Here is a 57671-nt window from a genome sequence, read left to right as displayed (position 1 = left end):
AGGAGAAAGAATCGCGGATATTTGGTAATGCCTCGCGATTGCTTTGCTGCGATCGCAATGCAATTATTCGCAATGACAGTATAGCTTAATTCGGTAACAACTGAGATATTGCACCATTCTAAAGAACAGGCTTTCCGGCCTGTGAAGCGAAGAATGATTTTCTTGTAGGGTGGGCAGGAGAGCCCGCCTGTACGATCGACCTATTAAACCTCGCTCGCAGGAAAGTCAGCAATTATTTACGTGCGATCGACCGAAGCAAGTGTGGCGAAAATCTGGGAAACAATTATCATAAAGCAAAGATTCCAATTATTTAATTTGTCCACAGGAAGCGGCACGCACCGCCCCGCTTTCCTCCCCCACCAGCAAGTGTATGTCGGACGGGGGGTCTCCAGCGGAAAGACAAATGAGTTACTGCACCAATCCCCATTGCCAGAACCCCCAAAATCTCGATCGCGCGACAGTCTGCAAAAGTTGCGAGTCGAACCTCCTGCTAAAAGGTCGCTACCGAGTCTTTCACACCCTCGGTCAAAGTCTCGCTTGCCGCACCTTCTTAGCCGTCGATGAAGACCAACCTTCGCAACCCCGCTGCGTCATTCAACAGTTCTGCGCGCCCGCAGCAGTCGCCGACGGTGGCACACAGCACAACCGGACATTTCGCGGGTCGGCCTCAGTTCTCGGCGAGTTGGGCAAACATCCCCAAATACCCAAACTCCTGGCATCTTTTGAAGTCGAAGGCTGCCAGTATTTAGTGCAAGAATACATCGAAGGCCGCAATTTAGCCGATCGGCTTTCAGAAAAAGGTGTTGTTAAAGAAATTCAAATTTGGTATCTGCTGAGCGAATTGTTGCCAGTCCTGCAATTTGTTCACGAACATCAACTGATTCACGGAGATATCAAACCGTCCAATATTATTCACCGCAAAACTCCCCAAGCATCCCCAGCTTTGGCAGGGAAAGAGGATTTACATCCCCTGCCGCAGGAAAGTGCTTCGGGGCTAGTTTTAGTCGATTTCGGGGCGGCAATTCCGGCAAACAGCGGGCCGCTGAAAACAGAAACGGTGACAGGTTCTGCCGAATACGCAGCCCCGGAACAAATTAAAGGTCAAGCGATTAAAAGCAGCGACATCTACAGTTTGGGCGTCACTTGCATTCACTTGTTAACGGGAATGTCGCCCTTTGATTTGTTTGACATCAAAGCCGACAGTTGGGCCTGGAGGCATTATTTGAAAGTACCAGTTTCGGCGCGACTCGGCCGCATTCTGGATAAAATGGTGCAGCGAGAACCATCAAAACGCTATCGATCGACCGAGGCAATTCTCACAGACATGAAATACGGCCCGGCACCGGTAGAAGTGATTCTCAGCAAACCCAAGTGGACTTTAGCTATGTGGGGAGCAAGTGCGGTTGCCCTGCTGTCCGTAGTGCTGGGTGTTCGCTTGCCATCTCCAGCACCGCAGGCTTTCACTTCTGGCGAACCAGTTTCTAGCATTCCTGAAATTCGGTTCAATCCGCCCCCCATGCAGGATTTCAGCAGTGGTGGCGAGTCCCAGTCCGGGCCCGCAGTGCGCACTCTGGCGGATCAAGACAAAAACCCGGTTTGGGCGGTTGCAGTCACTCCCAACGGCCGCGTGATAGTCAGCGGGAATAACGACGGCACAATTCACCTGCTGCACAAGCGTCGCGGCAAGCTGCTCAAGGTTTTAACAGGACATTTGGGCCCCGTGTGGTCGGTGGCCGTCAGTCCCGACGGCAGGACGATCGCCAGCGGCAGCGCTGACGGTACGATTAAATTGTGGAATTTCTATTCGGGTAAGTTAATTCGGACGGTGGACGGAAACCAAGACGGCGTGTTCTCGGTGGTTTTCAGTCCCGACGGCCAAGCCCTCGCCAGTGTCGGTAAGGACAATACTTTGAAGTTGTGGCAAGTGGAAGACGGTTCCGAGTTGGAAACCTTCAAAGGGGTTTTTGACCAGGTGCATTCGGTGGCTTTCAGTCCCTATAAAGACACTCTCTTTACTGGCAACGGCGACGGTACTATCAACCTGTGGAATTGGAAGACTGGAGAATTCCAAGCCACTCTCACGGGTCATGCAGATGCTGTTTCGGCTCTTACTGTCAACCCTGACGGTAACATTTTGGGCAGCGGCGGTTGGGACAATACGGTGAGGATTTGGGATATCACCACGGAACACGGGCCTCAGCCTTCGGGTGAGGTGACTTTTGCCGGTCATGCCGATCGAATTCAGTCTCTAGCTTTCAGTCCCGACGGCCAGACCCTGGCCAGCGCCGATTTGAGCGGGACTATCAAGCTGTGGGCGATGGATGGCGGGGAACCCGGTACGCTAAAAGGTCATTCTACTTGGGTGGAATTGGCTTTTAATCCTCAAGACAAGACTCTGATCAGCGGCAGTTTTGACGACACGATTAAGGTGTGGCGGCTGTCTCCTTGATTTGTTCATCGCCCTGAGTTAGGCAAGCAGTAATATCGTTTCCGGTTGCACCGGAATGATACCGAGGACACGGCGCCGTGCCGTGTCCCTACCCCGATTTTTGTAGGGACACGGCAGTGCCGTGTCCTGACTGTGGGTAATATTAATTCCGATGCTACCGGATTTGACTGATGACTGACGACTAATGACTGACAACTAAAACCAAATTGCCGATCGCCCTTCCGCTTTCCTGCATTTCGTGCGCTTTGACAATCTCGTCTAAACCATAGCTTTCAGCGATAACGTGGCGCAAAACTCCTGCTTTTAAACAAGTTGTAATATCTGCCGCCGCTTGTTGATGGGCTGCTTTGTCCATCACATAAACTAGCACGTAATGAACGGTTAGATTTTTGTAAACTAATGAGTAAAAGGGAATTTGAGGCGTTATATCGGAATCAGAAGCGTAAGTAGCGATCGCACCGTTGCGTTTGAGGACTTTTAAGTTGGTTTCGAGATTGCTAGCAAAATCCACTTCAATTACGCGATCGACTCCTGCCCCTTTCGTAATTTCTTTAATTCGTGTCGCTACATTTTCGGTTTTATAATTAACAGTATAATCAGCTCCCGCAGTTTTGGCAATTTCTGCTTTTTCAGCCGAACTTACAGTTGCAATAACATTAGCGCCGCCCCATTTTGCTAATTGAATTGCATAATTTCCAACTGCACCCGCGCCGCCTGCAACTAATATTGTTTTCCCCGTTACAGCACCATCTTTAAAAACGCAATTGTGAGCTGTCATCGCCGGAACTCCCAAACAAGCACCTGCTACAAATTCTGTATTATCTGGCAGCAAAACAGCTTGTTCGCTGGATACTACAGCATATTCTGCCGCCGTGCCAAAGGGGCGGGGCAATGTGGCTTCATAAATCCAAACTCGTTCGCCAATTCTTGAGGGCGATACGTCTTTTCCTACTGCTTCAATTACCCCAGCACCGTCGTTGTGGGGAATGACTCGCGGGTGTCGCATTGTCAGTCCGCCCCAACCGCTGCGCTGCTTGACATCGGATGGGTTAATGCCGGATGCGCGTACTTTAATCAGCACTTCATTTGCACCTAATTTGGGTACATCTATTTCGCCAATTTTGAGGACATCTTTGGCATTGCCGATTTGTTCGTAGTAAGCGGCTTTCACGGTTGTTTTCTCCTGATTGTTTGGGGCAACAATGGGGCGGGATTTTTAAATTTTAATCCCGATCGTATCATGACGGCTAAACGTACTGCGGGTAAGGACACGGCACTGCCTTGTCCCTACGGGGATATTGAATGTACTTCATTAACCTGGAATATGCTGTATCTTTTGCAATCAACTACTTGACAAATTTACGCTATTCCGCCGTTAACGCGGATATTTTGTCCGGTAATCCACCGCGCTTGTTCGCTGCACACAAATGCAATTACATCGGCAATATCTTCCACTTCTCCCAGTCTTCCTAAAGCTATCATTTTAGTAAATTTTTGTATTTCTTCGGCGGTTTTGCCGCCAGTGAAAAGTTCTGTATCCGTTGGGCCCGGAGAAATGACATTTACTGTAATTTGGCGATCGCCCAATTCCTTAGCCAGCGATCGAGTTAGCTGTTCCACCGCGCCTTTTGCCGCCACGTAAGCCCCGTAAGCCGGCATCATTATCGCCGTTGTCGAACTGGAAAAATTGACAATTCTGCCTCCCTCTGCCATGCGTTTAGCAGCTTCTTGACAAGCAAAAAACGTGCCTTTGACGTTAATTCCAAAAATATTGTCAAATTCTGCTTCAGTAACTTCCGCTACAGGTTTGTAAAGAATTACTCCTGCATTATTGACTAAAATATCGACTCGTGAATAGGTTTCGATAGTGCGATCGAACAAATCGCGAATTTCTGCGGTTTTGCTGACATCAGCTTGCACGGCTAACGCTTTGCCGCCCGCTGCTTCAATCGCTGACACAACATCTTTAGCCTGGTCTGCGCCTCTGGCGTAGTTGACGACAACCGATGCGCCTTCTTGGGATAATCGGAGGGCGATCGCGCGTCCTATTCCCCGCGAGGCACCTGTCACAATTGCTACTTTTCCTGCTAGTGATGCCATGAGCTTCGCTCCGGAATTAGCGTTGATGCTGGTTAAAAATAATCATACTATTTTTTTCCCATTCTGGTACACAAACAAATTTAAAGTCTAAAATAGTCAGAATATCTGTAAGAATTGCGCTGGTTAATCAACATCTGTGGTAAAGTAGTGTCGGCTGTTAAACTAAAAATCTATGACTGTAAATTCCGAGTTAGTAGAGCAGTATTTCTCAGCGGGCGAGAACCTTCAGAAATCAGGAAATTTTGATGAGGCGATCGCCCAATACAAAAACATACTAGCACTCAAACCGGATGCGGCTGTTGCACACAGCAAGATATCTGAAGTTTATTATAGGCAACAGAAATATGTAGAGGCGATCGCCTCCTGTTACCAAGCACTTCGCCACCAACCCAATTTTGCCGCAGCCTACAAAACCCTAGGCAATATCCTGCAAGCCCAAGGCAAAATAGATGCAGCTATTCGCGCCTATTCTAAGGCGATCGAATTTGACCCGAATTTTGTCGAAGCCTATGTTAATTTGGGCAGTATGTTTTACAAACAAGGGCAGCTTGATGATGCCATAATGTACTACCAAAAAGCTATTGCTATTCAACCAGATTTAGCCGCTGCTTATTGGAATTTAGGAAATATTTTGGAAAAACAAGGGCGAATCAATGAAGGTTTGTTTTATCAAAAAAAAGCTCTAGATTTACAGCCTGATATAGGCAAAAATACTGGATTGTATCAAAAGCAGTAAACAAGATTATTTAAACAAAATTTAAAATTATTTTCCGAACAATTAACATGGATTTAGCACCGAAAAATCAAGATCAGCAGCACCCGCAATACAAGCGCGATCGAGCCAGTGTCGATACTTTATTAGCCTCAGAAGCAACCGACTACAATTTATCAGAATTAGCAAGATTAATCATTCGCTACCGAGGCTTTCCCGGCGCTAGAGATATTCAATCAGACTTAAAAAAACTCCTGCAACAATGGAATCATACGGAAGAAACTCTTTACGAACAAACCCGTAAAATTCACGCTACAGGTGAGGTTTACAGGCGACAAAAAAGCGATCAAGAAGATTGGCTTTAATCTCCAATCTACCTTAAATACCTCCTTTAGTTGCATGAAACAATTTTCGATACCAAATTAAAGGCACGGTAATGATTCGTCCATCCATCAAATCAACACTAATGGTTTCTTCTGTAAAATGAATGTGCTTAACTCTCTCGTCCGCTCGAATCGCCAAAATACCCATAGCGAGCCTCCAATAGCGTTTGTTTATTTTCTTGTACTGCCGACTGTATTTTACGAAGTTGTTTAGCACTAAAACCAAAGTTGTTTCCTAAACTGACTGACTCCAACCAAAATGTAACCAATAATTTGTCTCGGTCAATATGAACATGAGGTGGTTCATTTGGTTCATGGCTGTAAAAGTAAAGTCAGTAAGGGTCTATTCGTAAAATAGTTGGCATAATTCTAGGTTATACAATATTTCAATGCGAACCTCTGTATTTTTTTAAATTATTTTGCTTAATTCCGTTTGCATTGGTAATGATATAGAGGACACGGCAGTGCCGTGTCCCTACCCGGATTAATTGTAGGGACTAAGGCACTCGCCGTATCCTGATTTCCGGTAACTATTTTCAAACCATCTCTGGCGAAACTTGCATTGCCGGCTGCGGCTGGAACTGGAACAGCGAATAAACCACATTGCGGCGGATATCCGTCATCATGTCCAAAAACAGCTCGTAACCTTCAGTTTTGTACTCGATCAGCGGGTCTTTCTGACCGTAACCGCGCAGCCCTACAGACTCGCGCAAAGCATCCATTTGTTGCAAGTGTTCGCGCCACAAAGTATCAATTTGCTGCAAAATAAAGAACCGTTCCGCATCGCGCATCAATTCAGCTCGAATTGCATTAACTTCCGATTCTTTCATGTCGTAAGCATTGCGGACTTGTTCGTGCAAGAAAGTTTTAATTTCTTCAACGGACAAATCTTCTAGCTGATCCGGTGTCATGTCAGCCAGCAGATAAACAAATTCCTTCACCTTGCTCACAAGTTTGTCGATTTCCCATTCTTCCGAAGGTAAATCGGGGTTGATGTATGCTCCCACGATGTCATCCATCGTCTGTTCGGCATACCTAATTACCTGTTCTTTGGAGTCCAAACCTTCCAATACTCGGCGACGTTCCGCATAGATTGCTCGACGCTGATTGTTCATCACTTCGTCGTATTCAAATACCTGCTTGCGGATATCGTAATAGTAGGTTTCGACTTTTTTCTGAGCGCCTTCGAGGGAACGAGTCAGCATTCCAGATTCGATCGGCATATCTTCCTCAACACCGAAAGCCTTCATCAAACCGGCCACCCGTTCGCCGCCAAAAATCCTCAGCAAATTGTCTTCCAAACTCAAGAAAAACCGTGTAGAACCAGGGTCTCCTTGGCGTCCCGCCCGGCCGCGCAACTGATTGTCGATCCGGCGCGATTCGTGGCGTTCGGTACCGATGACGTGCAAGCCTCCCAACTGCACGACTTCATCGTGTTCCGTGCTAGTAAAAGCATCGTATTCGCGGCGAGTTAAATTGTAAGCTTCCCGCAATTTTTGAATTACCGGGTCTTTTGTCGGCGCTTTTTCCGAAGCTATAGCCACGATATCATCGGCTTGCAATTCCGTGAGCGATCGCTCGCCGTACTCCTTCACCGCCAATTCCACGGCTGCTTTGAGCATTTGCTCGGCATCTTTCGATAACTGCGTCGGGAAAATCTGCGCCGAAGCTTTCCAAGACTTTACCTTTTTCGCAGTCGGACCAAAACCTTGAGGTGCGGGGCGGCCGCTAATACCCGGCACTTGCACCACCGAAAACCCTTCGTCATCCTCGGGCTGCACGATCCGGGGCATAAAATACTCCCGCAACTTCAGGCGCGCCATGTACTCAGAATTACCGCCCAAAATAATATCAGTACCGCGTCCCGCCATGTTTGTCGCGATCGTCACAGCGCCTTTGCGTCCGGCTTGAGCGATAATTTCTGATTCCCGCTCCACATTTTCCGGTTTAGCATTAAGCAAATTGTGAGGAATTTTCCTCTCCAGCAGCAGTCGCGACAGCAACTCCGACTTTTCCACGCTTGTAGTGCCCACCAGCACCGGCCGACCCATATCGTGCATTTCCGCGCATTCTTGGGAGATGGCATTCCACTTCCCAGCCTCAGCCTTGTAAACCATATCGGAAAGGTCTGTGCGGCTGGTAACCCGGTTAGTGGGAATCAGCGTCACTTCCAGATTGTAAATCTTCTCAAACTCGGTCTCTTCAGTTTTTGCTGTCCCAGTCATCCCCGACAGCTTCGGATAAAGCAAAAAGAAATTCTGATAAGTAATCGTCGCCAGCGTCTGAGTTTCCGGCTGAATTTCCGCCCGTTCCTTCGCTTCGATCGCCTGGTGCAAACCGTCACTCCAGCGCCGTCCCGGCATCACCCGGCCGGTAAACTCATCGACAATCACGACTTCGCGATCGGGAGTGACGATGTAGTTAATATCCTTAATAAACAATTCCTTCGCCTTAATCGCATTAAAAATGTAATGCGCCCAAGGGTCAGCCGGGTCGTACAAATCCCTAACACCCAACAACCGCTCAGCTTCACCAAACCCTTCATCGGTCAGTAGCACATTCCGAGCCTTTTCGTCAACCTCGTAATGTTCTTCATTTTCCTTTCTCAGAGCAGCAGCTACCTCAGCCGCCCGTATATACTTCTCACTGGGGCGTTCCACCTGGCCGGAAATAATTAGAGGCGTCCGCGCTTCATCAATCAGCACCGAGTCAACCTCGTCAATCACGCAGAAATTAAAAGGACGCTGCACTACATCTTCCATGACAGTAGCCATGTTGTCGCGCAAATAATCAAAGCCGACTTCGCTGTTAGTGGCGTAGGTAATGTCGCAGCTATAATTTTTCTTTCGTTCCACCTGATCCATGCCCTGCTGAATCAGTCCCACAGTCAATCCCAGGAAGCGGTGCACCTGTCCCATCCATTCCGCGTCCCGTCTGGCGAGATAATCGTTGACGGTGATGATGTGTACGCCTTTACCGTTGAGGGCGTTGAGGTAAGCCGGCAGCGTGGCCACGAGAGTTTTGCCTTCACCGGTTTTCATTTCGGCAATTTGGCCTTTGTGCAGGATAATGCCCCCGAGGAGTTGGACATCAAAGTGGCGCATTCCTAAAACCCGTTGTCCTGCTTCCCGCACGACTGCAAAAGCCTCCGGCAAGATTTCGTCTAGGATCTCTTTTTCTTCATTGAGAGATCTAGCTTTTGCCAGACGTTCTTGAAACTCCGCCGTTTTGCCTCTGAGGCCGTCGTCTGAGAGTGCGCGGAAGTCTTCTTCCAGGATATTGATATCAGCTACCCAAGGCTGAAATTTCTTAAGCTTACGTGCGTTGGGGTCGCCGAGCAGATTTTTAAACATGGCAGGAGAGGCAGATTTTTAATAATTAGCTTTAGTTTGCAGCATTAGGGGCTGTAGTGTTAGCCACAACATTTACCTTTCCCGATTGTAGCAACCATTGGCTATCCTGGGCCGTCGCTGGGGGCGATCGACCGATTTTGGATTTTCGATTTTCGATTTTAGATTGAATAATTGATTTCTCTTGCCCCCTCCTGATTAAGCCTAGATGTTCCTAGAGGCGAAGCATTTAGGCGACAATGTGCCTGTGTTGTGGAGTTGCCGGATCATCATTTCCACCAAGGCGCGTGCTTATCAGTCAAGATTTTGCAGTTAGAGGATGTTTTAAAAGTCCGGTCAGGTATAATTTAGCCCTGATGATTGGGCTTAACTGAGACGATAAATCAAGGTTTGGGCCCATACTTAGATGCTTCTTTGTGCCAACTATGAGGCCAAACGACCCTTTTAAAACATCCTCTTAGGGACAGAAATATCTCCCCCTTCCCAACCTTGTCGGCTCACTGGTTGAAAATCTTGCAAGATATTTAGAGTAAGACCATGATTAGGCGTGCGATACCTTTTTGACTTTTTGAAATAACCACCTGCAGACATTGCGTCACCATCTGAACTATACCAGTTTGATTCCTCCACCCAGAGTTGGTACTCGTCAAAGTGAACAGCCGCTACGTTCAGACCGTGAAGCCAGTAGTAAACCCGACCATAATACGCAGCATGTAACCATTTTTCCCACTGCTTTGGTGCATACCTTTCAGCTTCGAGAGCGTCGCCGAAAACTGGCAGCCAAAGAACATAGATGCCTAAGCAATTATATTCTTTCGTCCGATAAACTATTTTGCTCACGGTCAAGCTGCTAACCTGAACCTCGATAGCAACCTTGACCGTGTAGCTCTCAAAGTAAATGTCAGGAACAACCTTGCCTAAATCTTTTTCCAACTCGCAAGCAATCACGCTTTTATCTTGATTCAAGCAGTCGAAAATAGTCTGCTTGCATACCCGATGAAACTCAGATTCACCTTGCCCATACTGACAAACCACCGGAGGCTTGTGAGCAAAATGATGCACCTTGACCCGACCTTTGCGGAGAATAGTTTCACTCTGGCATTTGGGACAGAAGAAGGAACCATCCTGCTTTTGCGAATCTCGCGCCACAACTTTTTGTCCGTCGCTAGATCGAATCGAAGTAATCATCTCAGAAGTATTGCAAGTTTCTACAAGATACGCGCACAGGAATAACTAAGCGTTAACCCGCAAATGCAGGATAAATACCTGATATAAGCCCAAACTACGGCATATTTTGTATCTTGTCAACTTCTACTGAATAAAATTATATATTTTACAGTATCTATGATTTTCCGACATATCCTTCATCTTAAACACAAGAACCAAAGCACACAGACAAGTTATTTGCACTACATTTGGGACTGTATTTACTTTCATCTTTCCCTCAATTTAGGACACACTTCAAACGCTAATTGTGATCCATAAAAACAAACATCAAACTCAGTAAAAAAATTAGTGCGACCTAAAATAATCGGAATATTATTCACCCTAGTCCAGGCAAAAGCTAACTGAACTGGCTCAAAGTCCCCTACTTTTGCCAAGACTAATAACCCTTTCGTTTCAGCACTCGCTAAATTACCCGCTAAAGTAACAGAAAATCTTTGCTCTTCCCAAATTGCCCCTAACTGCACCCCAACATTATAGGGCAAAACATTTACACGCTTCTCCTGTATCCAGTAAACCCATAACCTCAACCGAACGATTTTGATAAGTTAGTGTTAAAGGCAGATACGGAACATCAGCTAAAACACCCATTCCATCTCGTTTAGGTTGAAAAGGATATCGCCTACTATTAAACATTTTGAGTTTGTTTCTGCTCTACTTCTAGTAACTGCGTCAATTGCTCTGCTGCACCATTAGAAGTATGCACTGAATATAGAATTTCAGCAGATTCATTACCCATTACAATTGCTTCTTCTTTCGCCAATTCTGCTATTAAAAACAGCATCATTTGAAACTTTTGGGCACGAGACAATTGCCGAAGTTGGGCTAACAATTCAAGATTTGACATAAAACGCCATAGAATTAGTTTTTACATTTTACCATGACCTTGAGATTTCAACCACTCTAAAACAGCACAGCCAATACGTAAGTTTTGATCGGGCCCCAGAACCCGCCCGATCGCCATTATTGAAAATGCTGTCACATCTCAGGTCAGATTAACCCTCGTTTGAAACAGGCCTGGGCACTTCGTAAGTCAAAAAGTCATAGGCCATTTTTGTATTCGGAAAAATTGCCTGCGCTTCCTTGAGCAAATCGTCCAGGACGATCGCATTTCCCGGAGCATAGCGCGGGCTAAAATGCGTCATAATTAGCTGTTTCGCCCCAGCGATCAAAGCAACTTGAGCCGCCATTGTGGAAGTTGAATGCAGGCGATCGAAGGCCATTTGAGCATCTTGATGAGCAAAAGTAGCTTCATGAACCAACAAATCAGCATCCTTCGCCAATTCCACGGCCCCGTCACAAAAAACCGTGTCAGTACAATAAACAAACTTGCGCCCGATTTGATCGGGGCCACAAAAATCACTACCTTTAAACTCTCGCCCGCCCGATAACTTTACCGTCTTTCCTTGTTTTAATTGACCGTAAAGCGGCCCGGGACGAATACCCGCAGCCTTCGCTTTTTCTACCTCAAAATGTCCCGCACGATCTTTCTCAGTTACTCGATAACCAAAAGCAGTAACTCGGTGCTTCAAAGGGCCGCAGCTAACAATATATTCGTCATCTTCATAGATGACTCCCTCGTGAATTTTGTGTACCTTAACCGGGTAAGAAAAATGAGTTTGAGAATAGCGAACGCCAGCTTGCAAATATTCTTCAAGTCCCGGAGGCCCGTAAATATCGATGCGCTTGACATTCCCCGCCAAACCGCAGCTAGCTAGCAAACCCATTAAGCCGAAAATGTGGTCGCCGTGCAGGTGAGTGATGAAAATGCGGCTTAGTTGGCTGACTTTGAGGTCGCTGCGGAGAAACTGGTGCTGAGTTCCTTCGCCGCAGTCAAACAGCCAGAGTTCCGCTCGCTGGGGCAAGCGGAGGGCGATGCTGGAAACGTTGCGCGATCGCGTGGGGACACCGGAGCTAGTTCCGAGAAATGTAATCTGCAAGAGTCAAATCACCTCAATTAAGTCTTAAAAAATATGTTACATATATCCAGAGTGCGGTCAATCCGACCTAAAGGAAATAGTCGCAGGCAGGAACCGAGATAAATCGCGGTTCCTGCCAACATCTAGTCGATCGAATCATTTTTGACAAGCGCACAGGGCGATCGACCCAATTCTAACGTTTTGTTTCTTCCGTTCCCCTTCCTTTTTCCTTTGCCTTCCCTTTCCTGAAAAATTTTTAAACTCATACAGCACAGGAGGAAAATTTTCAAATGCAGTCAGGAGTATTTTTGGGTTCCGTTTTTTCGACATTAAAAAAACGCTACTTTTGGATTTCGCTATTGTTTTGGCTGGTAATGGTAGCCCCAGCACAGGCCGCGCTGATCTTGCGAGTGGCGGTACAAGACGGGGCAAGTCAGATAAAAGTCGGCAGTTCTACTAAGGCTGCAATCCGCGACGGTAGCGGGCGCAATTTGGGCGAACTGCCGGCAAACAGTTCTCAGTCAGCTCAATTTCGATCGGGAACAGTGGCGATAGGTCGCTGGGCCGCCAACCAAGTTTGGATCGAGCCGACGGGAAACGGTTATGTTTGGATTGGCGATCGCTGGTATCGGGGACGCACGCTTCTAGTTCCCGAAAAAGGAGCCTTGACTGCCGTCAACTACGTCGATATCGAACAATATCTCTACAGCGTTCTCGGTGCCGAAATGAGTGGCAATTGGCCTCAAGAGGCTTTGAAAGCCCAAGCAGTCGCCGCCCGTTCCTACGCTATCCACCAGCGCCTCAAAAGCGAAACCGAGCTTTACGACGTGGACAATACTCAGTCTTCGCAGGTTTACAAAGGACTGCAAACAGAATCTTCTGGCACTTATTCCGCAGTCGATGCAACCGCCGGTCAAGTTCTGGCCTACAACGGTCAAATTATTTTAGCCGCTTTCCACTCTGCGTCTGGGGGCCATACTGAAAATGTCGAGGATGTTTGGACAGAACCTCTGCCTTACCTGCGTGCTGTTCCTGACTTCGACCAAGGGGCGCCGGTTTACCAATGGAAAGAAAGTTTTTCCCGGGCTCAAATCAGCAATAGGATTTCTGGCGTGGGCAATGTGATCTCGATGAAGCCAGAACGCACTACCGCTCACGGCAGCGTTTTGAGGATGAAAGTAGTCGGAGATGGCGGTTCTAGGGTCATGACTGGCGCCGATTTACGCCGGGTTTTAAATTTGAGGAGTACCCGCTTTACCGTGATTCCTCAGTACGGGGGCGGTGGGAACCCAAGGAACAGCGGCCAAGCTCCTACCGGTTTTCAAGTTGCTGGCAAAGGTTTCGGCCATGCTGTAGGAATGAGTCAGTGGGGGGCCTACAATTTGGCCAGACAGGGATACGGCTACCAGCAGATTTTGTTGCACTATTACCGGGGTACTGCTTTGGCTAGAATTGCAGTGCAGTAACTGCTGGGAATGGGCAAGAAAGAAAGAATCAGGAATCAGGAATAAGCAATAAGGAAGAAGGGGGAAGGGGGAAGGAATAAGAGAAAAACAGCTATTCTTGTACCCGTGACTTCCGTGTCGTGAATACAGGGAATTGGAAATTGGGAATTGGGAATTGGGAATTGGGAATTGGGCATGACTGATGACTGATGACTGATGACTGATGACTAACTACATTAAGGATTGCTATGCAAAAGTGGGAGTATTTATTTGTCGATGCGAATATGTATCCTTTTGGAAACAAGCTGATTAGTTTATATGTAAACGGTGAAGAACAGCGAGATTGGAAACAAGGCTCGCTACATCTATTTGTCAATCAGTTAGGGGAGGATGGGTGGGAACTCGTGGCTCTGAGCCACGACTCGAAGTACGACCAAAATAGTTTAATTTTTAAACGCCCTAAGGTTGTTAAAAAAATCAGGAATACGAAAGAGTCTCACGCGCCAAAAATTTGACCAAGAATTTCAAAGGTGGTACCCGCCACGTGATTTATCCGTGGAATCAATCCCAAATCGAAAATCGAAAATCCTCAAGAAAGAGCATTTATCTCGCGCAAGTCAATCTAAAATCTAAAATCTAAAATCTAAAATCGATTGACTGTCATATCCTGTCCCAGCGATCGACTCCAATCAAACAGGTTTGCAGTCAGGAGTAAAGTTCTCAGAAAATTATGAGAATTTCAGTCCTCACTACAAACGTTCATCGGAGTTGAGATTTACGATCGCCACTTAGGCATCAACCGAGTTTGAGGGACAAAAATACTTCGTTGCAACCATTTGTTCTGGTCAAAAAAACCGATTTTTTGGGTCTTGATTAGTCCTGGACTGACGATTTTAGATTGTGCCTCAAAACTGCTAAATCTCAAATCTCAAATCTCAAATCTAAAATCGATCGATCCTTCGCTGCCATTCGGCATCTATTTTTGCTGACTGTTCTAGTTCTTGTTGAGTTAATTCGGTTTCTGTTGTATAAGCTAAGTCGGTTCCATTCAGAACGTTTTCTGCTGCAAATTCCCGGGCGTAGGCAAGTTTTTGGAGCAAGTTGGTATCTGGTTCATTTAATAACATGGCTCGCTGCTGACGCTCTTGATTGCGGGCTTCTATCCGGCTATTTTTCCACTGAATCCAGAAGTAGCGAATTAAAGGAATTGCGAGAAATCCGACGCCGTAAATCAGCAGCATTGGATAAATAGCGCTGACGAAACCGATAAATCCACCGCCGATCGCACTTTTAGCTAATAAATTTCCTAAAACTAACGCACCGACCAGATTGACGGCTCCTAACCCTGCTGCGAGCATGATTTGTCCTGAACTGGCGTTGCTGAAACGCCACAGAATTTCTCGCAAATAAGCTGCTACTGGTTCAGAATTTCTCTCGGTGGCTGTGGTTTGCAATTGCGGGAAATGGTAGACTATTTGCCCTTCGGGACTGACTTCGGGCCGGCCGTCAAAACGAGCTAGGGCTGGTAGCATATATTCCTCGTATTCTCGGGCGTATCCCTGTCCGAGATTGTCGAGATACGGGGCAATTTGTTCGGCGGCGACTGCGCCTCGATTGTTGCGAATTGCCGTGGCAATATCGCTCCATTTACGCTCTTCTAGATTTTTATTCGGATTGCCATCTCCAAATATAAAGGAGAAAACTGCTTCCAGAAAACTCATCTGGGGTTTTTGGTCAGTCAAGCGCGATCGCTGCTGGTAGTAAGGTTCGTCATGGTTCCAGTAAAATATCCAGAGTAAGTCGTTCCAGAAGTAGGGAAAAAAGAAAAAACCACCGCCTCTGTCGCTGCCGCCACTCTCTCCTCCCCCGTTATTGTCGCTGCTGCTGGAGAGTAAAAGCGTAATAGCAACAAAAATTAAGAGGATAGAAGCTACCAGCACTATCCCAAAAGATATCCGAATCAGGTAAAATAGAATACGCCAGATTTTTTGCCACCATTCCTGCAACTGCAAGCGCAAGAATTTGTTTCGCAAAATATCTCGAAAGTTTTTGGGAAATAGGTAGGCAATGTCGCCGGATTCTGCTACTTGCAGGTTGCCGCCTGCTTCGGAGGCGAGGGTTAACAGTTCTCGTTGGGCAAAATTGACATCTAATCCAGCTTTTGCCGCCACGTCTCCAACCGTAACGCGGTAGCCAAGTTGTTCGACGGCTTGCATAATGGTGGGATTCGGAGCCATAGGTTTCTCTCTGTGAAAATTACCCGGTTATTTTTATTATATATTGCGGGAATTCGAGCTGGTTTTGGTGTCCTGGTGTCTGAATTTTTTGGGCTGCCCTTGACTTTGGAGCCAAATATTGCTAGTGTTTTGCCGAATAACTTTTAAGGGTTGGCTAAACCCGGATAGCTTAATAAAACTTTGCATCGAATTTCTCCTCGGCAGGCTATTTACTGGTTTGCCAAAAGGGCAACAGCAGGGGATTGTGAGTAAAGTTAGTAGGGTACGGTGCGCGATCGCCCGTTGGCGTTAGCTTTCTCGAGCCGAAGGCAAGCCCTAGAACAGGATCGCCCCTTCACTCTAAAGCAAAACTTTTCCCTTCGGCGCGGGTTTTTGTAAGTTTTGTGTAGAGTGCCAGAGATATGTTAAAGAAATCTAGTTTTTTTGCAAGTCTTGCAAGAGTTCTATAAAATAGATAGAGCTTGCGCGGGTGTTAAACCCAAGGGCGTCTTGTAAGGTTCGCAGTTGCGATCGACTAAACTTTTTAGCGCCCTCAACACAACGGCCCACTACAACAGTGGCGCAATTATTAATAGGAAAACTTTACAGGCTAATCTTTCTGATTGGCCGCTAACCAAAGAATCGCATATGCCCAGAACTCAACGCAACGATAACTTTATTGACAAAAGTTTCACGGTAATGGCTGATATCATCCTGAAGATTATGCCGGCGAAAAAGCAGGCGAAGGAAGCTTTTGCTTATTACCGGGATGGTATGTCAGCTCAAGCAGATGGCGAATATGCTGAAGCGCTGGAAAATTATCAGGAAGCGCTGAAGCTGGAGGAAGATCCTTACGATCGCAGTTATGTCTTGTACAATATGGGGCTGATCCATACTAGCAACGGCGAACACGATACAGCTTTGGAGTATTACAGCGAGGCCCTGGAACTCAATCCGAGAATGCCGCAAGCGCTGAATAATATTGCTGTGATTTATCACTATCAAGGCGAAAAGGAAAAGGAAGCGGGCAATATTGAAGCGGCGGAAGGGCTGTTTGATAAAGCTGCGGATTATTGGAAAGAGGCTATTCGCTTGGCCCCAAACAATTACATTGAAGTGCAAAATTGGCTGAAGACGACAGGCCGATCGCAAATTGATGTGTATTTTTAACTAGGATGGACATGGAATGGGGCATTAGTTATTTGTTCTATGTTTGTTGTTTGTTATTGTTCTTAATAACTAATTCCCCATTCCCCATTCCCCATTCCCCATTCCCCATTCCCGATTTTTATGATTGACAGAGAAGAAGTTCGGAAAGTAGCGAATTTAGCGAGATTGGAATTAACGCCGGAAGAAGAAGAGCAGTTTACTGGTCAACTTAACGGTATTTTGGATTATTTCGAGCAGTTGAGTGAACTGGATACGAGTAAGGTGCAGCCGACGACGCGGGCGATCGATGTTAGTAATGTAATGCGATCGGACGATTTGCAACCTTTTGCTAAGGGAGAAAGTATTTTGGAGGGAGCTCCCGATCGCGATGGAGAGTTTTTTAAAGTGCCTAAGATTATGTAGGGTTCCCGCTGCGTACCTAACTGAGGAAAATCACTTGAGGGGCTGGCTCCCATACCAACCCCACAAGCAGATTAAACTAAGTGTGGAACAAGTAATAGATAAGCCAGGTAAAAGTCACCCCACAAGCCGATTAAACTGATAGAAACTCAACACAATCTCACTCACAGCGATCGATCTTGAAAGTTCATTTTTGGGTGACAAATACTCATGTACGTATTAATTGGTGGAGCAGGAATGATGGGGCTGGGTTTAGCTCAGCAGCTATTAAAAGTCGGTCATACGGTTGCCATCATCGATGCCGACCCGCTTGCCTGTCGCTTTGCTCGTGAAAAAATCGGAGTGATGGCATTTGAAGGCAGTGCGGTGAGTACAACGGTGCTTCTGGAAGCCGGAATTAAACAAGCAAACGCCGTCGTTGCTGCACTCAGGGACGATGCACTGAATTTAGCGCTGATCACCCTATCCAGGAGCTATGGCATTTCCCATATTGTGGTGCGAATGCGCGATCGCGAATTCATGGAAGCCTATCGCCTTGCCGGAGCCAGTCACATCATCAGCACGATTGATTTGGCAGTCGCAACAATGGCAAATGCGATTGAATACCCTCAAATCGAATCGATGATGCACTTTGAACAAGGACAAGTCGAGGTGCTAAAGCTGCCCGTTCCAGGCGATTGCAATGTGGCAGGTCGCACCGTTGCTCAAATTGCTCAAGACCCTGGTTTTCCAACAGGTTCGCTGATTATTGGTTATCAATGCCATGCCTGCGCCAATCTGGAGATTCCGAACGGCAATACTGTTCTTGAATCAGGCTCTACCATTCTCGTTGTTACTCGTCCAGAGCTAGTTCACCAGATGATTGATTACCTCGGCATTCGCGCTAGTCATCTGCCAACCTTAGAAGTTTCTCATCCAAATCTTTGATGTAAGGCTCAACCAGATCCTCTGGAACAATTCGCTTGCGGAGGGCATCGCTAACTGCTCCTTTTTCTGCTAGAAGCAATCGCCGTCGAATCGTATCTAACCCGCTGCGATCGCCCTCTATTTGACCGGCCCGATGTTTGTTGTAGAGATCGCGCAGCACTCGCTCAGAGTGTGCTACTCGTGCTTGATACGATGCCCATAACTCTTCGTAAACTGCCTTCGGCAACACGCCAGATTTCAGCAAACTATCTAGCTCATCTTGAGCCGCTTTGGAAGCGATCAACTGAATCTGTAACTGCCCAGCTTCCTGCATTACATCAGAAACACGGCTAATTTTTAGTCGTTTTACCATCCACGGCAAACTTAATCCTTGTACGACCAAGGAGAATAAAACTGCACCGAAAACCAGGGCAATGATGTTATCTCGTCCTGGTAGGGTCAAGGGAATCGCAACAGCTAAGGCCATTGATAGAGACCCTTTAATATTTCCTAAAACCAAAATGTGCTGCCAGCGTAGCGGAATGGGGCGATCGAACCAACGCAGCCCCGCTAATAACAAATAGACCGAGAGAATCCGTCCCAGTTGATAGGCCAGAATGACCAATAAAATGGATGGCAAAATTCTCCACAGCGTCAGCGGGTTAATTTCAATCCCAATCAGCAGGAAAATAAACGTATTGACGCCAAAACCAGCGTATTCCCAGAAACTCAGCAAGGTAATCCGATCCGAGGCAGACGAACTGCGAGGCAGCCCGAGGTTGCCAAAAACAAGTCCGGCGATGACCACCGCCACCGCGCCCGATACGCCTAAAAATTGTCCGATTTGGAAAGTTCCCAATGCCAGAGCGACGGTTAGCAAAAGGCTACTCAACGGATCGTTTAAGCGAACAAATATCGGCACGCTCAAGTAACCTAAAACACCCCCGACCACTGCCCCACCTAAAGCAACCACGAGCAGTTCCTTCACGCCTTGCACAGCGGTGAGAGAGCCTGTCGCATAAATTACCAAAACCAAATTAAATGAAATTAGAGCAGCCGCATCATTGAACAGAGTTTCTCCCTCAACAATGGTGGACAATCGAGAAGGCACGCGGATCTCTTTAAAAACCGCGATCATCGAGACTGTATCAGTGTTTGCCAGAATGACTCCGATCAGCAACGCAGGAATCCAGTCTAGCCCCAGCCCAAATTTAACCAGAACAGCGATAATTGCTGAGGAAAAGATCGAGCCTGGACCCGCCAGCAGGGCGATCGGCTTAAAGGTGCTGCGGAGACGGCTGATATCGGTATTGATCGAGGCTTCAAAAATCAGAATGGGCAGGAAAAGATTTAATACTAAAGAGGGGTCTAAACCAATTCGACGCGACAAAACCTCCGTAATGGGCAAGCCTGCTAACACTAAGCCCGTCACATAGGGAATTCGCAACCGTTGGGTTACGAGTGCCACAACAGTTGCAATCAGCAGCAGAATGATCAAGATGATGACCAATTCAGGAATGACTCCTGCCGTTTGGCTATTTGTAGCAGGCTCGCTGCCCAAGGGAGGTGCTTGCGCTACAATCGACTCGATCGCCGATACTCCTCTCATAAACTCGTTTTCCTCAAAGAAATTGACAGATTAACTACGGTTTTAGTCTACAGGAAACGGTTCACTCTGTTGTAGGCGTAACTGCAATTTATATGGTGTATTTGGATGAATGCTGAAGAAGCTAAAACAAGATTTATGAGTTGGCTGAGCTATCGGATCGTTTTTAGAGTGCAATTTTTTTGGTAGATCTGGATGATTTCCAAACCCTTACAGGATGCTAATTGCTCTTAATTGTGCTGGTTTTAAATTTTTTTTAAACAGTCTCTGCTGAAGTGTTGCCGACCCGATCGCGCTTGCCGAAGCGGCGGGTACTGGAAGTTGTCAATTTATATGCAACGAGTAAAAGAGCGATCGCCCAAAGCCATCGAGAATCAAATTTTTAAATGGTTTTGGACGTTCTGATTTGCCGGAATAAATTCCTTGAAGGTAATCGTCGTTTCTTACCTTGAATTTACGTAGCATCACAGACACGCCACGTCAGAATCTCCCAACGTTTAAGGACAGGTTCAGCAATAACGATCTCATTTTCTCTTGCCTCCATGACGATCAAATAATCTCCCTGGTTAAATCTGTTATTGTAAATTCTTGCTTGTTCTTCTGGCACCAACCATCCTTGAACTGCGCCATATAGACCGCCAGCAGTTGCAGCAATCCCACTTCCAAAGAAAGTTGCTAAAATGCTTTCCACCGCTACTGCCTGACCAATACCGGGGATTAGCAGGCTGCTGAGTCCAACAATTAAGGCTAGTGAACCTAGTCGTATGCTGCCGTATATCGCGCCTACTTGTGCGCCTGCTGCTCTTGTGATTAAAATTTGCTGCACACCCAGAGAGTCCAAATCATCATTGTCAGAAGGTTTAGCAATCACTGAAATCTTGTGCATGGGGAAGCCCCTGCTTTTTAGCTCAACTAGCGCCTGCTTTACGTTTCGATGATTAGTAAATAAGCCGCTAGCACGTTTTAGATTTTGGTAAGTCATGAGAAATATTCAATATTCAACGCTACAAAATTGGTAAATAGTGTGTAAAGCCGCTGTGAATGGCCCCATCACAAAAACCACTTAGTTCAGAGGTGCAAAACGCTTTAGCAAAGCTGACAAAGCAATCATTGGCAGTCCGAATCCGATACAAATTAAGCCTTGGATTGCGTTCAAAGCTTCAGTGTCGAATAACTGATTCATCACGCCCCATTGGCTGAACAGGAATTGGAGAATGAAAATAGCGCCAATGCCGATCGCTACTGCGTAGCCAACTGATTCATCTTTACCGCGCAGTTTGGCAACGATCGCCGGAACGAAGCGACTGATACTTAACAGGTAAAAAGCTTCGGCTGCAACCAATGCTTGAATTGCCATCGTCCGGGCTAGAGCTTCATTGCCTGTGGTTTGGACGATCCATTCAAACATCCCAAAGATCGCAATCCAGTTAAATACCGAAACTGTCAGAATCCGAGCCGTCAGCCTGCGAGACAGAAGCGGTTCATTGGCAGGTCGAGGCGGCTGTTGCATGACATCGGGAGAGGGCGGCTCAAATGCCAACGGTAAGCTCAACGCGACTGAACTGACCATATTCAGCCAGAGAATTTGTACTGGCAAAATGGGTAGTGGGGTTGCCAGAAGTACAGCAATCAAGATGGTCATGGACTCTCCACCATTCACGGGCAGGATGAAGGCGATCGCCCGCAGCAGATTCTTATAAACCGTGCGCCCTTCCTCAACTGCTTTCTCGATCGAAGCAAAGTTGTCATCCGTCAGAATCATATCTGCGGCTTCTTTTGTCACTTCAGTACCCGTGATGCCCATCGCCACCCCAATATCAGCTTGCTTCAGGGCGGGGGCATCGTTAACTCCATCTCCAGTCATCGCCACAATCTCGCCCTTAGACTGAAGTGCTTCGACAATGCGAAGCTTTTGTTCTGGCGCTACACGAGCAAATACACAGCTTTGTTCGACAGCATTGGCGAATTGCTGCTGATTCATTTGAGCGAGTTCTTGACCGGTAAAAACGGGAGCCTCTTGGGTTTGATTCAGTCCCATTTGGTGCGCGATCGCTGCTGCTGTTTTAGCATGGTCGCCCGTAATCATCTTGACCTGAATTCCAGCAGACTTACAGGCTTGAATTGCTTGAATTGCTTCGGGGCGAGGCGGGTCGATCATGCCTTGCAGACCCAAAAAAGTTAACCCTTGCTCAATATCAGAATGCTCAATTGAAGATTGAGAAGCGGGTACAACTTTCTTGGCAAGTGCCAGAACTCGCAGCCCTTTTTTCGCCATCCTGTCCACGGTTTGCTCGATCGGCGCCCTGTTGATGGCGATCGCCTCTCCCTCTTCATCAAGCATCTGGCGACACCGCTTGAGAATTGCCTCAATTGAACCCTTGACATAAATCAACCGTTCTGGACGATCGTCATGTAAGGTTGCCATGTATTGAAACTGAGATTCAAACGGCAGTGTATCGAGCCGGCAAAGCGCTTCCTCGAGTTTCTCAGCAATTAACCCGGCTTTTTGGGCTACCGCAACCAGCGCCCCTTCCGTTGGACTGCCGATCGCAGTCCAGTTCCCGTCTTGCACGTCTAGATAAGAATCGTTGCACAACAATCCTGCTTGCAGGCATTCATATAAGGCAGGTGCGTTCGCCAGGTCAACGGAGTGTCCGTTTACAGAAATTTTCCCGTGTGGTGCATATCCTCCACCGCTAACCCGATAACGCTTTCCACCGGCATCGATCTCTTGAACAGTCATTTGATTCTCTGTCAAGGTTCCGGTTTTGTCGGAACAAATCACGGTGGTGCTGCCCAGCGTCTCAATTGCCGGAAGTTTGCGAATAATGGCGTGTTGGTTTGCCATCCGGGAAACCCCGATCGCCAGTGTCACCGTTAAAATCGCGGGTAAGCCTTCAGGAATTGCGCTGACTGCAAGCGCCACAGATGCCTTGAACACCTCAACCCAAGAAAATCTCTGGGCAATGCCTGCGGCAAAGGTGAAGGCAGCTAAGCCTAAAATTACATAGAGCAAGGTTGTGCTAAATTTGTCAATTTTGCGACTCAGCGGGGTTTCCAACGTGGTGCTTTGCTGCATCAGTTGGGAAATGTGTCCGGTCTCGGTCATCTCGCCAATGCTGACGACCAGTCCGCGTCCCTGTCCAAACGTTACCAGGCTTCCGGTATACGCCATGTTCGTGCGCTCGGCCAGTGCAGCGTCTGCCTCTAGCGCCCGGGATTGCTTCTGAACCGGGACAGATTCTCCCGTTAACGCTGACTCATCGACCTGTAAGTCACGGACTTCGATCAGTCGCAGATCCGCAGACACTTTATCCCCAGAAGACAGCAAGACGAGATCGCCAGGAACCAGTTCGCTGGATGAAACCACTTGCTTTTGACCGTTGCGGAGAATGGTTGCCTCAGTTGCAACAGATTTTGCTAAAGCGGCGATCGCATTTTCTGCCTTTGATTCTTGAACGAAACCAATGGTGGCATTCGTCAGAGCCACCCCCAAAATTACCCCTGAATCAATCCACTCTTTCAGAAATGCTGTAACTATCCCAGCAGCTAACAAAATGTAGATTAGCGGCTGATTCAGTTGCTGAAAAAATCGCAACCACGCACTTTGCTGCTTCTGAGCCGTTAGTTGATTGGGCCCGAGGATCTCGCGCCGTTCCGCTGACACGTCGGAAGATAGGCCTATTTCCAGGTCGGCCTCTAAAATCCGAGCCACTTTCTCGACAGAGAGGTGATGCCAAGAGTGTTCTAGTAATTTTTCTACATTGGTTGCAGTCATAACGTTTCTTGTCAAGCCAAGTGCTTCTCTGTTATTTCGTCTTGTTTCTAGCGTCATTGATGAAAGTGAGGGAAAAATGATCGACTGATTTCTGTTACTCACATTTGGATCACATTTGCTTCCTATACTTAGGCAGACAACCGATTGAGATAACTTATAGATTTGCCAACCTTAGTTCACTGGATGTGATTTATTGTTGCCTTTTATTAATAGAGTTGTAAAAAGCATTCCTTTTGATGGATGAACTATCGTACATTCACTTGTTAAATTGAAATGCTCAAAGACTTCATGCTGAGGTTTATCGGCAAAATTGCGTTTCAAAACAAACAAAACAGACAAAGAGTATGCAATTATTAAAGCTATTTGCAAAAGGAATCAGCGTCAGCACTGTGGCAATTTTGGGTTTAGGTGCTTGCAACCCGCCCAATACTTCACAGACAACAGTTCCATCTACTTCTGCTCCCACAACTGCCACTGGAAATACGACTGCTCCAACCGCTTCTCCGCCTGCAACCACGACCGCACAGACGGCTGACAATCAAAACATTGACGATATTGCCGAGCGCGTAGAAGATGCCTTAGACTCCGATACCACCCTCAAGCAATTCGATTTGGACGCAGACGATCGGGCTAATGCGATTGTGTTAACCGGGCGCGTTCAAACGGCCGAACAAAAAGCATTGGCAGAACAAATCGCTCGGCAAGTTGCAGCGAATGTTTCCATCACTAACGAAATCGTCACTCAGTAGTTCCTAACAGTGAAGTGGCAAGCGCCAAAGGCTCTTGCCACTTAAAAAATTGCGCGATCGCAGCCAGGAAATCAATGGCTTAGCCAACCTTATTTGACTGGATGCGATCGCAATATTGAAACAATAAACTTAGGAATGAGAATTAAATAACTTACAATGCGCGATGTTCTTGTGGGATGGGATCTCGTAGCCAGCCCTTTCTGGAGGGGCTACGAGATCCGACCCGACTTTCAAGAGTGTAAATTATTTAATTCGCGATCCTTAGTCAACGATCTCGTAACGGACTAACTGGCGAACATTTTGACGCGATAACTGTAGTTCTTGCGCGATCGCTTTCTCTATCTGGGTTGCGTCAGTCATTGGCAGTTCTAATTCCAATCGCTTCAAAATGGGTTCTGCTGTTTCTACCGCAACCAGGGTCGTTCCTTGTTTTCGGTTAATCACCGCGTTGATCAGCAATATATTGACAGAAACCGTTGCTTTAAGCTGGGTATCTGCCTGAAGTTTATTCTTTGCGATCTGGGGTTGTTGTAATTCTTGAGCCATTAGGAAACTGGAACCAACCCAAAACGCGATCGCCACAAACGGTAGCGGCAACCAAAATTCTGCACCTGATGCTTTTAGCCAACGTCTAATCATCAGCTATTCTTTCCCATCCGTTTTGAGGCTCCTACTATCTTTTTGCACTTTAATACAACTTGCTCTATCCTAAAATCTAGCTTAAAGAAGATGCGCGAATCGCCTCAAACTCTAATGCTGAAAACTGCAAGCTGTGAAGGAAGCGAGCCGAGATATGAGAGTTTTGCTGGTGGAAGATGACCCAAAGCAACTGATGCCGCTGCAAACGGTACTAGCTCAAGCAGGACATAGCGTGGATGGGGTAAAAGATGGAGAGACGGCGCAGTGGCTGTTATCAGAAAAAGATTATGATTTGTTGATTTTGGACTGGATGTTGCCACATATCAGCGGGGTAAATCTCTGTCGTCAATATCGAGCCGCAGGGAAAACAGCGCCGATTTTGATAATCACGGCAAGAGACACCACGCCTGAAAAAGTGACCGGGTTAGACGCCGGTGCAGATGATTACCTGGTGAAACCGATCGATTTGGTTGAATTCATGGCACGAGTGCGGGCATTAAGACGGCGATCGCCCCTTTGGCAAGGAGATACGCTCAGCCTTGAGGATCTGCACCTCCACCTCGATTCTCTTACCGTCGAGCGACAAGGTGCAACCGTTTCCCTTTCCTGTCGCGAGTTTCAGTTGTTAGAGTATTTTATGCGTCATCCCCGGCAAGTTTTGACTCGGAATCAGATTGAACAAGCTGTGTGGGAATGGGGGACCCAACCAGAGAGCAATGCGATCGCGGTTCTAATTCGCAAACTCCGCCAACGCTTGCAGGCTGTAGGATCGGCAGACTGGATTGAGAGTATTTACGGTATGGGTTATCGCCTCACTTCCCCTGAAAAGTAACGATCGTCAAGGCAAGCCGTGTTTAATCAAAGTCGTCGCAATCTGGCTCGTTGGTTCACCCTCTCAATGGGAAGCATTCTCGTGCTGTTTGCGGGGGTGATTTACCAGATTGAGGTAAAAGATAAACTAGAGGCGCTTGACCGACTGCTCTATGACAAAACTAGAGTCATGGCTGCCAGCGTGTATTATGAAGTTCGCCAAAACCAGAACCGGGTCGATCTGAGTCATGTCCCCTTGTTAGGCAGTGGGTCTCATCCCGTTGCAGAAGATCTGATTTATGTGCGCTGGTTTAACGCACAAAGGCGGCTGGTTCGTTTTTTTGGGACTCCTTCCCCAGAGCAGTTAAATACGTCCTTTGGTTATCTCACTGTTCGATCGACTGATCCACTTTTGGGAAAAGGGATCTGGCTGCGTCAGGTGACATTACCAGTCGAAGGCAGAACCGGGGTGCTTGGCTATCTTCAGGTTGCAACTCCCCTGACAGAAACTCAAAACAGGCTCACTGAGCTTCAGATTGTGCTAACTCTCGCTGTCCCGCTGACACTGGGCTTAATTGCCCTCACAGGTTGGTTTCTCAGTGGGCTGGCTATGCAACCGATTCGGCAAGCCTATCAGCAGCTTCAACGGTTCACAGCCGATGCTTCCCATGAGTTGCGATCGCCCCTCTCTGCCATCCTCACCAATGCCCAGCTTGGGTTAATGATTGCGATTGATGACTCGCGCTACCACCCCCCCTTGGAAAACATTGTAGACAGTGCCAAATCAATGGGACTGCTGGTGAATAATTTGCTGCTGTTAGCTCGTCATCAAGGACGGCTTGTGCCTGAATCGCTCAAGTTACTCAATCTCAACGATCTGCTGAGCAATTTAGCAACCGAGTTCGCTCCGCTTGCACAATCTCAGAACCTCAAACTAACCTACAAACCCTCTGAGCAACGGAGCGAATTATGGGCTGACCCTGATTTGCTACGGCAGGTAGTCGAAAACTTGCTCAACAATGCCTGTAAATACACGCCTGCTGGAGGAATGGTACAATTACGCTTAATTTCCCATCCAGGCTGGGCAATCATTCAGGTACTCGACACGGGCATCGGCATTCCAGAATCGGACTTACCCTATATTTTCGATCGCTTCTATCGGGTGGACACTGAGCGATCGCTCGATAGTGGTGGATTTGGACTGGGGCTAGCGATCGCCCAACAGATTGTCCAGGCCCACGGTGGAAAAATTCACGTGACGAGTGAAGTGGGCAAAGGCTCAACGTTTCAGATTGAACTGCCGCTCAAACCTTATCGCTAAGCCGCCTCAAACGAGAGAGAAGGTGCACTCTGCTGTAGGCGTAACTGCAATGTATGTGGTGTATTTGGATGAATGCCGATGAAGCTGAAACAGCATTTCTGGGTTGGTTGGGCGATCGCCGCGATCGTCATTACCTCTTGTTCAGAGCAAACTACCTCACAAAGGCAACAACCTGATATAAAACGTGAAACCTCACTGAGATCGGTCACGTTAGATAAAACAAAAGTTGTGATGGGACAAACCGTATATGTCCCTATTTACTCGCATATTTATCACTACAACAGCCAGAATGATGTGATGGAATTGTCAGCCACGCTCAGTATTCGCAATACGGATCTGACAAATTCGATTATTATCACTTCTGTGCGTTACTACGATACTGATGGGCAATTGATCAGGCAGGATATTAAAAGTCCTGTAGAACTCAAGCCGCTTGCTTCCACAAATTTTTTCATTGCAGCAAATGATACAAGTGGAGGCTCAGGTGCCAACTTTATTGTGGAATGGGTTGCAGAAAAAACGGTTTATGAGCCTGTCATTGAAGCAGTCATGATTAGTACATCCTTTTCTCAGGGCATTTCATTTGTTAGTCCCGCTAAAGTTCTCAAGCAACACAGGATGCAGAAGTGATTTGAGAGGATTAAATTATTGCTCTCGAAGGTAGTTGGCGACTAGCCTAGAAGTGATTGACGAACTGCTGTCAAAATATTTAATATCAATTCCGGTTGCACTCCTGATGACACAGAGGAAACGGCAGTGCCGTTTCCCTACCCGGATTAATTGTAGGGAAACGGCACTGCCGTTTCCTGGCTGTGCGTTATACAGCGTATTGCAGGTTTATGAAGTAGTAGGGACAAGGCACTGCTGTATCCTGCCGTCTCCCTACCGGGATCGAAGGATAGTGGGCGCTTCTGTGCATTGTAGTCGCACAGCAGCGCTTGTGGCGATGGCTTTCGTCCTGACCAACTTGATTAGCTACATTCTCACTGCAAAAGAGGCTGCTAATTCCCGTTCTGGTTCCATACCAACTGTAGGCGGCATCGAACGATTTGCTACTTGCTCGATCAGTTGTAAATGTTGCGGCAGCATTTTAGCTAAACTATATCGTTCTAATGCTGTTTGACGGGCCTTGACGCGAATTTCTGCCATGCGGGTAGGATGGTCTAAAACTTCATCAATGCGATCGGCTACTTGTTTCGGTGAGAAGTAATCGACTAGCAAACCGTTTTCTCCGTCGCGGATAACTTCTCTGACTGGCCCTGTGTCGGAACCGATTACTAAACATCCGGTTGATAGAGATTCAATCATGGACCAAGATAGCACAAAAGGTCTGGTCAAATAAACGTGTACGTCGGATGCTTGAATTACTTTTAAATACAGTCCGTAAGGTAGGGGCCCGACAAAGTGCACTCGCGACAAGTCTAGGGGGACTTTTTTGAGCATATAGTCTTTGTAAGACTCGCCGTTGGGTAAAGAACGCCCATAACAAACTCTTTCGGAACCAACGATTACGACGTGACAGTTGGGGCGGCGTTCTTGCACATAGGCGATCGACTCAATGAATTCGGGAAAACCTCGGTAAGGTTCCATTCCCCGCGATACGTAGGTGACAATTTCATCAACGCCTGACAAGTCTAAGTTAGGCAAAACCAGTTTAGCACCGGGGTCTGGTTTGAAGTATTCGGTATCTACACCGTCGTGGAGTGTGGATAATTTTTGTTGTAATTCTGGCGGAAATTGCGATCGCTGCCAATAAGTTGGTGATAAACCCCAATCGCAAGAGTATAAATCGATCAAAATCGGCGCATTTTTGATTCTAATTCTGGCCATATCGTCAACTGTTAAAGGTTCCGCTGGGTCGAAATCTGCGTCTGAACCAATAGCATGATAAAACCACTCGAAATAGCACAAAAGTGGTGTATTTGGAAAAGCTTCTTTGACAAATAATGTCGGGCCCCAACCGGAATGTCCGCAGATAATATCGGGTACGAAACCGTCGGCTTTGAGTTGTTCTGCCATTCTAAATACGGCTTGTCCGTAGATGACGGCACTTTCTAAAGGGCGGACGTATTGGTGAGTCTGCGCGTGGGGTTCCCGGCTGGGGGTAAATGCTGCTTTGCGAACGCCGGGAATGTTCCACTCTGGGCGCTCGTTTTTAGTGCCGAAAACAATTTGATTTTTGGGATCTGCGCCTAAAGCCGTGATAATGTGGCGGTATTGGGCGGGGAAGTTGGGATGGAGAAATAATGCTTTCATTGTCAGTTGTCTGTTGACTGTTGACTGTTGACTGTTGACTGTTGGAATAAAATATTTTGATTCGGCTAAAAAGCTTTGGTTTTATTCATTGGGGGTTGGTGCTTTACAGATCCAGACACAATCTCGCGGTACTGAAGATGTATTTTTCAGGATGATTTCATAGTTTAAATGATGGAGAAATTTTTCCATAATTGTATCAGTCATAACTGAAAAGGCTGTGCCGTCTCTGTGCCCTAGCAAGTTTTTGTCCCACTCGCTTGCGAATTTTTGCCACCCTAATTCGCTAAAAATATTTGTGTGGTGAAACACGCAAATTCGATCGCCCCGCAGCAGTTTGGGAATTCGAGTCAGGTAGTTGAATATGTCTACCGGCTCTACGTGTACCATTGTATCGTAACAAAAGCAGACATCGGCTGAACCTGGAGCGATGCCGTCCAATGTTAAACCGTCGAGTTTGACGTAAGAAACGCGATCGTCTCCCAAGCGCGATCGCGCCGCTTGCAGCATTTGACTGGAAATGTCGGCACAAATTAGTCGATCGCAATATTTCAGCAGCAGCGAACCAGTTTTTCCGCCGCCGATACCAATTTCTAAAACCGTATGTTCTTTTTTGATGTACGGTGCAATAAATTGCTGTTCTATTAGCGCTTCGTATTCGGCTAAGGAGTTGGCGGCACCGGCAGCTTTACCTATCCATTCATCGCCAATATGGGCAAGTTCGGCATTAGTTTTTTGCCACTGTTGGGCGTAACTGTCCCAGGCCCTTTCATAATCTACTCTTGGGCGATCGGTCATTTTTTCATCGTTCATTTTTGATTATTTTATAGTATTGATGGCTCAATTTTCAATATGTTCCGCAATTCTTGGCAAATTATATTTAATCCTGCCAAAAGTCTACGAGGTGAGTTACTGACCTTCACTGGGGGGGACGCTGGCACTGTAAGATGACTAATGACGGCTGAAATATGCTTCGCAGAAAATCTCTGCATAAGCTTGAGTCATTTCCTCAAAAGTATTAAGTGAATCCAAGACATATTTAGCGTTTTCAGCTAACTGCTGCCGCAAAGATTTATCCTCCAATAAACTTATCAAAGCTGCCACTAATTCGTCCGGGCGATCGGGCGTATAAAACAAACCATTAATTCCCGGTCGCACTTGTTCTTTTATCCCAAAAACCGGCGATGTAACAATTGGCAAATCGCAAGCCATCGCCTCCAAAATCACTCTCGGAAAACTTTCGACGCGAGAAGTGCAAACAAAAATATCAGCCGCTTTGTAATATTTTCCCGTCTCCCCAGTTTCCGGGACTACTGTCACCCTTTGCCGCAACTCTTCTGGCAATTCTCCCACCAACTCGGCTAATTTATTGCTGTAAATACTCGGGCGATCGCCCACAATAAAACACTTAATTTTATTGTGCCATTTGTCAGGCAAAAGTGAAAGTGCTTTAACTAAATCCTGCTGACCTTTGCGTTCGCATACCGTTCCCAGCAGCAAAATTACCACATCTTCCGCTGCAACACCTAAAGTTTTTCTAGCCAATTCAGAGTTCTCCGAATTTTCCAGTTTGCTCAAATCTAAGCCGTTGTGAATCACTGTAAAATTGTGGTGGCTGTTGAGAGGCAAATACCTGTCCCGCGTTGCATCCGCCACAAAAATAACTTTGTAAGGAAAGCGAAAACACTCTAAAGCTCTCGCCGCAATCTCAGAACCAAACCTGTTAAAATAAGTTTGCCAAGGTTCGCTTTCGTGCACGTTCCACACCACAGGAATTCCCATTTGGTGCGCCGCATCAACTACAAAAAAGTTTTCTAAAGTATTGGCATAAATTGCATCTACTTTTAAACTGGCAATTTCTGTGCTAAAACTGCGGATGGCTTCATCATAAGCATCGCGCTGGTAGATGTGTTCGAGAGGATTGTCGCGCACAATTACTTCAATTCCCTGCTGTTCGTAAGCTTGACGCAGTGGCCCTTCTGTTGTGCAAAGTACGATCGGCTTAATCACACCCTCAGCCGCCAATTTCACCGCGATTTCGTACTGATGCAGCGGCGCACCAGTGAAATCCAGCGAATTGCTGCACATCAAAACTTTGACACGATGAATCAGATTCCCCGCTTCTGCTACCAACAAACCAGAATCATTAAGTTTTAGTTTTTCCTTCTCGGTTACATCCGTTACATCCGTTACAAAATCCGTTGCCGAACCTTCTTCCTTCATAAAAACCCGTCGAGGTTGAATATGAAAATACTCATCTTCTAAAGACAAGTGCGGACTGTAAAAACTGTCATTTTTCCCCGCGTACTTGCGCCTAAAAGCCGCCACTTCTTGAGGATTGTCGGTAAAACCCCGAGAAGTTCCTTCTTTGTGCAACAACTCCGCATCGGGAGAATATACGCACCGATAACCCCGTTCTAACAGCCGATATCCGTAATCTGCATCATTGTAAGCAACAGCAAAATTCTCCTCATCAAAACCGCCCAATTCTAAGAACAATTGACGCGGAGTAATCATGCAAGCCGCTGTTACCGCAGAGTAATTTCGCGTCACCATCGCTTGAGAAAGATAGCCTCGATTGTCGCTGTTCATCAGCTTAAAAGCGTGACCCGCCAAACCGTGATGCAGCCCGTGAATTACGCCCGCGTGCTGAATTCTGCCGTCGGGATATAACAGCCTCGCGCCGACTGCACCCACGCCCGCAATTTGAGCGTATCCCACCATTTGACTCAGCCAGCGCGGGTTAATTACTTCAGTATCGTTGTTCAAAAACAATACATATTCGCTATCAACTTGTTCGGCAGCGCGGTTGTTAATTGCTGCAAAACTAAACTTGCCGTCAGTATTTTTTATCCGCAAAACTTGGCAAGTTAATTCCTTTAAATATTCCAGAGTTTTCGGGTCGTCGCTTTCGTTGTCGATGACGGCAACTTGATAATTTTTGTATGCTGTAGTTTCTAGAGAATCCAGACAGGCTTTCAGCAGTTTGAGCTGATTCTTAGTAGGAATAATTACCGTTACTGATGGGCCGTTATCCGGGAAATCCTGGGCAAATATGCCCAAATTTTCTTTAATTGCCCATGCGTGCTGAGCGACATTGCCGTTAATTTTTCGGCGGTTTAGTGCGTCTTGAATGGCTTTTTGACCTGCGGCAAAACTGGCGGGTTTCGCGGCCCCAGATATGGCTGTAGAACCGGGTGCGGTTCGCCAGTGATACAGCACTAACGGCAGGTGCGCGACGTGGCGAGAAATTTCGGTTGCTCTCAAGGCAAAATCGTAATCTTGCGAGCCTTCAAAACCTATCCGCAAACCGCCTATTTGTTCAAAAATGTGTCTTCTGACGGCGCACAAATGACCGAGATACATATAGGAAAGCAGCAGTTCCGGCGACCATTCGGGTTTGAATTGCGGGGCGAACCGGCGACCTTTGGTGTCGATTTTGTCGTCGTCGGAATAGAGAAAATCGGTGGCTGGATGCGCTGCAAAATATAGGGCGACTTCGCCTAATGCGTCGGGAGTTAGTTCGTCGTCGTTGTCTAAAAACAGGATGATGTCGCCTGTTGCGAGGGCGGCGGCGCTGTTGGTGGCTGCGCTGATGTTGCCGTTTTCTGTACGAAATGTGATGCGGATACGATCGTCCTTTTGGGCCCAGTTTTTCAAAGTGTCAGCCACAGTGAAATCGGTGCTGCAATCATCGGCAATGCAGAGTTCCCAGTTTTGATAAACTTGATCGATCGCGCTAGCGATCGCACTTTCGAGAAAATCTATCTGCGGGTTGTAAACTGGCATTACTACCGAAATTTTTGGCAGGGGTTCCCGACAGGATTTTAACCGAGAAATTAAGTAATCGCGCGCGCGATCGTTCCACTGATTCACCTCCAGCCAAGCGTCATACCTATCAATAGGTTTAGGCACGACAAAACCCGCAGGCGGCAGCAAATCTCCCGGCGCACTAAACTGTTTTTGCTGGCGGTAAATCTTTCCCAACTGGCGAATCACCTTCACAATTTCCCAGGGCAAGGGAACAATTCTGCCGAGACGCTGTTTTCTTTCCCTCGCCCGCTGCTGAATTGCGGCTGTAAACCTTGATAACTCCTCAAACTTATCTGCACTTCGCTGCCAGATATGGTAGCGCCGCACAGTCAATATTTTAGGCGCTTGAAAATACAAAATTTCCCCGCTTTCTAACTCAGCTTGCAGAGAAACGTGCCATTCCCCTGGCGGCAAATCGACAAGGGCTTCAAAACCGCTTTCCAAACTGTTAACCCAGTCGGGAAACACTTCGCCGACATCTTTTCGCCGCAAACCGTAGGCGCATTCTACAGAAGTATCGCCGCACAACAAGCTTAATTTAGCAATTTTGCGATCGTGGTGGCAGCACCAACCTGCAAACAAAATTTGACCCTGACGCTGTTCCCACACCACCGGTACATCTAAGGATGCTTGAATCGTTGAAACTAACAGCGGATAAGCTGCCAACAAATGCCATTTACCTCGCTCGTCTTGGGCTTCCAACAGCACTTCGTGCCGTCCTGCAGGCGCTTCCAATTGAATTGTAAAACCTGATTTCTTCGCTGCCGGAATATTAGAGTGTGCTAGCGCTATATCAGTTCTATCTATCCCGTAAACGCCTGCGAAACTCTGGTCTTTAATTCTGGCGCGGACTGCTGTAGTCTCTCTTTTTTGGTTAAAAACCCAGCCAACAATTAGCAGGTTGGAATCGCAAACTTGCCAAGTAGTGGGTCGATCTAACGAAAAAATAAATTTAGGGAAGAAGTCGCGGATTTTGCGCTGAACTTCCCCCAAGTTTTCTCTCACTTGCCACCATATTGAAGACTTGATTCTAGCAAGTTCTGCCCGAAAAATTTCATTTTCCTGGCGGGAGTGTTCTAATTTTTCCTGAGTATCCTTTAATCTTTCCTGATTTTGACTTTGTGCTGTTTCTAGCTGAACTAACTCAGCTAACTTTTGCTGCAATATAAACTCAGTCTCTTCAAATTGTACCTGAGTTTGCCCTAATTCTGCTTCTAGTTCTAATACTTTCGCTAAAGCTTCTTGAAATTGCGATTCTTTGCCGGCAAGCTGTACCTGAGTTTGTCCTAATTCTGTTTCTAATTCTAATACTTTCGCTAAAGCTTCTTGAAATTGCGATTCTTTGCCGGCAAGCTGTACCTGAGTTTGCCCTAATTCTACTTCTAATTTTAAGATTTTTGTTAAAGCTTCTTGAAATTGCGATTCTTTGCCGGCAAGCTGTACCTGAGTTTGTCCTAATTCTGTTTCTAATCCGAGGAGTTTTGCTAAAGCTTCTTGAAAATTTGATTCTTTGCCTGCAAGCTGTACTTGAGTTGCTCCTAATTCTGTCTCTAATCCCAAGACTTTCGCCTGGGCCTGGTGAAATTGTTCTTGCCACTGTTTGAGTTCGGAAGAGCTGGTTTTTTGCTGTTTTTCCAGCAAGCGGATTTTTAGCCAATCTTCAAATGGCCAGACTGGAGATGCGGGGAAATTAATAACTCGATCGATCGCACCTTTCGATTCGCTGCTGAGATTGCCAGCTTGGGTTTCCAAAAGTTCATATAGTTCTAATGCTTCGGGAAAATATTTTTCGATTAAAGTTGGTCTGTGACTGTTAACAATATCGTTGACTAATAAAGATTCTTCAAAATTGTCGGCAGGTATTGTACCTAAGTTAACATTAAATTTTTCGTTAACTCGATCGAGGAAAAGTTCGGGAGTGTTGCCGATGGGGTAAACGTTTGCTAGCAGACAGCGATGGGGGAAACGTTCGTAAAGTTCTAAAACTTTTTGATTGTAGTGAATCCACATTTTTACTGCCATTTCGGGATTTTGCAGCAAGCTGACATCGGTTCCCCGGCGGTAAAGGGAATCGACTACTTCCCAGGGCGATCGATAAACACAGATAAAATTAGCTTCCGGGAGCAAATTCAGCCAAAAATCCCAAAAAAGGGCGGTTCGCGGGTCTTTCCAACCCCAATGTTTGTGAGGAAGTTGATTTTGGTCGATCGCTCTTTTGGCCATTTCCACGTATTCTGCTGCTACCGGAATCGTTTTTTTAAACGTACAGCCGAGTTCATCAATACCGTGCGATCGCAAAACACTTTTGTGAAACTCCACAAAATCAACATTCTCGAAATGACCTTTCACATTTCCGTCGGCCGGGCCCACTAACTTTTTGCCAATATCAACCCCGACTTTCTGAAACAAAGAAGCTGTTAAAGACGTACCGGAACGGTGCATTCCGGTAACAATAAAAACCGACGGTTTGCTGTCATTTGTACTCACAATTTATCTCCCTCGCCCTAATTCCCACACCAAATTTACTCGCTACTCTCCCGCTACGCCCAGGGATCGCCTGACTTGAAACCACGCGCTTCTCAGTTTCCAGAACTTGCTGCTTTCCATTGCCAAAACCCGACACTTCGCTTGCTCTAATTCTTGCTTGACATTAATTAGTTGATTTTGAGTTTTCTCCAACTGCATTTGCACAGATACTAACTGATTTTGAGTTTGCTCCAATTGCATTTGAGCTGAAACTAATTGAGTTTGAGTTTCTTGCAAATTTGTTTGAGATTCTTCCAACTTTGTTTGAGTAATCATTAACTTACTTTGGCTTTGCTCCCATTCTATCCTAGCTGACGCTAACTGAGTTTCGAGTAATTTGAGTTTGGTTTGAGTAGACCCCAACAAAGACTGCGATTGCCTTTGGTTAACCAGCGATTTCACAGTGCTATTTTCCAGAATCCATTCCCAACCGTAGTTATTGATTGCTTTGACTGTTAACACATCCTCCAGCCCTACAGTGTTTTTTGGTAAATAACAGCTCCAACCCGACTGCAAAGCCACATCAGTTTCAAAATATCCAGCCACATCCGGGCGATCGTAAAAAGGCTCGCATTTCTGTACAACCTCGCCGTTTACCAGCACTTGCAGCTCCTCAATTCGACCGTCGAGATTCACATCAGCCACCCATCCTTCTAGATACAAATTCTCCTTATTCGTAAAAGCAGCAACATCAATATATCCTTCCGGGTGGTGATTGAATTTCAACTCCGAAAAATCTCTAACTAGGTCATTTGTGACAACATACAAATCCTGAAATCTGCATATGCCTTTTTTGATGCGGTGAACAAAAGCTTTGCCGCCGCTAACTCGCTCGACACATTCTCTCACAAACTTTTCAGTTACATAAGTTGTGCCGTATTCCTCCTTATCTAAAGACTGGCTTTCGCTTTGAGGACTAAACAAAATACCATTGGCCGGCATTTCTATATTAGCTAGGCGCAAACACTCATCGTGAACGCTGAACATCAAAATGCCGTTAGGAGTCAACAAATCGTACAAATTTTGCAACCAACTTGTAAAAGTTCTTTCCGGCATATGGCTGAAAAAAGAATTAGCCAGAATGCAGTCAAACTTGCGGTCAATTAAATAATTTTCTGGTTTTCCCGTCGAGACAATACCGTTGACGCCCAAATATTCAGTTTGAAACTTAACCGCATTAGCATAAATATCAGAAACCCAAATTCGTTCCGGCGGTATTTCCTGAATCAAAAACCTGGTAAATCGACCGTAACCGCAGGCAAAATCTAGAAAAGAGGGGACATTTTCAAAACTGCCAAAATGCCATTCCACAACTTGTTTAACCGTATCCAAGATGCGACGCCCGATCGAATAGTAGCGCACCAAAGCCCGATCGCGATCGTCTTTAACGTTGTTCAAGCTGAACAAATACATTTCATCGTCTTCGCAGATATTCAATTTAAAATTTTCGGGAAACTTAGTTTGATCTTGAATAAATACTTTGATTACGGGATTTTCGACTAAATCTAAATTGATATCGTTCATTGTTTTTACAGAATTTTAGATAACCTCTGTTGACTGCTCTTTCACTAGAGAATCAGCATTAACAACAGTTAAACACGGTTCGATCAGCAAGTCAACGATGCCGTTACCGCATGACTCAGTACAAGACTGAACTCTAAACATCGCCACATCAACACAGCGATCCAGATAAGTTAAATCTCCATCTACCGTTCCCACAACGCCAGCATTCAAGAAATAAACCCCGGGATTGAGCAAACATTTAAAATTAAACTTCACTACAATTGTCGTTCCTGCTTCCACATACCTAACTGACTGAGTAGAAGCCTTCAAAGAAGCACCCGCCAACTCAAAACCGCTAATTGTTTTAATCAACATTCCAAACCTCACTTTGGAAGTTGACCGGGAGAAAGTGACAGAGTAAGTATAAATATAATCTTGACGGCCGATCAAGTGATTTACCAAATTCCCCTTCAGTGTCTCGATGCGGGGGTTGATAATTTCCGCTCCGCGAGACGGATACCTTACCGTATTCGACGGTATCATCCCCGGATCGTAAAATTCATCGTAATATTCCTTGGGTTTGGAAAGATGTTGTTCTGGTTTCACTTCCTTCTTTGTGCTTTCTAAATTAGCATCCTGAAGGTTGTCTTGACTTTCCTGTTTTGTCAGTTGGTTCAGAGTGCGAATATCTGACTTCAACCCCTGAACCTGATCCGGATCGGCGTAAATCAGCTTTTGATACTTAGAAATTACCACCTTCGGGGTGTGAGCGAGCAGCAATTCACCGCTATCCATTAAAATCGCCGACGTACAAAGTTGTACCACAGAAGTAGCAGCGTGAGAAACAAATAAAATCGTTCCGCCACCTTCCTGAATGCTTTGCAAGCGGGCAAAACACTTGCGTTGAAAAGCTTCGTCGCCCACCGAAAGCGCCTCGTCAACCACCAAAATATCTGGCTCGACGCTAGTCGCGACGGCAAAAGCTAGCCTGACAAACATACCGCTAGAATAAGTTTTGACTGGCTGTTCGATGAAATCGCCAATATCAGCAAAAGCAGCGATATCGTCAAACTTTTCTTCAGTTTGTTTTTGATTGAATCCCAGCAACTGAGCGTTAAAAAACACATTTTGCCGCCCGGTAAATTCCGGGTTGAACCCGCTTCCGAGTTCCAACAAAGCGGAGACTCGCCCTTTAACATCGACGCTTCCTGCGGTAGGCGTCAGCGTCCCGACAATTATTTGCAGGAGAGTGCTTTTTCCCGAACCGTTGCGGCCGACGATTCCCAGGGTTTGTCCTTGAGGAATTTCTAAATTGATATCGTGCAGGGCCCAAAATTCGTCAGCGAGTTTTTTGCTGGGGTAAATAATTTCCTTTAAGCGGTCTCCTGGACGATCGTACCGCTTAAAGCATTTGGAAACATTTTTTAATGAAATTACATTTTCTGTCATCCGATTTTAGATTTTAGATTTTAGATTTTAGATTTTAGATTGATATTATGCCCGCTCGAAGGAAAAATAGGTTTGTAGTGAGTACGACCGTCCTCTGATTTTTATGAGGACTTGCATTCCGATGCTGCAAACACCTTGATTGGGATTTTAGATTGAAGAATTGACTTTGGATCTCAAACAAATTTACAGCACGTCAGCAAAAGCGGGACGCAAACGTCGGTAAATCCCAAAACCTCCACAAAATATAGCAGCAGAAATTAGCGTGGCGACACCCCATTCGCCCCAATGCTTAACTTCTCCAAGCAGTATGAGGTCTCGATAAACCTCCGAGATGGCGGCCATTGGATTCAGCCAAAATATCCACACTCGCCACTCTTGGGGGATGATTGATGCCGGGTAGACGATCGGCGTCAAATAAAACCAAAAATTTAGAATAACACCTAATGTCTGAGGAATGTCTCGCAAAAACACCGTCAAGCCCGCTGTCAAATATCCCAAACCCGCTGTCAGCAGCAACTGAGGAACCCAAACCAGCGGCAGCAAGCATAAAGTAGCGTTGAGCTTTTGCGACGACACTGCTACTATGACAATCAAAGCTGCTAAACCCAGAGAACTTTCAAGAAAAGCTGTAAAAATCGGCACTAGGGGCAGCAAACCGAGAGGAAATACCACTTTTTTCACTAAATTCGGCTGTCCCACCACCGATACTCCCGACTTGATCAAACCGCTGGTGAAGGCAGTCCAAGGCAGCAAACCTGCAAACAGCCAGACTCCAAATGTAATGTCGCTGTTTTCCGGGAAGCCTGCAAGGCTGAGCTTTACCTTGAGGACGATCGAAAATACGTATGTGTAAATCACTAATTGCGATAGCTGATTCAGCAGCGGCCACAAATTGCCCAGAATCGAGCCTTTGTATTGAGATTCCAAGTCCCGGCGCACCAATGTTGCCAGCAGATTCAGCTTCGCCCAGCGCTGGCTACTTGCGGGCAGCCTGCAGCTCACCCTTCGGGCTTTTTGGGCAACTCCTTTCACCGTTCTCAGCAATTTTTTCGCCCTCGTTCACTACCTTCACACCTAAATCAACTCAAGCTACAATTGTGCAGCTTTTACTAAACCGCAATTATTCCACAGCCCCGTCGCTTTGATCAAGCACCTGTCACTCTGGCGAAGGATGTTATTTTAGCCGATCGCCGATCGCACTGCCGAACCGATCGCTAGTTTTTGCTCGTCGTCGTAGCCCCACCGCCGGAACAATTCTTCGTACTCGCCGTTGCCATTCTGCAAACTTTCTAGCATTTGCGACGCTATAGTTTGACAGGCCGGCATTTGCAGGATTTGAATTAAATTGCGCGATCGCTCCTGCACTCTAGCAGAATCGGCCGCCATTTCCTCCTTTTGCTGGCGCGAATGATGCACGACCATTGCCGCCGACATCGCCAAATTTTTCACCAGCAGTTCTGCTACGATCTCAGGAGCCGATCGCAGCGCCTCAACTACTCCGGGTGACGGGCGATCTGCCTCCTGTCGGTCGTCCGTTAGATAGGTGACAAAAAACCCCCTAGCACCGTTCTGTGTTTTCACCAGAGAAGCCACAGATTGCTCGATGTCGGCCTGTAAAAGTCGATCGGCCTCCATGAACGACAGTAAAGATTGAGTCAGCTCGATCGCCCCCTCAAAAGTTATGCTTTCCGATGCTAGTAAAGAAGATGGAATACTCATAACGAACTCAATAATTTTAAAGATTCTGCTCACAATTGTAAACACTTCCCGCTGCCAGATCGCAGATAAATATGGCTATTATCTCCTCCAAACAACAGCCCCCCGACCCAAATCTACCTGAAGACATAGCCCCAGCCCGCCGCAAAAAAGCCGCCAAACCCCAGGCGGAATCTTTGCTAGAATCGCAAGAACTACCCGACGAAATCAACAGCAAACAAGACGACAAAATCCGACCCCAACGGTTAGCTGAATACATCGGGCAAAAAGACTTGAGAGAAGTTTTGGCGATCGCAATTGCAGCAGCCAAATCTCGCGGCGAACCTATGGATCACCTGTTACTCTACGGGCCTCCCGGGTTGGGAAAAACCACAATGTCGCTAATTTTAGCAGCAGAAATGGAAGTTGAATGCAAAATCACCACCGCCCCAGCTTTAGAAAAACCGCGAGATATTGTGGGATTGCTGATCAACCTCAAAGCAGGGGACGTGCTGTTTATCGACGAAATTCACCGCTTATCTAAAGTTACAGAAGAAATTCTCTATCCGGCGATGGAAGACTGTCGGTTAGATATTACGATCGGTCAAGGAAAAACCGCAAAAATCCGCAGCATACCCCTGAAACCGTTTACTTTAGTAGGAGCAACTACAAAAGTTGGATCGCTGACATCTCCGCTGCGCGATCGCTTCGGCTTGATCCAAAGATTGCGCTACTACGAAATAGACGAACTCAGTCTAATTGTCCAAAGAAGCGCCCAAGTTCTAGACACTCAAATCACCCCAGAAGGAGCCGCAGAAATTGCCCGCCGCTCTCGCGGAACCCCCCGGATCGCTAACCGCTTGCTGCGGCGAGTTAGAGACTACAGCGAAGTCAAAAATTTAAAGCCAATTGATGCCGAAGTTGCCTCACTAGCCCTGGAATTATTCAACGTCGATCCGCTAGGTTTAGATTGGACCGATCGGCGGATTTTGACAGCAATGATTGAGAACTTTAACGGCGGTCCAGTGGGGTTAGAAACACTCGCAGCTTCTACAGGAGAAGATACTCAAACCATTGAGGATGTATACGAACCTTATTTAATGCAAATCGGATTGTTGCAGCGGACAAGTCGCGGAAGAATGGTAACGGTGGCTGCTAGAAAACACTTGGGTTTACTCGATGAAAAGGAGTAAAAAATGGTACAGATACAACAAACAAAAACACTAACTTTGTCAGAGTTTGTAAAACTGCCGGAAACAGAACCAGCTAGCGAATATATCAACGGTAAAATCATCCAAAAGCCTATAGCACAAGGAAAACATAGCCGAATTCAATCTGAATTAGTCCCAGCCATCAATGTCGGAGTTAAAATTCAGAAAATTGCCTTAGCTTTTCCTGAATTGCGGTGTACTTTTGTTGGCGGCAGATCGATCGTGCCAGATATCACAGTATTTACTTGGGAAAGAATACCAGTTGATGAAAATGGGGATGTTGCTAATCTATTTGAAACTTACCCAGATTGGACAATTGAAATTCTGTCTCCCAGCCAGAGTCTAACTAAAGTAACTGGGAATATTTTACACTGTTTGAAAAACGGCACTAAAATGGGTTTGCCGATCGATCCGATGGTAGGCTCGATATTAATTTGTCCACCGGGAAAGCAACCGGAAATTTTAGCAAAACCCGAAGGAGTGTTGCCAGTTCCAAATTGGGCCGGAGAATTGCGGCTGACGGTAGGAGATTTGTTTGGTTGGTTGAAACTATAGCAGAAGTCAGTTGACAGTTGACAGTTGTTATTGGATACCAATAATTTTCCAGGCTCTCGCTCTAATTAGCAATTACCAATTACTAATTACCAATTACTAATTACAAATTAACAATTCCCAATTCCCAATTCCTCATGTTGCTATACCTCAGAATAGAAAACTTTGCCTTAATTGACTGCCTGGATCTAGAATTTGGCCCGAGTTTGAACGTATTTACAGGGGAAACAGGCGCTGGTAAATCGATTATCCTAGATGCGATCGATGCAGTGTTGGGCGGGAAAGTCGATCGCCGATCGATTCGCACCGGAGCAGCGCGGGCAATATTGGAAGCTACCTTTGAATTGGACAAAGCCGCAGCTTTGTGGCTGGGCGAGCAAGAAATCGAACCCATAGACGGAAATTTAGCCGTTTGCAGCCGGGAAATTAACGCATCAAGCGGTACTCTGCGCACCAGATCCCGCTTGAACGGAATTCTGGTCAACCGCCAGTTAATGGACCAACTGCGCGATCGGCTGGTCGAAATTACCGCCCAAGGCCAAACCGTCCACCTCGGACAAGAAACCCTCCAGCGAGAATGGCTCGACCTCTACGGCGGCAAAAAGCTCGCTGAAGCGCGATCGATCGTCGCCACCGCGTGGATCTGTGCCAGCAATGCCAAAACAGCCCTCAAACGCAGGCGTCAGTCGGAACAGCAGCGGCTGCAAAGACTTGATTTGTTAGAATACCAAGTCCGAGAACTCGGCGAAGCCCACATCGAAGACGCCGGCGAACTCGAACAGCTAGAACAAGAATCAATCCGGCTGGGGCACGTCGTCGAATTGCAGCAGCAGAGTTACCAAGTCCACCAAGCCCTGTACCAAAACGAAGGCGACACCGCATCAGCCGCCGACTTGTTGAGCAAAGCCGAGGTAATTTTAAGCGACATGGCCGTTTACGACGTGCAGTTGCAACCAATCCTAGAAATGGTCAGCGATGCTTTAGCTCAAGCCACAGAAGCCAGCAGGCAAATTAGCAGCTACGGCGAACAATTAGAAGCAGATCCCGAAAGACTCGAAGAAGTAGAAGAGAGAATTCGCGAACTCAAACAAATTTGCCGCAAATACGGGCCGCTCAAAGAAGCGATCGCCTACTACCAAAGCATTCAAAACGAACTAAACGAACTTTTAGAAGGAGGCGAGTCAATGGAAGCCTTAGAACTCGCATATCAGACCGCTTTAGACCAATTAAAAGACGCTTGCAGCCACCTCACTACCCTGCGGCGCGAAGCAGCCCTCAAACTAGAAACGCACCTCGTAGGAGAACTTAAGCCATTAGCAATGGAAAAAGTGCAATTTCAAGTCGAGATCTCGCCTTGTACCCCAACCGCTACCGGTGCCGACCAAATCGCCTTTTGTTTCAGCCCCAATCCGGGCGAACCCCTGCAACCTCTGGGCGCGATCGCCTCCGGGGGAGAAATGAGCCGCTTTCTACTCGCCATCAAAGCCTGTTTTTCCCAAATAGAAAGCGCCGGTACGCTGATTTTTGACGAAATCGACGCCGGAGTCTCCGGGAGAGTCGCCGGCGCGATAGCCAAAAAACTCTACCAACTCTCCGACAAACACCAAGTTCTCTGCGTCACCCACCAGCCGCTGATCGCTGCGATGGCTGATTTTCATTTTCGCGTCAACAAACAGACGATCGAAGCAGAACCAAGTATCGACGAACCAGCAGCCAATTCCGAACCATTGGAACGCACGGTAGTCAGAGTTGCCGCCCTCAACAGCGAGCAGCGGCGCGAAGAACTCGCCCAACTCGCCAGCGGCCGCTCAGCAACAGAAGCCATCGCCTTCGCCGAATCCCTGCTCGTCGAAGCCGCCGGATTGCGCAAAACTCAGTCGGCTAAACCCTGACGATACCCTCAAGCCGATCGGGGGGCCAAAAAACGGAGTTTTTTCAGAGCCGGAGGTTACACTAAAAATATCAACCGCAAATTTTACAAAAAAAGCTGAAAGCCCGTAATTTTAGTCGCGGGCTGAAAGCTAAGAACAGAAAAATTGACAGAAATTCAAGTTAAAAAACACAATTGTGTACAGAAGGGCACACATCAGTAGCAACTGGTGGTGTCACAATTGCCCGTAGTCCCGCAAAGCCGTCCCTCTTTCAGCAGTCCTTCCTGCTGCACGCATTCGCATTCCTGCGGGCGATCGGATCGAAGACCAGCAGAACGTAGTTAAACCAGGCACGCACAATGTCAAAATCAGTTAATAAACTATTTAAACAGGATTCGCATTCTCTAAAAAGAGTGCAGCAATGCCACAGCAGCGTTACCGTCGCACCAGCAGTTCACCAGCAATCCCAACTGAATTGCCCTTGCCCTGTGGCCGGAGTTCTGTAAACTGGGAAATACTTTCACACATACTTGAGTTTTGTGCGACAGGTGACTCACCAATGAACTTGCCCGCTGTCCTAGCTTAGAGACTAACCCTTACACTTAAGCTTCTGTAAAGGTCTATGAAATCTGCATCTTCCAATCTGTCAGCTGTGGAAAACGTGATAGATGTCACTCCTGTAAGTGAAAATAATCAGGAACAGCATTCTCACTATTCCTCTAGCAGTAGTCAAATCGTCAAAACCCAAGGAAACTTCTCCAGTTTCCTCGCACCCTTAAACAAGGACAGTTTTACAGGAGTAGTTAAGGAAGTAGAAGACAAACTTAAGGTTGTCAATCAAACCCTGGGAATGCTGGACAATATTCTTGAGAGTGAGGGATTTGACTTTATTCTCAACGAGATGTTGGAGTCTATTACCCTCAAAACCGGGGAATTGCTGAATGCCGATCGCAGCACGATATTTTTATTAGATGACGAAAAAAATGAACTCTGGGCGATCGTCGCTAAAGACGAAAATGGCAAAAACCTAGAGCTCCGAGTTCCCGCCCATGTCGGCATTGCGGGAGAAGTAGCCACGTTCCAAAAAGTGGTTAACATTCCTTATGATTTTTATAACGACCCCCGCTCGACTAACGCCAAAAAAACTGACGAAAGAACAGGATATCGCACTTATACAATGCTGGCGATGCCCCTGATCAACGAAGAAACAGGAGAGTTAGTAGCAGTCGTTCAACTGATTAATAAACTCAGACCCAATCACGAAAAATACCCGACTTTAGACGAACAAATCGACAGACACGGATTTACTAAAGAAGACGAACAAGTTTTTAAAGAATTTGCTCCTTCGATTCGTCTAATTCTAGAATCGTCCAAATCTTTCTACGCAGCAACTCAGAGACAGCGAGCAGCCACGGCGCTGATCAATGCCATCACCGCTCTATCTCAGAGCAGTCTAGACTTAGAAGATACCCTAAAAAGAGTGATGGATCAGGCCAAAGAACTGATGCAAGCCGATCGCAGCACCCTGTGGCTGATCGATGAAGATAAAGACGAACTCTGGACGAAAATCCCGACGGCCGACAGCGTGAAAGAACTTCGCATACCCAGAACCGCCGGTTTTGCAGGCATCGTCGCCGAATCCGGGGAACCGCTGCTGATTCCCTTTGACGTATACGATGACCCCCGCGCCGAAATTTCCAAAAGAACCGACCCACAAACTGACTACCGCACTTGCAGTATGCTGTGTATGCCAGTGTTTAACTCTGACAAAAAATTGATTGGTGTCACCCAATTAGTTAATAAAAAACGGCAAGGAGAATACCCCCCCTACAACCCCGCAGATTGGCCGCACGCCCCCGATCAGTGGAAAGCGAGTTTTAACCGCAACGACCTGGAATTTATGAAGGCGTTTAACATCCAAGCAGGAGTCGCCCTGCAAAACGCCAAACTGTTTGCAGAAGTCAAACAGCAAGAACAAAGACAAAAAGATATGCTGCACGCCTTGACTAACGGCGTGATTTCTACCGATAAAAAAGGGAATATAGTAGCGACCAATCCCAGTGCCAAAAAATTACTGGGTGTCAGCGATGCCGAATTAGCCGAAGGTCAATCTGTGCGGGATTTGATTAAGTTAGAAAAAGGCGATTTTGCCAAATGGTTCGATGCGTCTTTGTCTCCCGAAGACGATAACGACCGCCAGCAGTATTACCCAGATCAAGTTTTGCTTTCCTTTGAAGGAAAAGCACAGAGTATCAATCTCTCGATTAATTCAATGACCGACGCTACTGACCCCAACAAGGTCAACGGCGCGTTAGTCGTCATGGAAGATATCAGCGACGCCAAGCAAATCAAAAACTTGATGTACCGTTACATGACCCCCGAAGTAGCCGAAGCGCTGTTAGCTTCAGGGGATCATGGATTGGGCGGCAAGCGCAAAAACGTTTCGGTGCTGTTCTCAGACATTCGCAGCTATACCACACTTACGGAAAAATTGCAAGCCGAAGAAGTGGTAGTGATGCTCAACAAATATTTTGAAGTGATGGTAGATGTCGTATTCGAGTACGGAGGGACTCTCGACAAATACATCGGCGACGCTTTGATGGCAGTTTTTGGCTCTCCAGCGCCCCTAGAGGATCATGCTTGGTGTGCAATGCAAACAGCAGTGAAAATGCGGGAAAAACTGGCCCAGTTTAATCGAGAGCGTATGTCACATGGGGAATTGCCGATCGGCATTGGCATGGGCATCCATTCCGACGAAGTTGTCAGCGGCAACATCGGATCGAGCAAACGCATGGAACTGACTTCTATAGGAGACGGTGTAAACCTCGCCTCTCGCTTAGAAGGCGCCAGCAAGCAGTACGGCACCGACTTGATCGTCAGCGACAACACGTACAGAGACTACAAAGATCGGCTGTACGTGCGAGAACTCGACTTTATTACTGTCAAAGGCAAAAGCGAACCCGTAATCGTTTACGAACTCGTCGGCATCCGCGAGGGATACTCGCCAGTGGGCAAGTCACTAACCGAAACACAGCAAGAAATTATAGAACATTACACGAAGGGGCGCGAACATTACAAAACTCCTGTCAGGCAAAGACTCTCAGAAAGTGAGGTAAAAAACATCTTAAAGGATGTCGCCGAAATGCCGGAGGCAGAGATTAAGAAACCACTGTTATACAGTGTCGAACAACAGTTGGAACACGAACTCAAGAACCTGTTGCATCAACTGAAAAAGCTGTCAGAGTACGACCCGAAAAACCTGTCGGAAGCAGACAAACTCATCGTGCTGTTGCAGCCTGAAATCCAACTGCTGAAATTGGAAGGCATCAAAAACCTCTCGGAAGACGAAGCCACAATGCTGCTGCAAGCAAAAATCAAGCAGCTATCAGCAGACGAGATTCAATACTTGCAAGAAGGCGAAGTCAAAAAACTGTTGGAAGCAGACATCTTAGAACCATCAAATCCCAAAATCAAGAGGCTGAAACCCGCAGATATCAGACAGCTATTGCAGGCGAAAATTAAAAGTCGGGCGGCGGAGACAGTTGCAGAAATGTTAGATGAGGAATTTGAAAACCTGGGACTCGATCGGGTCAAAAAACTGCTGAGCGAGTTTAAAAAAGCCTTAGAACCAAAAGCCAAGCAAGCTTTTAAAGACGCCGAAGGCGAATTTAACGCCGTTCTGAAAGTTGACCCGAAAAACAAGGCAGCTAAATTGCACGTCGATCGCTGTGGGTTATATAAGCTCAGCCCTCCCGACGTACTAAACTGGGACGGCGTGTGGAATCTCACAGAAAAATAGTAGCGCCGCCAACCGGGGAAGGGCGAGGATCTCGCAATCGCGAGATCCTCGCCCTTCCATCCGACCAATTAACCTTAATATCCTGTTGGGGCAATTTTAAATCAGCTCCAACAGGTATCATTGTTAGATAACCAGACTTGGACTAGCTTGCCTCGCCATCGCCAGATGCCCGCGTTTCGCGCTACCCGCGGTAACAAACAAAGCACTTCTACCATCAGAAGAGCTCAAACAATAGTTACGAGTTGCTCTCGCATTACCCAGTTTATGAAAAAAATCTTGGGGAAAGGCGACGAAACATCCGCTCAGAAACCGGGTTATTGACCCCGCCCGCGTAAGCTTTAATAGCGTTGGCGACTCCTAAAAGCAGCTTGCTTTCATCAGATAGTCAACGTTCTAGCCTTAGATATAGAAAACTACTAGCATCAGTTATGGATAATTGGAATTCGCAATCGGGAGATATTGAGTGGGTAGATCAGGTTTACCAACTATTGCTAGAGATTGCTCGCAGCTCGCTGTCAGATATCCCCAGAATCCCCGAAAACATCACTCATAAGTCTCTTCCCCTGATTCAGAAATTACAAACCATTCAGCAAAGACCACAGGGGCAAACGTTTAAATCCGATTCGTTTTCGGTAAACGATCTTGAATGGGTGGCTCAAGTCCGCCAACTGCTCGAAGAACTGACCCGTCAGTCTTTGTCGGAACGGCCAAAAATACCGGAAAACATGGCGGGCAGAGCTTTGACCCTGGCAGATAAGGCACAAAGCATCAAAGAAACCATAGAAGAGAATGCAGCCCACAACCCAACAGATGAAGATGAGAACTCCTTGCAGTCTCCAGATTCGCTGCTGAACCTTTTGCACCAAAGTTTAAAAACTCAGCGCGCAAAAAGCTACAAACCCGACGCTCCCGAATGGCAGCAAGTCTTGACCCTGCTAGATGTAGTGCAGTCAATTTACAAGCAAATCCAAAGTTAAATTCAAGCTTAAATTAGGGGGGTCTTCATTGTGCGCGATCGCGTTAAGTAGGTCAGTGCAAAAAAACAATCATCTCCGATCGGTAGGGGCGAGTTTTACCAACAATTTCCCCGTAAAACCAATCATCTCGTAAACCCGCGCCACTGAACGATAAATCGCTTTAACAAGTACAGACAATTGTATTTTTGTCAACTAAACTAGATTTAATCGCTTCTAGGGCAGGAGAACATGAGCGGACAAAACATCGGGGATTTGTCAGGAGAAATATTAGCCGATCGCTACAAGTGCGATCGGCGACTCGGCAAGCAAGCAGGACGGCAAACTTTACTCGCCCGCGACTTAAAAACCCAACAGCAAGTAGTAGTCAAACTCCTCTCATTCAGCAGCGACTTTAACTGGGAAGACTTAAAACTGTTCCAGCGAGAAGTCGAAACCTTAAAATCCCTATCCCATCCGGCAATTCCCCGATATCTCGACTCCTTTGAAATCGACACGCCCAAACGCAAAGGATTCGCCCTAGTTCAGACTTACATCGCAGCCAAATCCCTACAAGAATATCTCTCAGACGGCCGCACCTTCAGTGAAAGGGAAGTCAAACAATTAGCAACAGCATTATTAGACATCCTCGCCTACCTGCACCAGCGACAGCCCCCGGTGATTCACCGCGACATTAAACCCAGCAATATTTTACTCAAGAATCGATCGGGTAACAGCGTCGGCGAAGTCTACCTAGTCGATTTCGGTGCAGTTCAAACCCTAGCAACCCAACAGGGAAAAACAGTCACTGTTGTCGGCACGTATGGCTATATGCCGCCCGAACAATTTGGCGGGAGGGCGGTTCCCGCTTCCGACTTGTACAGTTTGGGAGCAACCTTAATCGCCTTAATTACCAAGCAGCATCCAGCCGATTTGCCGCAGCAAGATTTGCAGATTGAATTCGAGCAATTCACCAAATTAAGTCCCGCTTTTACCAATTGGCTGAAGTGGATGACGCATCCCAGTTTAGATCGCCGTCCCGCCTCAGTCCAGAGCGCAAAAGAAGCTCTAGAAAAACCGCCGCAAATCAATAAATCTTCCCTGCCATTGAGAAAGAAACAGCCCGTGTATCATCCCCTGGCCTTATTGCCTCGTGCGATCTGGTACAGTTTTGTTACCGGAGTTATAGCGGCAGGAGCTTGTGCACTTATTTACGGCTCCTTGTTTATGGGTTTGATGACGACGACGGGTTGGATCGGGATAACTTTAGGGGGGATAACGATGATAATTATGGCAGTCTTTGTGAGTCTTCATTTCGGCTTGCTGCTGGGCTTGGGAAATGGAATAATCATAACGATCGTGACCCTATTGTGGTTTCATCCCCTCACTAACCCCAAACTTTACCGACAGGTTTTAAGTTCAGTTAGTATGCTAATCTCCGCCTTGATAACTATCTATTTTTTTAAAAATATGAATTTTAAACCTGAAGGAGATTCCAATTATATTTTCTTTGCGATTGTACCCTCGCTAATTACAGCACTATCTCAGGGGGAAAGTAGCAAGTTTATTGCCCGGTCGTATCAAAAAGACAGCGGACTGTAAACTTTAAAATAAGAGCGTGTTTGGTTGATTAGTTATCATTTTTAGCGGTAGTGAATAATCACAAACTACCGACGACATACCTGATTTTAATGATAATTCAGGTATCTAATCTAATCAAAGCAAAGTGTTTAATTTAAAGTTAAAATAAAGGTCAAAAACATGACTTGCAAAGTATTAGCAGAACGCTACGAAGTACAGCGACAACTGGGAAAACAAACAGGTCGCCAAACGCTGCTGGCTCGTGATTTGCAAACTCAAAAATTAGTTGTCATCAAACAGCTATTTCTCGGCAGCGATTTTGAATGGCAAGACCTCAAGCTATTTGAACGAGAAGCGGAAACTTTAAAAGCACTTTCTCACCCGGCAATTCCCCGCTACCTCGACTATCTGGAAATTGACGAACCAGACAGTAAAGGATTTGCCTTGGTACAGACTTATGTAAAGGGAAAAACTTTGGAAGAGCATTTGCGCTCGGGGCGTACTTTTAGCGTAAATGAACTGAAAGAATTAGTAAAAAAGTTGTTGGAAATTTTGAATTATTTGCACAAGCAAAATCCGCATGTTATTCACCGCGATATTAAACCCAGCAATATTTTACTGCACAGCAGATCCGGTAACTCGATCGGAAAAATTTATTTAGTTGATTTCGGTTCGGTGCAGAACCAAGCTGCAAAATTTGGCGGTACAATTACAGTAGTAGGAACTTATGGATATATGGCACCGGAACAATTTGGCGGGCGCTCAGTTCCGGCTTCCGATCTCTACAGTTTAGGTGCAACTTTAATTTATTTGGTAACGGGTTTGCATCCCGCGGAAATGTCGCAGCAGGATTTGAAAATTAAATTTGCCGATCGAGCCACGCACCTCAATCCTAGTTTAATTGATTGGCTGGAGTGGATGACAGAACCGAGTTTGTCAAAACGGTTATCTTCGGCTGAGGAAGCATGGCGAGCGCTCAAAAATCCCCGCTCGATCGAGAAAATTCACAAAGATTATATAACATTGCAGCCACCTGGTAGCGAGATTAAACTCACAAAAACTTCGGAGTTTGTAGAAATTGTAATTCCGTCGCAGGAAGTGAGTTTGGGTTTAAGTGCCCTGCTTGTGACTGCGGTAGCTGCGAATATTGTCCCCTTCGGCTGTCTTTTAGTTTATATTTTATATGCAATCAACGACGGCAGTAAAATTACTAATTTACCGATAGATAGTCAAGTTATTATTCTGATAGCCTGCGGTTACTTAGCTCTGGTTGGAGTAATGTTAGCTAGGGTAGGAGTAATGTTTCTGCTGGCACTGTTTCGCCGAGAACTTCGCCTCAGAATCGATCGCCAGCAAATCTCCTGTAGCAGCCATCTACTGGGGTTGAGATGGAATCATGCCAAGCCATCTCCCAGGAACGAGATTTGCCAGTTGAAAATTCAACAACGTGAATATAGAAACAGCGGTATTGGTGCAAAAGTTATGATTTTTGCTTTGTCAATCGCTACAGGGTTATATAAAACGGCATCATTACTTATGCAGAAGAGCTACTCGGAAGTGACATTAGGGAAAGTCTATCAGATGATAGTTCAAGCAGGCAACCACAAATATCAGTTAGGAGAGAAGGAGGGACTAAGTGAATCAGAAATCAAGTGGTTAGCAACAGAACTGAGCCAGTGGTTGGGTTTGAAAATTAAAATAATTTTGACAGACGGTAAACAGAATAAATGGTTCTGAAAATATCTCCGATCGCCAAAACAAAGGATTACCCTTTCAATCTGTGGGATGGGCGTCCCGCCCGTCCCCTCTCTCTTGTGTGGGATGGGCGTCTCGCCCGAAAGCGTGTATTCTCCCAGCCGCCGACACACTCCCCCGCTTTCTGTCAATCTCATGCAGCCGTCGGCCCCGATCGCCCGTAAAATGCTATCAAAGGGATTTGGCAAGTAGCACTCATCCCAATCATCTGTTAACTTGGAGATATTGTTGTGGACTTATCGCTAATTCCGGCACAGCCGAAACCAGGACTGCTCAACGTCCTCATCGAAATTACCGCCGGTAGCAAAAACAAGTACGAATTTGATAAAGACTTGCAAGCCTTTGCTCTCGATCGGGTGCTTTCTTCCTCAGTCCAATATCCGTGCGACTACGGCTTCATACCCAATACCTTAGCCGATGACGGCGACCCCCTCGACGGCATGGTAATGATGGATGAGCCCACCTTTCCAGGGTGCATAATCGCAGCCCGTCCGATCGGAATGCTGGAAATGATCGACGGAGGCGACAGGGACGAAAAACTGCTTTGCGTTCCCGACAAAGACCCCCGCTACGCTCAGTATAAGTCCCTCAAAGACGTAGCCCCCCACCGCTTGGACGAAATAGCCGAATTTTTTAGAACCTACAAAAATTTGGAGAAAAAAGTGACAGAAATTCTGGGGTGGCAAGATGTCGATCGAGTAATGCCCTTAGTGGAAAAGTGCATCGCAGCCGATCGCAAATAAGCCCCCAGGGCGTGTTTTATTTCCCCGGAGATCCCCCCTAGCCCCCCTTAATCAGGCGGAGGACAAGAGCATTCTTGCATCCCCGGAGGGGAATGCCAGGGGCATCTGAATCTCATTTTAAAAGCAAAAAAACACGTCCTAGCCAGCACTTCTCGACTGCAACCAGACAAAAAAATCAGCAGGCCCAACTTAACGCGACCGCTGCACGTCTGGGAATCCAGTCGAGGAGTCGATCGCCCGCGAGCGTTAAATCACTCCTGAATGCTCAGTCACAGGCAGATAGAGCTTAGAAGCCACTCCGGCGTAATGTTGAAAAAAATATTATTTGAGCGAGTAGAGACTAAATTCTGTCTTCTGAGGACTGGCTTCTACCTTTAAAGAAATTTAACTGGAAAATTTACTGCGATCGCCTCAAATCAACGCTATCTTAATCTAAATGGGTTGCTCGGAACGCAGAAAATCTTCAACCGCAAACAGCGTGGAGAGAATGCTCTCTCAAGTCTAAAACAGCTCGCGATCGCACTCGAAAAAAAACCCGGTTTCTCGTTGTCGCGATCGAGCGTATACGACCAAATTACGTGCAGAAACCGGGTTTTTGCGTCCTGGACTGTAAAATCAAAAAACTAAAAACTAAAAACTAAAATCTCAACCCCAAAATTCCTGCGCATAAACCTAAAAAAAATGCCTAATTCCGAACACTCGCCCGCAAATCCACAGCCTTCTGATGGCAAAGCAACTATGGAAAATAGTCCTTTGACCGAGTTTGTCGTTCAGTTTTGGGGCGTGCGGGGCAGCATCGCCACGCCCGGCACCAAAACAATTCGCTACGGAGGCAACACCTCTTGCGTAGAAATGCGCTTGGGCAAAAAACGCCTAATTTTTGACGGTGGTACGGGCCTGCGAGTTCTGGGCCTCAATCTGCTGCGGCAAATGCCGGTGGAAGCCCATATGTTTTTTAGTCATACTCACTGGGATCACATTCAAGGGTTTCCGTTCTTTACTCCCGCCTTTATCCCGGGGAACTGCTTTCACATTTACGGTGCGATCGCCCCCAACGGCACTACAATCAAACAGCGTCTTGCCGACCAAATGCTGCACCCCAATTTTCCCGTCCCCATTCAGGTGATGCAGTCAGACCTCAAATTCAACGATTTGACGCCTGGGGATATTCTCGAACTCGACGATGTGAAAATAGAAACGGCACTGCTAAACCATCCTAATACGGCGATCGGATACCGAGTCACCTGGGAGGGACACACAGCCGTCTACTGCACCGATACAGAACATTTTCCCGATCGCCTGGACGACAACGTGTTACACCTAGCTCGCAACGCCGACGTGCTGATTTACGACGCCAACTACACCAACGAAGAGTATTACGACTTCAAAACGCCAAAAGTCGGCTGGGGACACTCGACTTGGCAAGCAGGAGTAGAAATAGCGAAAGCTGCTGGAGTCAAAAAAATCGTGATGTTTCACCACGATCCAGGCCACGACGACAATTTTCTCGATCGAGTCGAAGCAGAGGTGCAGGCAGCGTTCGCCAATAGCTGCTTAGCCCGCGAAGGCATGAGTATACCAGTGATTTAACCAAAAATAAATTCAGAATTATGAAACAGGAAAAACCCCGCAAACGTCGCAGAGTAGGCTTGCGGGGGCTTTACTCAACGTTGCTAGTGTTGATAATTGTCTGCTGCACCTGCGGCGGATGGGTTGCAGCTCAGACTGCCTACTCTGGCACTCCTGCCCGACTTGCTCAGGTGTCTCCGATCGAGGATACTGGTACGGTCGATCGCATTCCCGAACGCTACCAACTCGGAAAGCAACTGTACCTAGAAAACTGCGCCACCTGTCACATCGGTTTACCGCCACAAGTATTACCTACAGAAACTTGGCGCAGATTGCTGCAAGATTCCCAACACTACGGACAAACCATCAAACTGCTAGTAGACCCGCCCCGCCTGCTAGTCTGGAACTACCTGCAAACTTTTTCCCGTCCCCAAGCAAAAGACGAAGAACTCGCCTACCGAGTCGCCAGTTCTCGCTATTTCAAAGCTCTGCACCCCAAAGTCAAACTGCCACAACCCGCAAATATCAGCAGTTGCGTTACTTGTCACCCCGGTGTATCTCAATACAATTTCCGCAAGCTTACCGCCGAGTGGGAAAACTCTCCGTAGGGAACACAGAACTTACCCACAAACTATTGACGAGGGGGGTTATGCGGGCTGATTGAGTCGTGGGTTTATCCGTCGAAGGCGGATGAGGAGATTTTTTGATTAGTTAGCTGACTTAGCATTCATCTTCCATCACATTTTTCTGGAAATTTGGGTAAGGGTTCAAGTCGAATTCCTGTCCGTGTAATTGAAAAAGCTTTTTCTTGATTTCTTTGTGTTCTTCTCTTGCTTTTCGGCGCCCATATACCTGAACATTTTTTTCAATTCGCTCAATCAAAAACTCTATTGTCTCTTTATCAAAGACTTCAAGGTAAGGAGATATGGCTTGCTGAAATCGAGAGTCTGCTTCATCATAACTTCTGCTAGCACAGTAATAACTAGATAGTATGCGACAAAATAAATTTTGCCACTCTTTTGTATCAGCTATCTCAAGCAAAAGTTTTAATTCGACCATCGTAAAATAGAAGTTAATATCATTTTCTATCAAATATAAGATGTCTTCATAGTGTACCTGTAAATTCTCCTTTACAAACCATCCAAAGATTTTGCTTGTGTTACTAGTTTTAACTTTATGCTGTATTTTAAGTTTCGCATCTTCATTAAGAAGATCGTAAATTTTAGGATTTTTTGACAAATAAGATACTAAATAATCCAAAGTGAGCGGAATCGATGAAACATTACTATAATAGTCTTTCTCTCCTTTTATTTGGTTGAGAATACTTTCGGGATTCCGATTTCCGATTACCTCAAGTGTTTGCAAATTGATATCTCTGTTTTTTGTGCAATTTTCGTCTTCCTTCTTAAATACAAACTTCCACAAAGTTTTATAAATAGAAAGCTCAACTTCTAGTTTAAATTTACTTAAATATCGACTTTCTAGATATTTTTTTACTTTTTGTCTATTATCAAGTGCTGGCGCTGCTTCCGCAATATTCTCTAAAAGTTCGTTAATTATTTTTTTCGTGTAGAAAGGTGGCTTTATAAGCAAATCCTCCAGAGTATTTCTAATCAGCGCCCTCACCGTTTCTTTGTTAGGTGTATGTAATTGTGTATCTGAGTCTAATATAGGGTGAGCGGATAGATGGCGTTGCTTTTGAAGATATCGCAGATTTTCAGATTCTGAGTTATCCAACAGATTTGTCTTTTTATGGGTCTCCTCAATCAGTTTAACTTCCCAATAGGATGATTTGGAATCATTGTTTTGTAATGTTGTAAGCTCATCAAGAATTGATTTTGCAACTGGGTCTTGATATAAATCAACAAGATATTCAAGTTTATACACTAAGTCACAAACAGCGACAGACCAAAGCATTACCACTGCGGAACGATAGTTGCCATTGTGGTACGAAGATAGAACTTCTTGAAAATAATCTTTTGTCTTGCCGTAATGTATTTTTTCGGAAAGATTTTCTAAAGAGAATTCTGACATTACAAATAATTTCCTCAATTATAGCTTTCTGGTGAAACAGCTAATAGCATTTCACCTTTTATTATTTCGCTTCTTCTTGTTCTAATAAGCTCATTAATTCCCGAGCAGCATCACCATAATTATAAGGCGATCGAACACGATAATCTGGCCCATTATCCAATGGTTTTAACATTTCTTCTTTCGCAAACTCAGCCATTAATAACTGCATTATTTGAAACTTCTCAGCAGGGGATAACTGCCGAAGTTTGTCTAATAATTCAAGATTTGAAATAAAAGACCATTGAATTCATTTCTCCATTTTACCACGACCTTGAGATTTAAACCACTCCCAAACATCTTGGTTTTAACTCTTGATCTGCGTCCATCTGCGTTTATCGGCTCCATCTGCGATTAAAGCTCAAACACAAACTAAACAGGCAAAAACAGTTCTGAAAAACTAATTTCAATTTCAGGAAAAGCTAGCATTCTAATCACAGCATCATCTGGAACAACTATCTCAGATTGATAGCCTCCCGGTGCGGGATTCCGGTAAATATATGCCTCGCGAGCGGCTACATATAATATCCAATATTCAGCAATATTTGCTTTCGCGTAAATCGGGGCTTTTTCCCTGCGGTCAATTTGTAATGTTGAGTAGGAAACTTCAATTAACAGCAAGATTTCGCTAGGATTTGGGTGATGGTCGCGATAATCTCCCGGATCGATACGAACAACTGCTATATCGGGTTCCGGTTCTGAAGTCGCTAAAGTAATTGGCAACTGCACCCGAATTGCTGCTAAATCTCTTAGCAAATGTTGTAGATATCGATCGCTGCGTTGAGTTGTAGCAGCATGGATTGGTGTTTGAGGACTCATTTCAACAATTCTCCCATCTAGGAGTTCAATGTTATCATCCTCATTGAGAATACCAGCTTCAATCATGCGGTGATATTCTTCGACTGTCCAGGTTCTTTCTTTTGTTGCTGTCATCATCTTTGCCTGCAAAAGCTTACTTCATATTATAGTAATTGCCGATTCAATCAAAAAACACTGATTTGTCCGGTGTTGGTCGAGAACCCTTTTGAAAGCGTTCCCAAGACTGTTTTAATTGAGCAGGATCTGGATATTCGCGATCGTAAACCACCAGGACATTCGTCAAATTCCGTCCCGGCGGCAATAAAATCTGCCCTTGATGAGCCAAACCCACGG

At 46.3% G+C, this 57671-nt stretch carries 45 protein-coding genes and 1 pseudogene; 23 read left to right on the top strand and 23 right to left on the bottom strand.

Annotated features, from left to right (window positions below; all coding sequences use genetic code 11):
* The first annotated feature begins 403 nt into the window (after positions 1-403).
* The gene (locus QUA99_RS04970; RefSeq protein WP_333234952.1) at positions 404-2449 is read left to right on the top strand and encodes a serine/threonine-protein kinase; all 2046 of its coding nucleotides are present in this window, start codon (positions 404-406) and stop codon (positions 2447-2449) included.
* A 181-nt stretch (positions 2450-2630) separates the two neighbouring features.
* Here the strand turns inward: QUA99_RS04970 and QUA99_RS04965 are convergent, their stop codons facing one another.
* Together QUA99_RS04965 and QUA99_RS04960 are read right to left on the bottom strand one after the other, a co-directional pair.
* Complete coding sequence (locus tag QUA99_RS04965; RefSeq protein WP_333234953.1) at positions 2631-3620, bottom strand: NADPH:quinone reductase; 990 nt, start codon at positions 3618-3620, stop codon at positions 2631-2633.
* A gap of 188 nt (positions 3621-3808) precedes the next feature.
* Positions 3809-4549 carry an SDR family oxidoreductase gene (locus QUA99_RS04960; protein ID WP_333234954.1) on the bottom strand — a complete coding sequence of 247 codons (741 nt, stop codon included), beginning with the start codon at positions 4547-4549 and terminating at the stop codon, positions 3809-3811.
* Positions 4550-4721: 172 nt separating this feature from the next.
* On the opposite strand from QUA99_RS04960, the gene QUA99_RS04955 reads away from it, so the two are divergent.
* Entirely contained in the window at positions 4722-5285 is a 564-nt protein-coding gene (locus QUA99_RS04955; RefSeq protein WP_333234955.1) for a tetratricopeptide repeat protein, read from the top strand.
* Between the two features lie 47 nt (positions 5286-5332).
* Positions 5333-5626, top strand: a complete 294-nt coding sequence (locus QUA99_RS04950) for a DUF3288 family protein (RefSeq protein ID WP_333234956.1) — start codon at positions 5333-5335, stop codon at positions 5624-5626.
* A gap of 128 nt (positions 5627-5754) precedes the next feature.
* On the opposite strand, the pseudogene QUA99_RS04940 reads toward QUA99_RS04950, so the two are convergent.
* The 6 genes and pseudogenes from QUA99_RS04940 to QUA99_RS04915 form a co-directional block, all read right to left on the bottom strand.
* A pseudogene (locus QUA99_RS04940) lies at positions 5755-5961 on the bottom strand (DUF4160 domain-containing protein); the annotation flags it as partial.
* A 219-nt stretch (positions 5962-6180) separates the two neighbouring features.
* A complete protein-coding gene (gene secA / locus QUA99_RS04935; protein ID WP_333234958.1) occupies positions 6181-8997 on the bottom strand; it encodes a preprotein translocase subunit SecA in 2817 nt (938 codons plus the stop codon).
* A gap of 441 nt (positions 8998-9438) precedes the next feature.
* The gene (locus QUA99_RS04930) at positions 9439-10182 is read right to left on the bottom strand and encodes a competence protein CoiA family protein (protein ID WP_333234959.1); all 744 of its coding nucleotides are present in this window, start codon (positions 10180-10182) and stop codon (positions 9439-9441) included.
* Between the two features lie 245 nt (positions 10183-10427).
* Complete coding sequence (locus QUA99_RS04925) at positions 10428-10703, bottom strand: hypothetical protein (RefSeq protein ID WP_333234960.1); 276 nt, start codon at positions 10701-10703, stop codon at positions 10428-10430.
* Between the two features lie 143 nt (positions 10704-10846).
* The gene (locus QUA99_RS04920; RefSeq protein WP_333234961.1) at positions 10847-11065 is read right to left on the bottom strand and encodes a hypothetical protein; all 219 of its coding nucleotides are present in this window, start codon (positions 11063-11065) and stop codon (positions 10847-10849) included.
* Between the two features lie 148 nt (positions 11066-11213).
* Positions 11214-12158 carry a ribonuclease Z gene (locus QUA99_RS04915; protein WP_333234962.1) on the bottom strand — a complete coding sequence of 315 codons (945 nt, stop codon included), beginning with the start codon at positions 12156-12158 and terminating at the stop codon, positions 11214-11216.
* Positions 12159-12427: 269 nt separating this feature from the next.
* Between QUA99_RS04915 and QUA99_RS04910 the strand changes: the two genes are divergently transcribed.
* A complete protein-coding gene (locus QUA99_RS04910; protein WP_333234963.1) occupies positions 12428-13603 on the top strand; it encodes a SpoIID/LytB domain-containing protein in 1176 nt (391 codons plus the stop codon).
* Between the two features lie 227 nt (positions 13604-13830).
* Complete coding sequence (locus QUA99_RS04905) at positions 13831-14097, top strand: hypothetical protein (RefSeq protein ID WP_333234964.1); 267 nt, start codon at positions 13831-13833, stop codon at positions 14095-14097.
* A gap of 426 nt (positions 14098-14523) precedes the next feature.
* On the opposite strand, the gene QUA99_RS04900 is transcribed toward QUA99_RS04905, so the two are convergent.
* Positions 14524-15819, bottom strand: coding sequence for a hypothetical protein (locus QUA99_RS04900; RefSeq protein ID WP_333234965.1), 1296 nt, complete (start codon positions 15817-15819; stop codon positions 14524-14526).
* Between the two features lie 627 nt (positions 15820-16446).
* Here QUA99_RS04900 and QUA99_RS04895 point away from each other — a divergent pair.
* From QUA99_RS04895 to QUA99_RS04885, 3 genes are all read left to right on the top strand, one after another.
* Entirely contained in the window at positions 16447-16968 is a 522-nt protein-coding gene (locus tag QUA99_RS04895; RefSeq protein ID WP_333234966.1) for a photosystem I assembly protein Ycf3, read from the top strand.
* A gap of 120 nt (positions 16969-17088) precedes the next feature.
* Complete coding sequence (gene gatC, locus QUA99_RS04890; RefSeq protein WP_006635952.1) at positions 17089-17370, top strand: Asp-tRNA(Asn)/Glu-tRNA(Gln) amidotransferase subunit GatC; 282 nt, start codon at positions 17089-17091, stop codon at positions 17368-17370.
* A 207-nt stretch (positions 17371-17577) separates the two neighbouring features.
* Positions 17578-18294: a TrkA family potassium uptake protein gene (locus tag QUA99_RS04885; protein WP_333234967.1), complete on the top strand. Its 717-nt coding sequence runs from the start codon at positions 17578-17580 to the stop codon at positions 18292-18294.
* On the opposite strand, the gene QUA99_RS04880 is transcribed toward QUA99_RS04885, so the two are convergent.
* The 3 genes from QUA99_RS04880 to QUA99_RS04870 all read right to left on the bottom strand — a co-directional run bounded on the left by QUA99_RS04880 (position 18251) and on the right by QUA99_RS04870 (position 23657).
* Positions 18251-19882 (bottom strand): sodium:proton antiporter, encoded by a 1632-nt coding sequence (locus QUA99_RS04880; protein WP_333234968.1) that lies wholly within the window; start codon positions 19880-19882, stop codon positions 18251-18253. The genes QUA99_RS04885 and QUA99_RS04880 overlap by 44 nt on opposite strands.
* Positions 19883-20333: 451 nt before the next feature.
* Positions 20334-20861, bottom strand: coding sequence for a hypothetical protein (locus QUA99_RS04875; protein WP_333234969.1), 528 nt, complete (start codon positions 20859-20861; stop codon positions 20334-20336).
* Positions 20862-20942: 81 nt separating this feature from the next.
* Positions 20943-23657 carry a cation-transporting P-type ATPase gene (locus tag QUA99_RS04870; RefSeq protein ID WP_333234970.1) on the bottom strand — a complete coding sequence of 905 codons (2715 nt, stop codon included), beginning with the start codon at positions 23655-23657 and terminating at the stop codon, positions 20943-20945.
* A 344-nt stretch (positions 23658-24001) separates the two neighbouring features.
* Here QUA99_RS04870 and QUA99_RS04865 point away from each other — a divergent pair, with 344 nt between their 5' ends.
* Entirely contained in the window at positions 24002-24406 is a 405-nt protein-coding gene (locus QUA99_RS04865) for a BON domain-containing protein (RefSeq protein WP_333234971.1), read from the top strand.
* A gap of 261 nt (positions 24407-24667) precedes the next feature.
* Here QUA99_RS04865 and QUA99_RS04860 read toward each other — a convergent pair whose 3' ends face one another.
* Positions 24668-25045, bottom strand: a complete 378-nt coding sequence (locus tag QUA99_RS04860; protein WP_333234972.1) for a hypothetical protein — start codon at positions 25043-25045, stop codon at positions 24668-24670.
* 154 nt (positions 25046-25199) lie between these two features.
* On the opposite strand from QUA99_RS04860, the gene rppA reads away from it, so the two are divergent.
* From rppA to QUA99_RS04845, 3 genes are all read left to right on the top strand, one after another.
* Positions 25200-25877, top strand: a complete 678-nt coding sequence (gene rppA / locus QUA99_RS04855; protein WP_333234997.1) for a two-component system response regulator RppA — start codon at positions 25200-25202, stop codon at positions 25875-25877.
* 18 nt (positions 25878-25895) lie between these two features.
* Positions 25896-27176, top strand: a complete 1281-nt coding sequence (locus tag QUA99_RS04850) for a HAMP domain-containing sensor histidine kinase (RefSeq protein ID WP_333234973.1) — start codon at positions 25896-25898, stop codon at positions 27174-27176.
* Between the two features lie 78 nt (positions 27177-27254).
* On the top strand, positions 27255-27806 hold the full coding sequence (locus tag QUA99_RS04845; protein WP_333234974.1) for a DUF3124 domain-containing protein: 552 nt from the start codon (positions 27255-27257) through the stop codon (positions 27804-27806).
* A 345-nt stretch (positions 27807-28151) separates the two neighbouring features.
* On the opposite strand, the gene QUA99_RS04840 is transcribed toward QUA99_RS04845, so the two are convergent.
* The 7 genes from QUA99_RS04840 to QUA99_RS04810 form a co-directional block, all read right to left on the bottom strand.
* Positions 28152-29432: a glycosyltransferase family 4 protein gene (locus QUA99_RS04840; RefSeq protein ID WP_333234975.1), complete on the bottom strand. Its 1281-nt coding sequence runs from the start codon at positions 29430-29432 to the stop codon at positions 28152-28154.
* A gap of 81 nt (positions 29433-29513) precedes the next feature.
* Positions 29514-30242: a class I SAM-dependent methyltransferase gene (locus tag QUA99_RS04835; protein WP_333234976.1), complete on the bottom strand. Its 729-nt coding sequence runs from the start codon at positions 30240-30242 to the stop codon at positions 29514-29516.
* A gap of 138 nt (positions 30243-30380) precedes the next feature.
* The gene (locus QUA99_RS04830) at positions 30381-35729 is read right to left on the bottom strand and encodes a glycosyltransferase (protein ID WP_333234977.1); all 5349 of its coding nucleotides are present in this window, start codon (positions 35727-35729) and stop codon (positions 30381-30383) included.
* A gap of 42 nt (positions 35730-35771) precedes the next feature.
* On the bottom strand, positions 35772-37292 hold the full coding sequence (locus QUA99_RS04825) for a methyltransferase (protein ID WP_333234978.1): 1521 nt from the start codon (positions 37290-37292) through the stop codon (positions 35772-35774).
* A gap of 15 nt (positions 37293-37307) precedes the next feature.
* Entirely contained in the window at positions 37308-38720 is a 1413-nt protein-coding gene (locus QUA99_RS04820) for an ABC transporter ATP-binding protein (RefSeq protein ID WP_333234979.1), read from the bottom strand.
* 183 nt (positions 38721-38903) lie between these two features.
* The gene (locus tag QUA99_RS04815; RefSeq protein ID WP_445250981.1) at positions 38904-39752 is read right to left on the bottom strand and encodes an ABC transporter permease; all 849 of its coding nucleotides are present in this window, start codon (positions 39750-39752) and stop codon (positions 38904-38906) included.
* Positions 39753-39899: 147 nt separating this feature from the next.
* A complete protein-coding gene (locus QUA99_RS04810; protein WP_333234981.1) occupies positions 39900-40439 on the bottom strand; it encodes a hypothetical protein in 540 nt (179 codons plus the stop codon).
* Positions 40440-40510: 71 nt separating this feature from the next.
* Between QUA99_RS04810 and ruvB the strand changes: the two genes are divergently transcribed.
* From ruvB to QUA99_RS04755, 11 genes are all read left to right on the top strand, one after another.
* A complete protein-coding gene (ruvB, locus tag QUA99_RS04805) occupies positions 40511-41608 on the top strand; it encodes a Holliday junction branch migration DNA helicase RuvB (protein WP_333234982.1) in 1098 nt (365 codons plus the stop codon).
* A 3-nt stretch (positions 41609-41611) separates the two neighbouring features.
* On the top strand, positions 41612-42181 hold the full coding sequence (locus QUA99_RS04800; protein ID WP_333234983.1) for a Uma2 family endonuclease: 570 nt from the start codon (positions 41612-41614) through the stop codon (positions 42179-42181).
* A gap of 134 nt (positions 42182-42315) precedes the next feature.
* The gene (gene recN, locus QUA99_RS04795; protein ID WP_333234984.1) at positions 42316-44070 is read left to right on the top strand and encodes a DNA repair protein RecN; all 1755 of its coding nucleotides are present in this window, start codon (positions 42316-42318) and stop codon (positions 44068-44070) included.
* 601 nt (positions 44071-44671) lie between these two features.
* The gene (locus tag QUA99_RS04790; protein WP_333234985.1) at positions 44672-47848 is read left to right on the top strand and encodes a GAF domain-containing protein; all 3177 of its coding nucleotides are present in this window, start codon (positions 44672-44674) and stop codon (positions 47846-47848) included.
* A 428-nt stretch (positions 47849-48276) separates the two neighbouring features.
* A complete protein-coding gene (locus QUA99_RS04785; protein WP_333234986.1) occupies positions 48277-48825 on the top strand; it encodes an inorganic pyrophosphatase in 549 nt (182 codons plus the stop codon).
* A gap of 228 nt (positions 48826-49053) precedes the next feature.
* Entirely contained in the window at positions 49054-50403 is a 1350-nt protein-coding gene (locus QUA99_RS04780) for a serine/threonine-protein kinase (protein WP_333234987.1), read from the top strand.
* A gap of 159 nt (positions 50404-50562) precedes the next feature.
* Positions 50563-52119 carry a serine/threonine-protein kinase gene (locus QUA99_RS04775; protein WP_333234988.1) on the top strand — a complete coding sequence of 519 codons (1557 nt, stop codon included), beginning with the start codon at positions 50563-50565 and terminating at the stop codon, positions 52117-52119.
* A complete protein-coding gene (locus QUA99_RS04770) occupies positions 52110-52301 on the top strand; it encodes a hypothetical protein (RefSeq protein ID WP_333234989.1) in 192 nt (63 codons plus the stop codon). The genes QUA99_RS04775 and QUA99_RS04770 overlap by 10 nt, the downstream gene beginning before the upstream one ends.
* A gap of 66 nt (positions 52302-52367) precedes the next feature.
* Entirely contained in the window at positions 52368-52880 is a 513-nt protein-coding gene (locus tag QUA99_RS04765; protein WP_333234990.1) for an inorganic diphosphatase, read from the top strand.
* Positions 52881-53561: 681 nt separating this feature from the next.
* Entirely contained in the window at positions 53562-54470 is a 909-nt protein-coding gene (locus tag QUA99_RS04760) for an MBL fold metallo-hydrolase (RefSeq protein ID WP_333234991.1), read from the top strand.
* Positions 54471-54490: 20 nt separating this feature from the next.
* A complete protein-coding gene (locus tag QUA99_RS04755; protein WP_333234992.1) occupies positions 54491-55057 on the top strand; it encodes a diheme cytochrome C in 567 nt (188 codons plus the stop codon).
* A gap of 112 nt (positions 55058-55169) precedes the next feature.
* Here QUA99_RS04755 and QUA99_RS04750 read toward each other — a convergent pair whose 3' ends face one another.
* From QUA99_RS04750 to QUA99_RS04740, 3 genes are all read right to left on the bottom strand, one after another.
* Positions 55170-56483: a hypothetical protein gene (locus QUA99_RS04750; protein ID WP_333234993.1), complete on the bottom strand. Its 1314-nt coding sequence runs from the start codon at positions 56481-56483 to the stop codon at positions 55170-55172.
* Between the two features lie 61 nt (positions 56484-56544).
* Positions 56545-56691 carry a hypothetical protein gene (locus QUA99_RS04745; RefSeq protein WP_333234994.1) on the bottom strand — a complete coding sequence of 49 codons (147 nt, stop codon included), beginning with the start codon at positions 56689-56691 and terminating at the stop codon, positions 56545-56547.
* 200 nt (positions 56692-56891) lie between these two features.
* Positions 56892-57455, bottom strand: coding sequence for a Uma2 family endonuclease (locus QUA99_RS04740; protein ID WP_333234995.1), 564 nt, complete (start codon positions 57453-57455; stop codon positions 56892-56894).
* Between the last annotated feature and the right edge of the window lie 216 nt (positions 57456-57671).

It is taken from the genome of Microcoleus sp. F10-B2, from assembly GCF_036704965.1.
Classification (GTDB): domain Bacteria; phylum Cyanobacteriota; class Cyanobacteriia; order Cyanobacteriales; family Microcoleaceae; genus Microcoleus.
The sequence above is the reverse complement of the archived record's forward strand: the minus strand, read 5'-3'. Positions and strand labels throughout refer to the sequence as shown.

Bases quoted from the DNA above. Each gene is read 5' to 3' on its own strand.
- QUA99_RS04785 (WP_333234986.1), top strand. From the start codon at position 48,277: ATGGATAATTGGAATTCGCAATCGGGAGATATTGAGTGGGTAGATCAG.
- QUA99_RS04845 (WP_333234974.1), top strand. From the start codon at position 27,255: ATGAAGCTGAAACAGCATTTCTGGGTTGGTTGGGCGATCGCCGCGATC.
- QUA99_RS04800 (WP_333234983.1), top strand. From the start codon at position 41,612: ATGGTACAGATACAACAAACAAAAACACTAACTTTGTCAGAGTTTGTA.
- QUA99_RS04875 (WP_333234969.1), bottom strand. From the start codon at position 20,861: ATGACTTACCAAAATCTAAAACGTGCTAGCGGCTTATTTACTAATCAT.
- QUA99_RS04920 (WP_333234961.1), bottom strand. From the start codon at position 11,065: ATGTCAAATCTTGAATTGTTAGCCCAACTTCGGCAATTGTCTCGTGCC.
- QUA99_RS04960 (WP_333234954.1), bottom strand. From the start codon at position 4,549: ATGGCATCACTAGCAGGAAAAGTAGCAATTGTGACAGGTGCCTCGCGG.
- QUA99_RS04900 (WP_333234965.1), bottom strand. From the start codon at position 15,819: ATGGCTCCGAATCCCACCATTATGCAAGCCGTCGAACAACTTGGCTAC.
- QUA99_RS04740 (WP_333234995.1), bottom strand. From the start codon at position 57,455: ATGATGACAGCAACAAAAGAAAGAACCTGGACAGTCGAAGAATATCAC.
- QUA99_RS04950 (WP_333234956.1), top strand. From the start codon at position 5,333: ATGGATTTAGCACCGAAAAATCAAGATCAGCAGCACCCGCAATACAAG.
- QUA99_RS04755 (WP_333234992.1), top strand. From the start codon at position 54,491: ATGAAACAGGAAAAACCCCGCAAACGTCGCAGAGTAGGCTTGCGGGGG.
- QUA99_RS04825 (WP_333234978.1), bottom strand. From the start codon at position 37,292: ATGAACGATATCAATTTAGATTTAGTCGAAAATCCCGTAATCAAAGTA.
- QUA99_RS04885 (WP_333234967.1), top strand. From the start codon at position 17,578: ATGTACGTATTAATTGGTGGAGCAGGAATGATGGGGCTGGGTTTAGCT.
- QUA99_RS04840 (WP_333234975.1), bottom strand. From the start codon at position 29,432: ATGAAAGCATTATTTCTCCATCCCAACTTCCCCGCCCAATACCGCCAC.
- QUA99_RS04865 (WP_333234971.1), top strand. From the start codon at position 24,002: ATGCAATTATTAAAGCTATTTGCAAAAGGAATCAGCGTCAGCACTGTG.
- QUA99_RS04820 (WP_333234979.1), bottom strand. From the start codon at position 38,720: ATGACAGAAAATGTAATTTCATTAAAAAATGTTTCCAAATGCTTTAAG.
- QUA99_RS04955 (WP_333234955.1), top strand. From the start codon at position 4,722: ATGACTGTAAATTCCGAGTTAGTAGAGCAGTATTTCTCAGCGGGCGAG.
- QUA99_RS04895 (WP_333234966.1), top strand. From the start codon at position 16,447: ATGCCCAGAACTCAACGCAACGATAACTTTATTGACAAAAGTTTCACG.
- QUA99_RS04860 (WP_333234972.1), bottom strand. From the start codon at position 25,045: ATGATTAGACGTTGGCTAAAAGCATCAGGTGCAGAATTTTGGTTGCCG.
- QUA99_RS04880 (WP_333234968.1), bottom strand. From the start codon at position 19,882: ATGAGAGGAGTATCGGCGATCGAGTCGATTGTAGCGCAAGCACCTCCC.
- gatC (WP_006635952.1), top strand. From the start codon at position 17,089: ATGATTGACAGAGAAGAAGTTCGGAAAGTAGCGAATTTAGCGAGATTG.
- QUA99_RS04770 (WP_333234989.1), top strand. From the start codon at position 52,110: ATGGTTCTGAAAATATCTCCGATCGCCAAAACAAAGGATTACCCTTTC.
- QUA99_RS04870 (WP_333234970.1), bottom strand. From the start codon at position 23,657: ATGACTGCAACCAATGTAGAAAAATTACTAGAACACTCTTGGCATCAC.
- QUA99_RS04745 (WP_333234994.1), bottom strand. From the start codon at position 56,691: ATGCAGTTATTAATGGCTGAGTTTGCGAAAGAAGAAATGTTAAAACCA.
- QUA99_RS04930 (WP_333234959.1), bottom strand. From the start codon at position 10,182: ATGATTACTTCGATTCGATCTAGCGACGGACAAAAAGTTGTGGCGCGA.
- QUA99_RS04790 (WP_333234985.1), top strand. From the start codon at position 44,672: ATGAAATCTGCATCTTCCAATCTGTCAGCTGTGGAAAACGTGATAGAT.
- ruvB (WP_333234982.1), top strand. From the start codon at position 40,511: ATGGCTATTATCTCCTCCAAACAACAGCCCCCCGACCCAAATCTACCT.
- QUA99_RS04970 (WP_333234952.1), top strand. From the start codon at position 404: ATGAGTTACTGCACCAATCCCCATTGCCAGAACCCCCAAAATCTCGAT.
- QUA99_RS04910 (WP_333234963.1), top strand. From the start codon at position 12,428: ATGCAGTCAGGAGTATTTTTGGGTTCCGTTTTTTCGACATTAAAAAAA.
- recN (WP_333234984.1), top strand. From the start codon at position 42,316: ATGTTGCTATACCTCAGAATAGAAAACTTTGCCTTAATTGACTGCCTG.
- QUA99_RS04775 (WP_333234988.1), top strand. From the start codon at position 50,563: ATGACTTGCAAAGTATTAGCAGAACGCTACGAAGTACAGCGACAACTG.
- QUA99_RS04810 (WP_333234981.1), bottom strand. From the start codon at position 40,439: ATGAGTATTCCATCTTCTTTACTAGCATCGGAAAGCATAACTTTTGAG.
- QUA99_RS04750 (WP_333234993.1), bottom strand. From the start codon at position 56,483: ATGTCAGAATTCTCTTTAGAAAATCTTTCCGAAAAAATACATTACGGC.
- secA (WP_333234958.1), bottom strand. From the start codon at position 8,997: ATGTTTAAAAATCTGCTCGGCGACCCCAACGCACGTAAGCTTAAGAAA.
- QUA99_RS04760 (WP_333234991.1), top strand. From the start codon at position 53,562: ATGCCTAATTCCGAACACTCGCCCGCAAATCCACAGCCTTCTGATGGC.
- QUA99_RS04780 (WP_333234987.1), top strand. From the start codon at position 49,054: ATGAGCGGACAAAACATCGGGGATTTGTCAGGAGAAATATTAGCCGAT.
- QUA99_RS04905 (WP_333234964.1), top strand. From the start codon at position 13,831: ATGCAAAAGTGGGAGTATTTATTTGTCGATGCGAATATGTATCCTTTT.
- rppA (WP_333234997.1), top strand. From the start codon at position 25,200: ATGAGAGTTTTGCTGGTGGAAGATGACCCAAAGCAACTGATGCCGCTG.
- QUA99_RS04835 (WP_333234976.1), bottom strand. From the start codon at position 30,242: ATGAACGATGAAAAAATGACCGATCGCCCAAGAGTAGATTATGAAAGG.